Below are 57,671 nucleotides of genomic sequence, written 5' to 3' on the forward strand. Positions count from 1 at the left end.
GGTTCACCAGCCCACTGACCTTGCATAACACCAGTCTGACCCCGCCGGTGTTCACGGCGAGGTCAGCCCCTACATCTTCAGTAGTCTCCTAGTGCTCGGTGGCCTTCTCGGCGCCGACGCCGGTGAGGGCCCGGACCTCGATCTCGGCGTACTTGGCCGCGTTGTACTCCTTGCTGAGCTTGGTGCCGATCCACCCGGCCAGGAAGCCGAGCGGGATCGAGACCAGACCCGGGTTGCTCAGCGGGAACCAGTGGAAGTCCGCGGTGGGGAACAGCGCGGTCGGGCTGCCCGACACCACCGGCGAGAAGATCACCAGCACGACGGCGGAGACGAGACCGCCGTAGATGGCCGAGACCGCGCCCGCGGTGTTGAAGTCCTTCCAGAACAGGCTGTAGAGGATCGCGGGCAGGTTGCCCGAGGCCGCCACCGCGAAGGCCAGCGCGACCAGGAAGGCCACGTTCTGCCCCTGCGCGAGGATGCTGAGCCCGATGGCCACCGCGCCGATGACGAAGGCGGAGATCCGGGCGACCACGACCTCCTCCTTGTCCGTGACGTTGCCGCGCTTGATCACGTGGGCGTACAGGTCGTGGGCGAAGGACGAGCTGGAGGCCAGCGTCAGGCCGGCGACGACCGCGAGGATCGTGGCGAACGCGACCGCCGCGATGACGGCCAGCAGGATCGTGCCGCCCACCTCACCGAACATCTGCTCGCCGATCGCCTTGGCGAGCATCGGCGCCGCGGTGTTCCCGCCCTTGTCCTGCGCCGCGATCGTCTCGCCGCCGACCAGCGCCGCCGCGCCGAAGCCCAGCACGAGGGTGAGCAGGTAGAAGGTGCCGATGATGCCGATGCCCCAGATGACCGACTTGCGGGCGTCCTTGGCGGTGGGCACGGTGTAGAAGCGGATCAGGATGTGCGGCAGGCCCGCCGTGCCCAGCACCAGGGCCAGGCCCAGGCTGATCAGGTCGAGCTTGCCCGCCAGGCCCTGCGCCTCGGTGCCGTACTTCAGGCCGGCGTTGAGGAAGGCGTCGCCCTTGCCGCTCTTGGCGGCGGCGTCCCCCAGCAGGCTTGAGAGGTTGAAGCCGTACTTGCCGAGCACCAGCAGCGTGATCAGGGTCGCGCCGCCCATGAGCAGCACGGCCTTGACGATCTGCACCCAGGTGGTGCCCTTCATCCCGCCGACGACCACGTAGACGATCATCAGGATGCCGACGCCGATGATCGTCCATACCTTGCCGGCCTCCGAGGTGACACCGAGCAGCAGGCCGACCAGCAGGCCCGCGCCGAGCATCTGCGCCACCAGGTAGACGATCGACACGACGATGGTGGAGACGCCCGCCGCGGTGCGGACCGGCCGGGGGCTCATCCGGAAGGCCAGCACGTCCGCCATGGTGAACTTGCCGGAGTTTCGCATCAGCTCCGCGACCAGCAGCAGCGCCACCAGCCAGGCGACCAGGAAGCCGATCGAGTACAGGAAGCCGTCGTAGCCCGACAGCGCGATGATCCCGGCGATGCCCAGGAAGCTCGCCGCCGACATGTAGTCGCCGCCGATCGCCAGACCGTTCTGCGCGCCGCTGAAGGACCGCCCGCCGGCGTAGTAGTCGGCGGCCGTCTTGGTCTGGCGGCTGGCCCAGAAGGTGATGGCCAGCGTCGCGGCGACGAAGAGCAGGAACAGGATGGTGGAAAGCGCCTGGGAGCTCATTCAGACTTTCCCTCGATATCGTGGCGGATCTCGTCTGCGATGGGGTCGAGCTTCTTCTCCGCGTGCCGGGAGTAGGCCCAGGCGATGCCGAACGTGGAGACGAACTGGAGCACGCCGAAGATCAGGGCGACGTTGATGTTGCCCAGCACCTTGATGCCCATGAAGTCGCGTGCCCAGCCGGACAACACCACATAGAGCAGGTACCACACCAGGAAGGCCACGGTCATCGGGAACGTCCAGGCGCGGAAGCGGCGCTTCAGCTCCTGGAAGCGTTCGCTGGACTGCACCTGTTCGTAGACAGATGAGTCATGTTGTCTGGTCTTCACGAGGAGACCTCCCACGAATGTGATCTGGATCACGAACAACGTAGGAGGGGACGGTACCCGCCGAGGAGACCTTCAGGCGGACTCTTCGCCCAGCCGCCGCCGGGCCGCGTTCAGTTGGACACGACTTGCGATGAAAGGTCCTTCTGGCGCGCCGAACGGTTCGGCCACATGGCGCGCGGCGGCCTACCGGGTGACCGGCGGCCCCGGCCGGGGTCCGGCCCGTGTCAGGACGGCCGCGGCCGCCAGTCGCCCCGGTCGAGGTTGAGCGTCTCGGGGGTGTGCAGGCGGACCATCGTACGGGCGACGCCCCGCGGGATGCGGCCCGGGGTGAGGAGCGAGACGACCACCATGACCGTGAAGGAGACCGGCACCGTCCAGGCGGCGGGCTGGGCCAGCAGCGCGCCGGCCAGGCCGGTGTGCGGACCGCCGATGATCGTCGCCAGGACCGCGCCGCAGGCCAGTCCGCCGCCGGTGAGCAGCCCGGCCATCGCCCCGGCGGAGGTCAGCCGCCGCCACCAGATGCCCAGCACCAGCAGCGGGCAGAACGACGAGGCCGCCACCGCGAAGGCCAGGCCCACCACGTCGGCGACCGGCAGCGAGCGTGCGGAGACGGCCAGGCCCAGCGGCACGGTCACCGCCAGCACCGCCGCCGTCTGGAACGAGCGCACCCCGCCCTTGAGGATGTCCTGCCCGATCACTCCCGCCACCGAGACGGTGAGCCCCGAGGAGGTGGACAGGAACGCGGCGAACGCCCCGGCCGTCACCAGCGCGGTCAGCAGGTCCCCGGCGACCCCTCCGACCAGCGTGCCGGGTAGGGTGAGCACCACCGTGTCGCTGCGCTCCAGTCCCGGCGTGTAGATCCGGCCCAGCGCGCCGTACACGGCGGGCAGCAGGTAGAACGCGCCGAGCAGGGAGAGCACCACCAGCGTGGTACGGCGGGCGGCCCGGCCGTCGGGGTTGGTGTAGAAGCGGACCAGCACGTGCGGCAGGCCCATCGTGCCCAGGAACGTCGCCAGGATCAGCGAGTAGGTCGAGTAGAGGCCGTACTCCCGGTCGCCGGCCAGGGGCAGCGCCCAGGTGGCCGCGTCGTGCGCGCTCAGCCCGGGGGATCCGTCCGCCCTCCAGGCGATCAGCAGGAACACCACGGGCACGGCGAGCGCGGTGAGTTTGAGCCAGTACTGGAAGGCCTGCACGAACGTGATCGACCGCATGCCGCCGGAGATCACATTGACCGCGACCACGGCGGCCACCAGCAGTCCCCCGGCCCAGACCGGCGCGCCGGTGACGGTCCGCAGCACCAGGCCTGCGCTCTGGAACTGCGGCATCAGGTACAGCCAGCCGATCAGCACGACCAGCACGCTGGCCACCCGCCGCACGGCCATGGACTCCAGCCGCGCCTCGGCGAAGTCCGGCAGCGTGTAGGCGCCTGAGCGGCGCAGCGGCGCGGAGACCAGGACGAGCAGCACCAGGTAGCCGCCGGTCCAGCCGACCGGCAGCCACAGCATGTCGGCGCCGTAGGCGAGGATCAGGCCCGCGATGCCGAGGAAGCTCGCCGCCGACAGGTACTCCCCGCCGATGGCGGAGGCGTTCCACAGCGGGGAGACGCTCCGGGAGGCGACGTAGAAGTCGGAGGTGGTCCGCGACAGCCGGATGCCGAACGCCCCGATCAGCACCGCGGCCAGCACCACCAGCACGACCGCCGTCACGCCGTAGGCCGTGCTCATCCGGCCCGTCCCGCCCGCGGCCCGCGCGGTCCCCGGGACGCGCTCACCGCTCGCGCTCCACCAGCTCGGCGAAGTCGCGTTCGTTGCGTTCGGCCTGCCGCACGTAGAGCCAGGCGCCCAGCACGAAGGCCGGGTAGATCAGCCCGGACAGCACCGCCCACGGGAGCGGGATCCCCGCCAGGCGGACCGCGCGCAGCTCCGGAACGAGCAGGAACAGCAGCGGGAGCCCGCCGACCACGCAGGCGAGCACCGTGCAAACGAACAGGGCGAGCCGGAACTGGGTGCGGACCAGCGAGCGCATGTAGACCTCGCCCAGCCGGGTCTGCTCGTCGATCTCCCGGCTGACCGGGTAGCGGGGATGGCGGGCGGCCGTGGTGCGCGGGCTGGTCACCACCTCCCGGCGCGGCCGCTCCCCGTCTCTGCGGGCCCGCTCGCCCTCCCGGCGGGAGCGCTCCCCGTCCCGGCGTGCCCGGTCGCGTTCCCTGGTCATTCCGCGCGCCCCCTGCGCGCCCGGCGGACCAGCAGGTCGCGCAGCTCCCGGGTGTGGCGTCGGCTGACCGGGATCTCGGTCTCGCCGATGCGGACCACGCAGCGGCCCGAGTCGATGTGCAGCTCGTCGATGTGCTTGACCGCGACCAGGTGGCTGCGGTGCACCCGGACGAACCCGGCCGAGGCCCAGCGCTCCTCCAGCGTCGCCAGCGAGATGCGGACCAGGTGGCTGCCGGTCGTGGTGTGCAGCCGGGCGTAGTCGCCCTGCGCCTCGACGTAGCGGACCTCGGTGCTGGCCACGAACCGGGTCACGCCGCCGAGCTCGACCGGGATCGTCCCGGGTTCGGCGCGGCCCCCGCCGTCGCCGTCCGGAAGCTCGGCCGAGACGCACACCCTCCGGATGGCCTCGGCCAGCCGCTCGGGGCGGACCGGCTTGAGCAGGTAGTCCTCGGCCTTGAGCTCGAAGGCGTCCACCGCGTGCTCCTCGTAGGCGGTCACGAAGACCACCTTCGGCGGGTTGGCGAACTGCGACAGCAGTCTACCGAGCACCACCCCGTCCAGGCCGCGCATCCGGATGTCCAGGAAGACCGCGTCGATCGGCCGCCCGTCGGCGATCGCCCGGTCCAGGGCGCGCAGCGCGGCCGCCCCGTCCCTGGCCAGGGAGACCTCGCCGATGCGGGGGTCCGCCCGCAGCAGGTAGGCCAGGTCCTCCAGGGCGGGAAGCTCGTCGTCCACCGCCAGGACGCGCAGGCCGGTCACGCTCACTCCTCCGGGTCGTTCACCATGGAATCCCTAGAGGGTGATGAATCAGACATCAGGTGTCAACAGTATCCGGGCTGTTCAACGTGTCCAGCAGCGTCCGGTGGCGGTGCAGGATCAGCATGAGCGGGACCACGAGCACCAGCATCGCGACTCCGCCGGCCACCGCGAGGGTCCGCAGGCCGAACGTCCCGGCCACCAGGCCGCCCGCCAGCGCGCCGACCGGCATCAGGGCCCACAGCACCGTGCGGATCGCCCCGAGCACCCGGCCGAACAGGTGCGGCGGGATCAGCGCCTGGCGGACCGACATGGTCACCACGTTGGACACCACGGTCCCGATGGCGCCGACCGTGCAGGCGACGGCGAGCATCGGCACGGACGGGAAGGTCCCGATGAGCACGAAGGTGACCGCGGGGACCCCGGTCCCGGCCGCCATGACCAGCGGCCTGGGCAGCCTGCGGGCCAGGGGCGCCGCGACCAGCCCGCCGGTCACGCCGCCGACCGCCGCGGCGAGCAGGAACCAGCCGAACGTGGCGGGCGGCAGGTCGAGCAGGTCCACCACGAACAGCACCAGCATCGCCATGACGGCGTTGAACGCCCCGGCCGCCAGCGCGACGATCAGGGTGATCCCGCGCAGCAGCCTGTGGTTCCAGAGCCAGCGGACGCCCTCGGCCATCTCCGCGCGCAGGTTCGCGGGCCCGTCGCCGTTCCGGTCGGCGCGGTAGTTCCCCGGGAGGAGGAGCAGGAGCGCCCCGGCGAGCAGGAAGCCCAGCGAGTTCGCCAGGAACGGGAGGGCGGCCAGGGCCACGAACAGCGCGCTGCCCAGCGGGGCGCCCAGGAAGCTGTCGGCGACGACGATCGCCGTGTGGATCCGGCCGTTGGCCTTCTCCAGCTGGTCGCGCCGGACCACCAGGGGCGTCATGGCGTGGACCGCGTTGTCGTAGAGCGTCTCGACGGCGCCGAGGGCGAAGGCCGCCACGTAGAGCATCCACAGGGCCGCCTGCCCGGTCATCACCGCCGCCGCCAGCAGGCCGACCACCGCGGCCCTGACCAGCTGGGCGGCGATCATCGCCCGGCGCCGGTCCAGCCGGTCCACCAGCGCCCCGCTGACGATCGCGAACAGCACCCACGGCAGGAAGGTGAGCGACGACAGCGCCCCGACGAGCACCGGGTCGCGGGTGAGGCTCACCGCCAGCAGCGGCAGGGCGACCTTGCCCACGCCGTCCGCCAGGTTGGACGTGGAACTGGAGGAGAACAGCACCCAGAAGCGCCGTCCCAGCCCTTTCTCCGCAGGAGGGGCCGGTTCCGGGTCGGCGGCCGGTTCCGGAGCGTCGGTGCGGCTGGTGCTCATGAACTCTCCGAATCAGGGGGGGCGGGTTCGGACCGTACAGGCAGATAGGCGATCTTGACATAACTTGTGCGATATCTCCACTACTACGTGACATCTCAAATTCGCGGAAGAGACCGCCCAGGCCGGAGAGGCCGGACCGCGTGCGCGCGGGCGGCGGGAACGCCGGAGCTCAGCGGGCGGAGACGCCGGGCCGGTACTTGGGCAGGCGGACGCTCACCTTCGTCCCGGCACCCTTGCCGGTCTCCGCCACCAGCCCGTACTCGTCGCCGTAGACCTGGCGCAGCCGCTCGTCCACGTTGGCCAGGCCCACGCCTCCGGCCCCGGAGCGCTCGTCGGCGTCACCGGCCAGGATGCGGCGGAGCCGGTCGGGCTCCATGCCCACCCCGTCGTCCTCGACGCTGATCCGGCACTCCGCCCCGGCGTCCTCGGCGACGATCGAGATCCGGCCGACCCCGGGCTTGCTCTCCAGGCCGTGCCGTACCGCGTTCTCGACCAGGGGCTGCAGGCACAGGAACGGCACCGCCACCGGGAGCACCTCCGGCGCGATCCGCAGGGTGACCTGGAGCTGGTCACCGAAGCGGGCGCGTTCCAGGGTCAGGTAGCGGTCGATGGAGCGCAGTTCCTCGGCGAGCGTGGTGAACTCCCCGTGCCGCCGGAAGGAGTAGCGGGTGAAGTCGGCGAAGTCCAGCAGCAGCTCGCGGGAGCGGTCGGGATCCGAGCGGACGAAGCTCGCGATCGTGGTCAGCGAGTTGTAGATGAAGTGCGGGGAGATCTGCGCCCGCAGCGCCCGCACCTCCGCCTCCATCAGCCGCGTCCGCGAGCGGTCCAGCTCGGCCAGTTCCAGCTGGGAGTCGACCCAGTTCGCCACCTCGTGGGTGGCCCGGACCAGCCCTGCCGAGGCGTGCCCGCCGTAGGCGGCCAGCGAGCCGACCACGCGGCCGTCGGTGGTGAGCGGCACCACGACCGCGAACCGGATCGGGCACTCGGGCAGCTCGCACGAGACGACCTCAGGACCGAGGACCTGGGTGCGGCCGTCGGCCAGGGTCCTGGCCGCGTTGCCGAACGCCTCGTGGGAGTGGTGGTCGCCCTCTCCGTCGTAGACCAGCAGCCGCTGCTCGTCGGTGATGGCCAGCGCCGGGGAGCCGAGCAGCTCGCGCAGGTGCCGGGAGGCCTTCTGGCTGCCCGCCTCGGTCAGCCCGGCCCGCAGCGGCGGCGCGGCGAGCGAGGCGGTGTGCAGGGTCTCGAAGGTGGCCCGCTCGGCCGGGCTGCTGCCCAGTTCCCGCCGGCCGCGCAGCACCCGCCAGAGCACCAGGGCGGGGATGCCGGCCAGGGCGGCGACCAGCAGCACGGCGACGACGGGTTCCACGTCCCGGACCATATCCGGCCCGGTCTTCTCCCGGCGACCCCGGCGCCCGGACACGCCCGCGCCCGGGGGCCGCGGTGCGGCGCCCGGGCGCGGGGACGGTTTCTCCGGTGAGGCCGGCCGGGACCGGCGGGGATCAGACCCCGGCGGGGACCTTCGGCGCCTCCTGGCCGAGGTGCGCGCGGAGCTGCTCGCCCTCGATGTCGACGTTGGGCAGGGCCCGTGAGAGCCATCGGGGCAGCCACCAGGCGCTGTCGCCCAGCAGCGACATGACCGCCGGCACGATCGTCATCCGGACCACGAAGGCGTCGATGGCGACGCCGATGGCCAGGGCGAAGCCCATCGACTTGATGATCGCGTCGTCCATGAGCACGAAGCCGCCGAAGACGGAGATCATGATGAGCGCGGCGGCGGTGACGACCCGGGCGCCGTGCCCCATGCCGTTGACGGTGGCCTGCTGCGCGGTGTCGCCGTGGACGAAGTCCTCCCGCATCCGGGAGACCAGGAAGACCTGGTAGTCCATGGCGAGCCCGAACAGGATGCCGATGAGCAGGATCGGCAGGAAGCTGACCAGCGGGCCGGGCGTGTCCAGGCCGACCAGGTCCGCCAGCCACCCCTCCTGGAAGACCGCGACGGTGATGCCGAAGGTGGCGCCCACGGTGAGCAGGAAGCCCAGGGCCGCCTTGACCGGGACGAGCACCGAGCGGAAGACCAGCATCAGCAGCAGCACCGAGAGGCCGACGACGAGGAGCAGGTAGACCGGGAGCGCGTCGGAGAGCTTCTCGGAGACGTCGATGCCGAGGGCGGTGGCGCCGGTCAGCGCGACCTGCGCGCCGCCGATCCCGGCGACCCGGTCGCGGACGTCGCGGACGAGCGTCTCGGTGGCCGCGTCGGTGGGACCGGTGGCCGGGACGATGGTCAGGATCGCGGTCGTGCCGTCGGCGTTGAGCTGCGGCGGGGCGACCGCGACGACCCCCTCGGTGCCCTGGATCAGCCCGGCGGCCTCCTTGGCGGCCGTCCCGGTCGCCGCGGCGGAGTCCGCCGAGACGACGGCGATCAGACGGCCGTTGAACCCGGGACCGAAGCCCTCGCCGATGAGGTCGTACGCCTCGCGCGCGGAGGAGCCGGCCGGCGCGGTGCCCGCGTCGGGCAGCGCCAGGCGCATGTCCGCCGCCGGTACGGCCAGCGCGGCCAGGCCGATCACTCCGGCGAGGACGACCGGGACCCGGTGGCGGGTGACGACGCGCGCCCAGCGGAACCCGAAGCCGCCGTGCTCGCCGGCGCCGGGCTCCGGCGCGGCGGCGCGGACCTTGCGGGGCAGGATGCGGCGGCCGGCGAAGCCGAGCAGCGCGGGCTGCAGGGTGATCGCCACCAGTACGGCGACGGCGACGGTGCCGGAGGCGGCCAGGCCCATCACGGTCAGGAACGGGATGCCGACCACCGCCAGGCCCGCGAGCGCGATGACCACGGTCGCCCCGGCGAAGACGACGGCCGATCCGGCGGTGCCGACGGCGCGCGCGGCGGCCTCCTCGGGCTCCAGGCCGTCGAGCAGGTTCTGCCGGTGCCGGGAGGTGATGAACAGCGAGTAGTCGATGCCGACGGCCAGGCCGAGCATGAGGGCGAGGACCGGGGCGGTGCTGGTCAGCTCGATGGCGCCGCTGAGGGCGAAGAGCCCGGCCATGCCGGCCCCGACGCCGATGAGCGCGGTGAGCATGGTCATCCCGGCGGCCACCAGCGACCCGAAGGTGACGACGAGGACGACCGCCGCGACGGCGACGCCGAGCGCCTCGGTCGAGCCGATCTCCGGTTCGGCCGACATCACCTCGCCGCCGTGCTCCACCCGCAGGCCGGCGGCCTCGGCGGCGGCGCCCGTCTTCCCGTAGGCGTCGCGCTGGGCGTCGGTCACCGCGTCGGCGCGGCCGGCGAACTGCACCTGGATCAGGGCGTACCGGGCGTCGGGAGAGACGGCGCGGACCTGGAACGGGTCGACGGCGGCCACCACTCCGGGCAGTCCCGCGGCCTCCTTCACGACCGCCTGGACGGCCGCCTGCTCCTGCGGGGAGGAGAGCTGCCGCCCCTGCGGGGCGGCGACCACGATGGTGCCGGTGGTCCCGGCCGCCTGGGGGAACTGCTTGCTCAGGGCGTCGAGCGCGCGCTGCGACTCGGTGCCGGGCATGGTGAAGTTGCTCGCCGTGGGGCCCATGAAGGCGGCTGCGGTCCCGCCGAGGGCGGCCAGCGCGGCGAGCCACAGGACGAGGACGAGCCGCCGGTGGCGGAACGAGGCTCGGCCGAGCCGGTACAGCAGGGTTGCCATGAAGCGTCCTTGTCGGGATTCATCAGTCTTGTTGGATGGCGACGTGTCGGATGGAGACATGCCTGAACAGCGGAGGAAGGGACGAGGGCGGGGCCGCTCCGGGGCGGGGTCAGTCCGCGGGCAGGCCCAGTGCGCGCGCCGCGCTCCGGACCAGATCCCCCCGGATCCCGCTCCCCTCGAGCCCGCCGGACGCCGCGCAGGCGGCCGGGACTCCGCCGAGGACCAGGAGGGCGGCAGTGCGGGCCTCCGGCTCCGGCGAACGGCCGGCGAGCGCGTCCAGGAGCCGGTCCGTCATCTCCTGCACGCCCGCGAACGCCATGCTCCGGAGCAGGTCCTGGATGTCGTGGTAGAGGATGACGACCTCCCGCCGGAAGCGGAGCACGAGGTCGACGAACCCCTCGACGGCCGCGAGCCGTACGGCCCGGTCGTCGAGGACGGCCAGGCGGGCGTCGAGCTCCCGGAAGGCCGCGACGGCCGGAGCGAGCAGTTCGCTCAGGATCGTGTCCTTGCCGTCGAAGTGGTACAGCAGGGCGGCCTTGGAACAGCCCACGGCCGTGGCGATGTCCTGCAGCGACGTCCCCCGGAAACCGCCCGCGGCGAAGAGCCCGGCCGCCGCCTCCAGGATCTCCCGGCGGGTGCCGGGGCGGGCGCTGCGTGACACGGAAACCACCTCCCCTTCAAGGATGCCTGTCCGATCGGTCAGGTTCTGACCGATCGGACAGTTTCCGGGAGTGGTTTACGTCACAAATTGTCCGTTTTGCAGCGGGCGGGGGCGCCGCGCCGCGCGGGCCGCTCCCCCGAGACCGCGTCCCGGCCGGATCACCAGCCGACCCGGGCGGCTCCCGAGACGAGGGCCCTGGCGATGACCATCCGCTGCACGTCGTTGGTGCCCTCGCCGATGGCCATGAGCGGCGCGTCACGGTAGAGGCGCTCGACGACGAACTCCTGGGAGTAGCCGTAGCCGCCGTGGACGCGCATGGCCTCCATCGTGGTGCGCAGCGCGACCTCCGAGGCGAAGTACTTGGCCATGGCGGCCTCGGCGTTCACCGCGCCCCCCTCCGAGCGGGTCGCCGCCCAGTAGGTGAGCAGCCGGGCGGCCTGGATGTCGGTGGCCATGTCGGCCAGCTTGAGCTGGACGGCCTGGAAGTCGGCGATGGGCCTGCCGAAGGCGTGGCGCTCGCGGGAGTAGCCCAGCGCGGCGTCGTAGGCGCACTGGGAGACGCCGACGGCGCGGGCGGCGATGTTGATCCGGCCGAGTTCCAGCGCGGACAGGGCCTGCTGCATCCCCCGGCCCTCGACGCCGCCGAGCAGCCGCGAGACCGGCACCCGCACGTCCTCCAGGACCACCTCGCAGGTCTCGGTGCCCTTGTACCCGAGCTTGGGCAGGTCCCGGCTCACGGTGTAGCCGGGCGTCCCGGCCTCGACCAGGAGCAGGGACATGCCCCGGTGGGCGGGCTCGGTGATCGAGGTCTTGACCAGGACGGGCATCGGGTCGGCGTGGCGGGCGTTGGTGATCCACGTCTTGGTGCCGTTGACCACGTAGTGGTCGCCGTCGCGGACCGCCCGGGTCCGGATGCCCTGCAGGTCCGTGCCCGCGCCCGGCTCGGTCAGCGCGATGCCGGTACGGCGGGCTCCGGTGGCCAGGTCCGGCAGATAGGCCTTGCGCTGCTCCTCCGTCCCGTGCTCGGCGATCATCCACGCGGCCAGCGAGTGGGAGCCGAGCACCCCGGCCACGCCCATCCAGCCGCGGGCGATCTCCTCGAAGACCAGGGCGAACGAGACCCGGTCCAGGGCCAGCCCGCCGTACTCCTCGGGGACCGTCATCCCGAAGAGCCCCATCTGCTTGAACCGCTCGACGATCTCGGTGGGGTAGCGGCCGGTCCGCTCCCACTCCGGGGCGACCGGCACGATCTCGGAGTCGACGAACTCCCGCAGGGTCCGGCGGAACATCCGCTGCTCGTCGTTCAGTTCGAAATCCACGAACGGGTCCTTTCAGCCACCGGGGGAGGCCGGCGCGATCCTCAGATCGTCAGAGGGCCGGTCTTGGCCTGCGGGAAGTACTGCTTGTCGTGCGGGGCGTCGCGCTTGTAGACCATCACGCTGCGCCGCCAGGACATGACCTCGTCGCCGTCCTGGTTGAGCCCGCGGGTCCGGCAGGTGACGATCCCGGCGTACGGCCTCGACGCCGACTCCCGCTTCTCCAGCACGATCGACTCGGCGTAGAGGGTGTCGCCCACGAACACCGGGTGGGTCAGCCTGATCTCGTCCCAGCCGAGGTTCATCAGCGCCGTCTGGCTGACGTCGATCACCGAGATGCCGAGCACGATCGCCACGGTCAGCCCGGAGTTGACGATGATCCTGCCGACCGGGGCGCGCTCGGCGAAGTGGGCGTTGAAGTGGTTCTGGTTGGTGTTCATCGTCAGCAGCGTGAACCAGGTGTTGTCGGCCTCGCTGATCGTGCGGCCGAGCGGGTGCTGGTAGATGTCGCCGACGGCGAAGTCCTCGTAGTAACGGCCGAGGCCGGGTTCGTGCACGGTCACGGTCTCTCCCTGGACGGCGAGACCTCGACGCTAGTGGGCAGATCGTTGCACGGTCAATGGCCTGTACGGATCACGGTCCCGCGCCGCGGGACCGGCCCGGCCGGAGGCGGGTGCAGACGCCCCCGGCGTCGTCCGGCGGGGCGGGACTCCCGGGGCGGGCGGGTCGCGGGGCCGCGCCTCGCGGACCGCCCGCCCGGTTCCCGTCGGGCGTGCCTACCTGGCCGCCCTCCTGCGCCGCAGCATGCGGACCACGAGCATCGCGACCGCGCCCGCCACGGCCATGGTCGCGACCGGCCTGCGGCCGGCCTCGGCCGACACCCTGCCCGTCGCGTGCCTGACCTTGGCCGGGGTCGCCTCCCGGACCGCCTCCAGCGCCCCGGGGCCGGCCTCCTTGACGCGGTCCACCAGGCCGGTGGCGGTGGAGGCGGTGGCGTTGCCCATGCGCTTCAGGTCGTCGCCGACCTGGGCCGCGGTCCCCTGGACGCGGCTCTTCAGGTCGTCGCCCATGTGGGCCGCGGTCTCGTGGACCCGGCCCTTCACGTCGGTCTTGTGGGCCAGCGCCTCCACGGTGTCCCCCAACTCGCGGCGGGTCTCCTCGATGTCCCGCCGTACGGCCTCCTCGCTCGCCGTCCCGGCGGGCGCGGCCGTACGGTCGTCCCCGACCGCGTGGAGCGTCCCTCTCCTCCGCTCGTCCGGGGTCTCGTCGGCTCCGAGCCGGTCGTCTCCGGTCTCGCCGGACGGCGTGCCCCCGGTTCCCGCGGCCGGCGACAGCCCCGGCTCCTTGGGCTGGATGTTCAGGGAGCCGCGCTCGTCCGGGGGCACGGGCGTACCGATCTCCTGTCTGCGGGCACCGGTCGTACCGGCCTCTGTGAGGTCCCGGCCGGGCCGGCCCGGGTCGGTCTCGCTCATCGGTGGGCCCTCTCCTTCACGGCGTCGATGTCGTTCTTGACGCTCCGGATGGTTCGCTCGGGGGCCGGCGAGCCGATCTCGTCGACCTGGCGCTTGCCCAGCAGCCCCAGGAGCCCGGCCGCCGCCAGCAGCACCGCTCCCACGATCGCCGCGGCCGCCCACGCGGGCAGCACCTCGGCGAGCAGTATGATCACGGCGGCCACCACGGCCCCGGCTCCGAGCAGGGCCACGGCCCCGGCTCCGCCGAACAGTCCTGCTCCCCGCCCCGCGTGTCTCCCCTTCTCCGCGAGCTCTATCTTGGCCAGGCGGAGCTCGTCCCTGACCAGACGGGATACCCCTTCCGAAACCTGCCGGACCAGTTCGGCGGTGGAAAGGGATTCCTTTGTCGCGCTCGTCATGACATGCCTCCTCCCTATAGAAGTAGGCGTCTACCCGTTCTGGCCGCGGCAAACCTCCGCGTGACCGGGACCGGGTCTCCCCTCCGGCCCCGGCCACGGCTCTGGAGCGCGGGCGCGGCCCCGGAGGCGCCCCCGCCTGCGGCCTCAGGAACCCCGGTGCGCGCGACCGGTCCGCGGAGAGGACGGCCCGCCGCTCACCGGTCATCTGGAACGTCATGAATCGTCCGGAGGGATTCCACGCTAGGTCTCCGGCCCCGGGCCCGGCATCGCTCAGGAGGCTGATCCGGCCGTGACCGGCGCGGTACGCGGGGCCCCGCCGTACGACTTCTGCGGTATGCCCGCTCAACCGGCCGCCCGATGAGGAGGGTGCGTCCGGCTGGCTAGCATGCCCGGATGCGCGCAAGGATGACGGCGTGGGCGGAGCGCGCGGGCGGGCTCGACCCCCGGCTCGCGGACGCGGCGTTCGCCGTCGCGCTCACCGCGGTCACCCTGGTGTGGGCGGCGGCCGACCACGGCGGCGCGTGGCGGCGGCCCGACGCGGTCGCGATCGCGCTGACCTGCGCGGCCAACCTGCCGCTCACCGTGCGCAGGACGGCCCCGCTGACGGTGCTCCTCGTCTGCGCGACCGCCTCGGTCTGCCACCACGCCCTGGGCTACCAGCCCAACGTGAACAACTTCTCCCCCATGTTCGCCCTCTACAGCGTCGCCGCCCAGCGCCCGCTGCCGCTCATGCTGGCCGGGGCGGCCGCGGCGACGGCGGTGTGGTGGTGGGCCGCGATCACCGCGGAGGACGGCCTGGCGCTGCTGAACGCCGTGCAGGGGGTGGCGATCGTCGGGGTCACCTGCGTGTTCGGCATCGGCAGACGCCGGCTCGCCGAGCGCAACCGGTCTCTGGCCGAGCTCACCGAACGGCTCCGGCGCGAGCAGGAGGACCGGGCCAGGCGGGCGGTCACCGAGGAGCGGGTGCGCCTGGCCGGGGAGCTGCACGACATCGTCGCCCACCACATGTCGGTGATCTCCGTGCAGGCCGGGCTGGCCCGCTACGTGTTCTCCAGCGACCCCGGTACGGCCCGGGCCGCCCTGGCCACGGTCGCCGACACCAGCCACGAGGCGCTGGAGGAGATGCGGCGGCTGCTGGCGGTGCTCCGGCTGGACGGGGAGCACGGCGACGGCGGTCGCGGGGGCGTCTACGACCCCACCCCCGGCCTCGGCCAGCTCGGCCAGCTCGTCGAACGCGTGCGCGCCGCGGGGGTGCCGGTCGAGGTGGAGGTGACCGGGAGCGCCCGGCCGCTCAATCCCGGGATCGAGCTGTGCGCGTACCGGGTGGCGCAGGAGGGGCTGACCAACGTGATCAAGCACGCGCTCCCGGCCCGCGCCAGGGTCCGGGTGCACTACGGCGGCGAGCAGCTGTGCGTCACGGTGACCGACGACGGCGCCTCCCCTCCGCGGCCGTCCGGCGGGGGCGGGCACGGGTTGATCGGAATGCGCGAGCGCGTCAGGCTCTACCGGGGCACGGTGGTCTCCGGTCCGCTGCCGGAGGGCGGGTTCCGGGTCTCGGCCACGCTGCCGCTGCCGTCGGTCGGCGGCGACTCCGGCAGGAGGTGAACCGGGTGGACGGCGGCTTCGGTGAGCGGGGAAACGAATGATCAAGGTGCTGGTCGTGGACGACCAGATCCTGGTGCGGGCCGGGTTCGCCGCGCTGATCCGGGCGACTCCGGACCTGGAGGTGGCCGGTGAGGCATCCGGCGGCGAGGAGGCGGTCCGGCTGGCCGCCGCCGTACGGCCCGACGTGATCCTGATGGACGTGCGGATGCCGGGCCTGAACGGCATCGCTGCGACCGGGCGCATCCTCGCCGCCGCCGGGCAGCCGCCGCCCAAGGTCCTGATCCTGACCACCTTCGACCTGGACGAGTACGTCTACGACGCGCTGCGCGCCGGGGCCAGCGGCTTCCTGCTCAAGGACACCCCGCCGGAACGGCTGATCGCCGCGGTCCGCGCGATCGCCGCGGGCGACATGTTGTTCGCCCCGACCGTGACCCGCCGCCTCGTGGAGGCCTACACCAGCGGCCGCGACTCCGCCCTCGCCCCGGACGCCGGGCTCGGCGCGCTGACCGCCCGGGAGATCGAGGTCCTGCGCATGGTCGGCCGCGCGCTGTCCAACGGGGAGATCGCCGGGGAGCTGCAGGTGAGCGAGGCGACGGTCAAGACCCACCTCAACCGGGCGATGGCCAAGCTGGGGCTGTCCAGCCGCGCCCAGGCCGTCGCGCTGGCCTACGAGACCGGCCTGGTGAGCCCGCGCCCCCGCTCCTAGCCCCGGGCGGGGGCGGGTCAGCGGCCGGCGCGGAAGATGACCACCAGCACGCGCAGGCCCAGGACCGCGCTGACCACCAGCAGGTTGTAGCCGAGCAGTTGGAAGAGGCCGACGTCGTCGGTGACGGACGGCCCGCCGGAGGTGCCGAGCAGCAGCACGGCCATGATCCCCGTGGTGGCCGCCAGGACGGTGAGCAGCACCTGGTGGAGCAGGCCGGTGACGTGCCGCCGGTCGCGCTCGTCGGCGAACAGCCGCACGTTGACGCCGAACCGGCCGTGCTCGGCGGCGGAGGCGATCCGCTCCAGCCGCCGGGGCAGCCGGCGCAGCATGGGCAGCAGGCTGAGGGCCTCGGCCGCGGCCGTCTCCCGGATCCGCTCCGGGGCGGCCTGCTCGGCGATGTGCCGGGTGGAGAAGGCCCGTGCCTCGGCGACGACGTCGAAGCCGGGCGCCAGCCGGGCGAGGGTGCCCTCGACCGTCGCCAGCGCCCGGAAGACCGCCGCCACCTCGGGCGGGACGGACAGGCCGTGCGCGGCGACGATGCGGAACAGGTGGCCGAACATCTGCACGTCCGGGGTGACGCCGGCGACCAGGTGGCGGGCCATGAACCGGCCGAGCTCGCGTTCCAGCTCGCGCTCGTCGATCTCGTCCGGGCGCGCCACGACCTCCAGCAGGGCGTCGCCCACCCCGAGCGGGTCGCCCCGGTCCAGCGCGATCAGCAGGCGCTGCAGGGCGCCGCGGAGCGAGGCGTCGAGCCTCCCCACCGAGCCGAAGTCCAGCAGCGCCAGCCGTCCGTCGGCGAGCAGCATGATGTTGCCCGGGTGCGGGTCGGCGTGGAAGACGCCGTGCAGCATGATCTGGCGGAGCAGCGTCTCGAACAGGGTCCTGGCGAGCCCCTCGCGGTCCGCCCCCTCCGGTACGGCTCCGCCGAACGGCACCCCGTCCAGCCGCTCCATCACCAGCACCCGCCGCCCGGACAGCTCCGGGTGCGGCGCGGGGACGCGGACCGGCTCGCCGGCGTCCCGGGCGTGGGCGGCGGCCACCGCCGCCATGTTGGCGCTCTCGACCCGGAAGTCGAGCTCCTCGCGCAGCGCCGCGGCGAATCCCTGCGCCAGCTCGGTCACGCCGAACGCGCGGCCCCAGCGGGTCCGCCGCTCCAGGGTCCGGGCCAGGCGGGCCACGATGTCGAGGTCCTGCTCCACCACGGCGGCGATCCCCGGCCGCTGGACCTTGACCACGACCTCCTCCCCGGTCGTGAGCCTGGCCCGGTAGACCTGCGCGATCGAGGCCGCCGCCAGCGGCTCGCGCCCGAACTCGGCGAAGGTCCCCGCCACCGGCCCGCCCAGCTCGGCGGCGAGCACCGGCTCGATCTCCGCCCACGGGGCCGTGGTCACCCGGTCCTGGAGCAGCCGCAGTTCCTCGACGAACTCCGGGGCCAGCAGGTCGCTCCGGGTGGACAGGATCTGACCGAGCTTGACGAAGGTGACGCCGCCGTCGTCGAGTGCCTGCCGCAACGACCTGGCCAGGCGGGCCCTGCTGGAGGGGGCGCCCAGGTCGGGGTCGCGGCCGCGCAGGTAGGGGCCGAGGCCGTGCCGTACCAGGACGCGGGTGATCGCCAGGTAGCGCCGGGTCCTGGCCGTACGGCGGCGCAGCCCCCGGACGGCCTCCAGCGGTCCGGGGAACGAGCCCGGCGGCACCAGCGCCTCGGCGACCACCAGGAACACCATCCCGGCCAGCAGCGCGCAGAACACCCCGAGGAAGAGGAACCAGAGGGGGGTGATGCCGGGGTCGTCCGGCTCCACGCCGCTCGCGAGCGCCTGCATGATCGGCCCGCCCACGGACATCGCGAGCACTCCGGCCAGCACCGTGCGGACCACCCCGAACCGCAGGTCCAGCAGGCGCCGCACGACCACCGCGAACCCGGCCAGCAGCACGGCCACCGTGACCGCGAAGGCCGCCGTCACCATGAAGTCCATGCGATCCCCGCTTCCCGGTAGACGACGGCCGACAGACTAGATCATCCGCGGGAGGGCCGCGAGGTGGCGGAGGCGCGGGAATGCCGGGGACAATGGGAACCTTGTTCCGTTGAGGACCCCGCGGGTCGAGGATCCAGAGAGAGGCGGCGCGCTCGGATGGCACAGATCGTCGGTGGCGGACGCCCGGTCAACGACGCCGAACGACGGGTCATCGCGCACCTGCGGGACAACGCGCCCGCCGACTGGCTGCTGCTGCACAACATCGAGGTTCCGCGGGACGACGACGTCTTCGAGGTCGACCTGATCGTGCTGACCGGCCACGCGCTCTGCGTCCTCGACGTCAAGGGCACCCGGGGCCGGATCGAGGTCTCCGGGACGCGCTGGTTCCCGGCGCGGCGCAGCGCGTTCGGCTCCCCGGTGAGCAAGCTGAGGGCCAACGGGCGGGCGCTCAAGGGCCTGCTCGCGCGCGAGCGCCGCGAGCTGGACCGGATCTACGTCGACAGCGTCGTGGTGCTGACCGGGAACGGCGCGCGGCTGGTCGACCCGGCCGGGCGCGACTCCCGGCACGTCACCGACCTGGCCGGCCTGATCGGCACGCTGGGCGACCCCTCGCGGGTCCGGCGCGGCTACACCACCGACACCGGGCCGTACCGCACCGCGATCATCGAGGCGCTCAACGGCAGCGTGCGGCGGTCCACCGCCCCTCCCCGGTTCGGCAACTGGGAGGTGGAGGAGGAGCTCGGCGGCGACAACCGCGTCACCGAGTACCGGGCGGTCAACGCGACGGTGCCGGACAGCGAGACGGTCCTGCTGCGGGTCTACCGTGCCGACCCGCTGGCCGAGGAGAAGCCGAGGGCCGCCGAGCGGCGGCTGATCACCAACGCCTACCAGTCCCTGACCAGGATCCCGCCGCACCCGTGCGTCGTGCGCTCCCGCGACTTCTTCGCCGTCGACGACGAGAGCCGGTTCGTGCTGGTCCTGGACGACGTGCACGGCCAGGCGCTGCACCTGCACCTGAGCCCGTCCGGGCGGGAGGCGCTCGCCCCGGAGGCGCGGCTGGACGTCGTGGAGGACATGCTGCGCGGCCTCGCCCACGTCCACGCCAACAACGTCATCCACCGGGCGCTCAGCCCCGCCTGCGTGCTGGTGGCCGAGGGCGCTCACGCGATGCTGACCGGGTTCGACTACGCCAAGCCGGGGCCCCGCCAGCACACGGTGGCCAGCGAGCTGCCCAACGTGCTGGACACCCACTACGTGGCGCCCGAGTGCCAGGCCAGGCCCGAGCTGATGACGGCGGCCTCCGACGTCTACGCGGCCGGGGTGGTCGCCTTCCAGCTGCTGACCGGCGCCCTGCCGCCCGCGAGCCCCGACGCCGGGCCCGCGTCCGGCGCGCAGGGCCGGGGACTCCCGGCGGGCGGTGTCGCGGCCGAGGTGCTGGACCTGCTGCGCCGCATGCGCGACCACACCCCCGCCAAGCGGCCCTCGGCGGCCGAGGCCCTCGACCTCCTGATCCGGGCGCGGCAGGCCCGGCAGGACGCCGTCCGGGCTCCGGCCGGGCCTGCTCCCGGACCGGCCTCCCGGGAGCCGGCCCGGCCGGAGCCCGGACGGCCGGGCCTGCTCCGGGAGGCCTTCCGCCGCATCTCGGGCAAGCGGGCCTGACCTCCCGGCGGTCTCCGGGACCCGGCCCCGCCTCTCCGGGGTGCGGCCGGCCGGGAGCGGAAACGCCGATCCGGGGTCCGGAATTCGACAAAACGTTTTAAATCATTCGAGCGAAGAAGACGTACGCATCCAGCTTTCCAGTGCCCAGAAACCCCCGAATCAGGGACATTCAGGGAGAGGTATGGCGCGCGAGACAGGTGACACGTTTTAATCATCGGTGTTCCCTACGCTTCCTCCCGGAAGGGCGTCCATGCACCGCGCCTCCTTCACCCTCGACCCCGCCTTCTCCGTCGGCACCGTCGACCCCCGGCTGTTCGGCTCGTTCGTCGAGCACCTGGGCCGCTGCGTCTACACCGGCGTCCACGAACCCGGCCACCCCGCCGCCGACGAGCACGGCTTCCGCCGCGACGTGCTGGACCTGGTGCGCGAACTGGGCGTCACGGTCGTGCGCTACCCGGGCGGCAACTTCGTCTCCGGCCACCGCTGGGAGGACGGCGTCGGCCCCGTCCGGAAGGCCCGCCTGGAGCCCGCCTGGCGGTCGGTCGAGAGCAACGAGTTCGGCCTGGGAGAGTTCGCCGCCTGGGCGCGGGCCGCCGGGATCGAGCCGATGATGGCGGTCAACCTCGGCACCCGCGGCGTGCAGGAGGCCTGCGACCTGCTGGAGTACGCCAACCACCCCGGCGGCACCCACCTGTCGGACCTGCGGGCCGAGCACGGCGCGGCGGAGCCGTACGGCATCCGGCTGTGGTGCCTGGGCAACGAGATGGACGGCTCCTGGCAGATCGGGCACCGGCCCGCCGCCGACTACGGCAAGCTCGCCGCGGCCACCGCCCGCGCCATGCGGATGATCGACCCGGGTCTCGAACTGGTGGCCTGCGGCAGCTCCCACCACGGCATGCCGACCTTCGGCGCGTGGGAGGAGGAGGTCCTGTCGGCCGCCTACGACGACGTCGACCACGTGTCGCTGCACGCCTACTACCGGGAGGAGGACGACGACCCGGCCGGCTTCCTCGCCTCGGGCTCGGCGATGGAGGCCTTCATCGAGGACGTGGTGGCCACCTGCGACCACGTGCGGGCGAAACTGAAGCGGCGCAAGCGGATCACCCTGTCGTTCGACGAGTGGAACGTCTGGTACATGCGGCCGATGGAGGAGGAGGCCCGGCCCTGGGAGCGCGCGCCCCGGCTGCTGGAGAACACCTACTCGCTCACCGACGCGGTCGCCGTGGGCGGCATGCTGATCGCCCTGCTCCGCCACGCGGACCGGGTCAAGATCGCCTGCCAGGCCCAGCTGGTCAACGTGATCGCGCCCATCATGACCGAGCCCGGCGGCCCCGCCTGGCGGCAGACGATCTTCCACCCGTTCGCCCAGGCCTCCCGGTACGGCCGGGGCGAGGTGCTGCGGGTCGAGCCCGTCTCCCCCGTCGTCGAGACCGCCGCCCACGGCGAGACGCCGCTGCTGCACGCGACGGCGGTGCGGGACGGGGAGGGCACGGTCACGGTCTTCGCCGTCAACCGCGCGCTGGACGGGCCGATGGAGCTGACCGCGGACGTGCGGGCCCTGAGCGACGGGCTCCGGGTGCTCTCCCACGAGGTGCTCGCCGACGACGACCGGCACGCGAAGAACACCCGCGAGAACCCCGACCGGGTACGGCCCCGCCCCGCGGCGGACGGGACCGCGGTGGACGGCGGCCGGCTCCGCGCCGTGCTGCCGCCGCTGTCCTGGAACGTCATCCGCCTCGGCGGAGCGTGAGACCGGGCACCGGGAACGATCCCCCGCGTCCGGCCGGATCTCCTGCAGGCCGGGCACCTCCGGGTGCGGAACGGGGGAAGGAGGGGAAAGGTCAGGGGGAGTCGGGCAGGTGCCCGGGGATGAGCGCCAGGTTCTGGATCGCCGCCAGGCCGTACTGGGCGGCGTCGTTGGTGGAGACGAACGGCGCCTCGGTGACCGGCATGAGCACGGCCGGGCCGCGCACCTCGGTCAGCCGCCAGTCGCTCTCCCGCTGCAGCGGGTTGACGTTGAGCCGGTCGCCCTCGTCGTGGAAGAACTTCCGCCAGGCGAGCCGGGCGAGCCCGGCGTCGCCGGTGCGGGCCGCGGCGTAGGCGGCCAGCCTGCTGTGCGCCTGGATCATCGAGATGCCGGAGAGCGCCCGGCCCACCTCGGCGGCCTGCCGGTCGGCGGGGGCGAGGTAGAGCCGGCAGTAGTCCAGCCACGCCCGCTCGAACTCCGGCATGTCCACCAGGTCGATCAGCTCGGCGCAGATCTCCGGGAGCCCGAACAGCGCCGACAGGTGGGAGACCTCGACGGCCTCCCGGGTGGTGTCCAACCGCCCGGTGGCCAGGTCCAGGCGGGCCTCGCCGGTGAGGAAGCCGTACGGCAGCGCCGCGATGTCCGCCATGGTGCCCAGCAGCCGGTCCCGGGCCCGCTCGTCGCCGTGCCGTTCCCAGCGGGTGAGCCAGGCGGCGGCAAGCGCCCCCCAGTCCACGCCGAGGCCCACCGCCAGGGCGGCGGGGTCGGGGGTGTAGGCGTCCCGGCGGACCTTGCGCAGCGGGTCGAGGGCGAGGAACGTCTCCTCGGGCGCGGACAGCTCGTCGAGCAGGTCGCCGGTGCGCTCGTCGGCGGTCAGGTAGTAGAAGAAGCGCCGGTAGGCGGCGTTGGAGACGCGCAGCTGCTTGCAGCTGCACCCCCAGTGCTGCACGTTGTGCCGCGAGCCCAGGCCCTTCCACCGGCCCAGGTGGTGGACGTCGACCTCGCCGGTGTGCCGGGTCATGGCCTCGGCCAGGCGGAACACCTCGGCCCGCCCGGTGCGCAGGTACTGGTACCACAGCCACAGGTCCGGCGAGAGCTCGGAGTTGTCCCACGCGTAGCCGCCCACGTCGTAGCGCCAGGTGTGCCGGTCGGGATCGTAGGCGTGCATGACGTCGCCGTAGTCCCAGAACCCGTACCACCGGCGCTCCTCGCGCTGACGGGCGTAGAAGCCGGTCAGGAAGTCCAGCCGGTCCTCGATGGCCGCGGCGGCCGGGGTGGACCGGTCGGGCGGCGACCAGGCGCCGAACACGCCCGCCGCCCGCAGCCGCCCGGGGGCTGCGGTCAGCAGGCCGGGTGCCTGGAGCAGGTCGGCGTACTCGGCCAGTTCGGCGGCCGGCGGGGTGGCCGGGCAGGCCCGCAGGGTCAGCTCGTGGGTGCGGGCGACGCCGTGCGGGTCGCCGAAGCCCGGCTCGTGGTCCTCGTAGGTGATCTCCAGGCCTTCGAGCTGCCCGGAATGGGTGTCCTGGCCGAGCCCGTCGTGCCAGAAGCGCAGGTCCATGGCAGGCGCGCCGGGCGACCAGAGCCAGACCGTGGCCGTGGCCACGCCGGTGGCGGCGCCGCGGACGTCGAGCCGCGCGGGGTGCAGCTTCCAGAAGTCGCGCAGGCCGAAACCGAGGCCGCCGCCGGTCCCGCCGACGTAGCCGTACCCCCGCGACCGGGTGCCCGCCGGGATGGTGACCCAGGCGTGGCCGGGCGCGGTGCGCTTGCGCAGGGTGAAGCCGTCGGCGCTGCCCTGGTCGAGGGTGTAGTCGTTCCAGGCGGGGATCAGGTGCAGGCGCCCGGCCACCTCCGGGTCGCCGATCCCGCCGGTGGGGCGGCCCTCGACCTGCGCCCGCCGTACGGCCCCGCCCGGATCGCGGCGCAGGCCGGTCAGGCCGCGGACGGCCTCGGTGAGGAAGCCCTCCGCCCCGGCCAGCCGGACGTGCCGGTCGTGGAGCCCGTCGCGCATGACCACGTCCGCCCGCAGGCCCAGCCCGGCGAGGAAGTCGCGGGAGGCGTCGCCGTCCCAGACGAAGCTGTGCACGACGCGCACGTCCGCCGCCCCGGCGTAGAAGTACAGGCGCACGGTGAACGGCAGCCAGGACGCGTCTTCCGGGGGACCTTCCGCGGGGTCCTCCGCCGCGCTCTCCCCGGTGGTCCCGTCGGGGACGTGCCGCCCCTCCAACCGGACGACCGCGCGGACCGGGCCGTCCTGCTCGACGACGGCCCGCCGGACCTTCCCGGTGTACGGCGTGCGGACGCGCGAGCCGTCCTCGTCGGGGGTATCCTGGCGCAGGCTGACCAGGCGCACCCCGCGCGCGATCTCGGTGCCGCCGTGGGCGACGGAGGTGATCAGGTCCGTCCCGGACAGGACCCAGGCGACCGGTCCGGTGGCCACCCGCAGCACGTCGCCGTCGCGGGTGACCGTCACCGGTTCCTCCGGCGCGGCGGGCTCGGCGCCCGGGACCAGCTCGTAGGACGCGGCGGGTGCGGCCTGCGGGCCGATGGCGTGGGCCGACCACTTGACCGAGCCGTCGGGCCAGGTGGCGGTGGTCCAGCTCTGCACCGGGACGCCGCCGGCGAGCGCGAACGGCGTGCCGGGCGGTACGGCCCCGCGCGCCCAGGGCACGCCCCAGGTCACGCCCTGCCGGCACGGCCGCTCCAGCCAGCGCAGCTCCGTCACGCCCCCGGCCGTCACTCCTTCACCGATCCGATCAGCACGCCCTTGGCGAAGTACTTCTGCAGGAAGGGGTAGAAGAACAGGATCGGCAGCGTCGCGATGACGATGACCGCGAACTTCAGGCCCTCGGCCGGGAAGAAGACCGAGTCGAGCTGGGCCAGCGCATTCTCGGCGTCGGCGCTGGTGAGCTGCCGGACCAGCACCTGGAGCGTCCACTTGCTGGAGTCGTCGATGTACAGCAGCGGCGACATGTAGTCGTTCCAGATGCCCACCGCGTAGAACAGCGAGAACGTCGCGATGATCGGCTTGGAGAGCGGGAGCACGATCTTGAAGAAGACGCCCGTCTCGGAGCAGCCGTCGATGCGCGCCGCCTCCTCCAGTGCCTGCGGCAGCTCCTGGAAGAAGCTCTTCACGATGATCAGGTAGAACGGGTTGATCGCCAGCGGGAGGATCAGCGCCCAGTAGCTGTCGAGCATTCCCAGGTCGCGGACGACCAGGTAGGTGGGAATCATGCCGCCGCTGAAGACCAGCGTGAAGATGACCAGGTTCAGCACGAGCGCGCGGCCCGGCAGGTACCGCTTGGCCAGCGGGTAGGCCATGGTGAACGTCAGCATGACCTGGACCAGCGTGCCCACCGCCGTCACGCAGATCGTGGTGACCAGGGCGCGGACGAACGTGCCGGTGCCGAAGATGTACGCGTAGGTGTCGGTGACGAACTTCTCCGGCCAGAGGAAGAACGGCCGGGTGGCGATCTCCGACTCGGTGGCGAACGACGCCGCCAGGACGTAGAGCAGCGGCAGCACCGTGATCAGGGCCAGGCCGATGAGCAGCGCGATGTTGAGCGCGTCGAAGACGCGGCTGCCGAAGGACTTGTAGTGGTTGACCGACATGCCGGGCGCTCCCTAGAACAGTCCGCGCTGGCCCAGGCGCTTGGCCAGCCAGTTGGAGCCGAAGATCAGGACGACGCCGGCCAGGCCCTTGAACAGGCCGACGGCGGTGGAGTAGCTGAAGGCGCCCTGGGTGATGCCGACGTAGTAGACGTAGGTGTCGAACACGTCGGCGACCGAGCGGTTCAGCGAGTTGGTCATCAGCCAGATCTGCTCGAAGCTGGCGTCGAGCAGGTTGCCCGAGGTGAGGATGGCCATGACCACGATCGTGGGGCGGATGGCGGGCAGTGTGATGTGCCAGAACTGCCGGGCGCGTCCGGCGCCGTCCATGCGGGCCGCCTCGTACAGGTTGGGGTCCACGCCGGCCAGCGCCGCCAGGTAGATGATCGTGCCCCAGCCGGTCGCCTTCCAGAGCGTCTGCATGACGATGATCGGCCGGAACCACTCCGCCTGCGCGACGTAGTCGGTCGGGGGACCGCCGAGCACGCCCTGGATGAAGTTCGCGACCACCCCGAAGTCCACCGCGAACAGCAGGTAGGTCAGGGAGGCGACGATCGTCCAGGACAGGAAGTGCGGGATGTAGATCAGGGACTGGATCGAGCGCTTGAGCACGTTGATCCGGAGCTCGTTCAGCAGCAGCGCGACGATGATCGGCGCGGGGAAGACGAAGACGATCGTCAGCAGCGCGAGGATCAGCGTGTTGGAGAGCAGTCGGCCGAAGTCGGGCCCGGTGAACAGGTCCTCGAAGTGCTTGAAGCCGACCCACTCGCTGCCGGAGTAGCCGAGGAACGGCACGAAGTCCTGGAAGGCGATCGTCAGGCCGTACATCGGCAGGTATTTGAAGACCGCGAAGTAGACCAGGCCCGGCAGGAGCATCAGGTACAGCCAGCGGTAGCGCAGCAGCGCGGCGCGGACCGGCACCCTCGCGGGACCGCGCCCGGGCTTGGGGGCCGCCTGCGCGGGAGGCGGCGCCAGGTCGGTGGCCACAGCGGCCTCCTTTCACCGGAAGGGGCCCGGGTCCGCCGGGCCCCTTCAGGTCGGGTCGGGTCAGCTGCCGCCGAGCTTGGCGTGCAGGTCGTTGATCTCGGCGATCACCTGGTCGCCGCCGCTCTCGTGCCAGCGCCTGACCTCGGCGCGGAGTTGCTCCTCGGTGATCTCACCGGCCAGGTACTTCACCCGGGCGTCGGAGACGATGGGGTCGAGGGTCGCGCCCTTGCTGACGTAGGTGGGCGAGACGATCGGCAGGGTCGGGTTGTGCACCGCGGTCTGCAGGTCGAGCTCCACCAGCTCCTTGCGCAGCCGCAGGTTCTCCCGCTCGGCCTCGCTGGCCGGCATCGCCTCGTAGACGCCCATGCCGATGGTGGCCCAGGTGCCGAGCTGGATGAAGGCGAAGTCCACGTCGTTGTTGATGGTCTTCACGGCCGGGTCGTCGTCGCCGACCGGCACGTCGAAGCCGTTCTCCAGCGTGAAGTTGCGTCCCTCGATGCCGTTGGCCAGCAGGGTCTGGCCCTCCTTGGTGGCCAGCCTGTCCAGGGCCTTGAGCACCTCGTCCAGCTCGGCCTCGGTGCGCACGCTCTGCTTGGAGATGGCGAGGAAGCCGTTGTAGCCGTCGAAGGGGTAGGAGAACTTCTGGCCGTCGGGGCGCTTGAGGTTGCCGCCCATCGCGAGCTTGTCGCCGTAGTTCTCCGGGTCCTGCTCCTTGAGCAGGCCGTACATCTGCGTGGCCCGGACGTTGACGTCGATGATGATGCCGCCCTTGCCCTGGTAGAACGGGTCGTTCCACTTGCCCGAGTCGAGGGTGGCGAAGTCCGGGTTGACCAGGCCCTCGTCGACCATCTTCTTCAGCCACCGGTTGGCGGTGTAGAACTCCTCGGTGTCGAAGGCGGGCACGAGCTTGCCGCCCCGGTCGCCGTAGCAGTTCGGGGCGCCGAACCAGGTCTCGATCGCGTTGTACGGGCTGGCGCTGCAGAAGACCGGGGTGGGCCACTTGGGGAGGATCAGCCCGTAGGTGTCCTTCTTGCCGTTGCCGTCGGGGTCCTTCTCGGTGAAGGCCTTGGCGACCTCGTAGAGCTCGTCGACGGTCTCCGGGACCTTCAGGTCCAGCTTGTCCAGCCAGTCCTTGCGGTACAGCACGGCCGAGCGGAGCAGCGGGCGGACCCGGTAGATGCCGTAGACCTTGCCGTTGATCGAGGCGTTCCGCTCGGCCTGCTCGGACTTGGCCTTGAGGTTCGGGTACTTGTCCAGCTTGTCGGTGAGCTCCCAGAACGCCCCGGCCTGCGCGGCCTGGACGAACGCGGGGATCTTGCCCTGGACGACCATGACCTGCGGGATCGTGTCCGAGGCCAGCGTGACGTTGGTCTTGTCCTGGTACTCCGCGTTGGGCACCCAGGTGATCTTGAGCTTCTTGCCGACGACCTTCTCGACCGCCCGCTGCACCTCGCCCTCGGGGTCGGGAGCCGTGCCGAAGAGCGGGACCATCATGGTCAGCTCGTTGCTCGCGGCCTTCTGCCCGGAGTCGTCGCCGCCGCAGGCGGCGGCGACGAGCGCGGTCGTCAGTGCGATCGTTCCGGCGAGCAGCCGGCGGGGGGTGGTTCTCATCAGACGCCTTTCGGGTGCAGGTGTGCCTCGTTCTCGGCGAAGAAGCGCAGGCAGAGCCAGGTGTTGAGCTGGATCCAGGCGCCGGCGGCGAGCGCGAGCGCCAGGAAGGGGAGGATCCCGGCCGCGGACACCACCGCCGCCAGGACGAACAGCAGCAGGACCGTGGACGCGGGACGGGCGAGGACCAGCCGCGACGCCCGGGGCAGGCAGGCGAGCGGCTTCAGGTCGTAGTGGACGTACATCGGCAGCAGGTAGGCCGTGACGGCGGCCAGTGCGATCAGCCCCGCCAGGGTCGCCAGCCTGAGCGGTTCGGCCCCCTGCCCGAGGGCCGCGAAGTACCGGTGGTTGCCGTACAGCACGCCCGCCGCCGCCACGAGCGGGAGCACCAGCAGCGAGCCGCGGGCGAACTCCCGGCGGTAGACCGCCGCGAACTCCCTCCAGAGCGGGAGCGACTCGCCCCGGGCGTGCCGCCGGGCGAGGGTGTACGCCGCGACGGTCGCGGGCCCGATCCCCAGGACCGCTCCCCCGGCGAGTGTGAACACGATCCAGGCGAGGTTGAGCCTGGCCGCCCAGACGAGCTCGTCGCAGGCCGCGTGCAGCCTGATCGGCCAGGCGGTCACGGCGCACCGCCGGGCGTGACCCGCAGGTTCGCGTACTCCCCGATCATCGGGGCCATCTGCCGGAAGCCGATCTTCCCGCCGGGCAGCGGGTCCTCGTCCCGCCAGCGGAACGAGACCAGGTCAGCGATCCGGAAGGCGACCTCGCCCCGGTGCACGGTCAGGCGCACCGGGTACGGCCCCTGCGCGTCCAGCGTCGCCGGGAGCGGGTCCGCGCCCTGGGCGACGAGGCGGAAGCCGTGGCTCTTGCGCAGGTTGCAGGTGTGCAGCCGGCGCTCCGAAGGCCACATGCGGCGGAAGTAGGACACATGGTAGGCGTCCAGGTCGCCGTGGTGGTACTGCTCGTAGGGACCGGTCCGGGGCGCGAGGTCGAACAGGTCCTCGCCCTGCCTGCCCCTGGCATGGAAGAACAGGATGCACAGGCCCGGCTCGCGGACGGGCCAGAAGTCCCACTCGACGGTGACGTCCGCGGGGAAGTCCTCGGGGCACCACAGGACGATGTTGGCGTCCTGGCCGTCCTCCGGGGGCCGCAGGCTCTCCAGCCTCATCCTGCCCATGGGGAACGAGATCGCCCCCTCGCCCTCCAGGCGGAAGCCGTCAAGGTCCGCGGGCGAGGCGAGGGGGTTGCTGTACGGCATTCCGTCGCCTTCCTGAGTGTGGCCGTTCTTGTGTGTAAGCGCTTTCCCAACGACCGTCGCCCGCCCCTTCCCACGGGAGGGGCGGCCGGGCCGCCGTGCTCCGGATCGTCGCGCCCGGCCGGTCAGCCGCCCGGCTGCCGGACGATCCGGACGTCGCCCGCCGGCACCGGCACGGGCTCGCCGCCCGGCGCCGTCACCACGGCGTCGTCCCCGGTGTGGTTGATCGCGAACAGGTAGGACCGGCCGTCCGCGTGCGCCCGCCGTACGACCTCGACCCCGGCCGGGGCCCGGGCCGGCGGCTCCACGCGCGCCTCGGCGCAGGCGGCGGCGAGCACCGCGGCCAGGGCGGCGTCGTCGAGCCGGGTGGTCAGGTAGTGGGCCGTTCCCCCGCCCCAGGCGTTGCGGGTCCACGCGGGCGCGCCGGCCGGCGGCCCGTCCGCGTAGGAGTCGAGGACCTCGGCGGTGGTGGCGCGGGCCGCCTCGCTCCAGATCCGGCCGGTGCCGCCGCCGGCCAGCCGGAGCGCGCGGCCCGGGGGCAGCGGGAAGAACTCCTCGGTGCTCACCCCGAGCAGCTCGCGCCAGGCACCCGGGTAGCCGCCGAGCCGTACCCGGTCGTGCTCGTCGACGATGCCGCTGTACGGCCCGGCCACCGCGACGCCGCCCCGCCGGACGAACCCCTCCAGGTTCGCCGCCCCCGCGTCGCTCACCAGGTAGAGCGCGGGGGCCAGCACCAGGCGGTAGCCGGACAGGTCGCCCTCGGGGTGGGCCAGGTCGCAGGTGATCCCGGCCCGCCAGAGCGCGGCGTGCCAGCGCTTGGCCTCCTCCGCCGGATCCAGGTCCCCGGAGGGCTGGGCGGGGTGGTCCTGGGCCCAGACGCTCGCGTGGTCGAGCAGGATCGCGGCCTCGGCGCGGACCGTGCTCCCGGCCACCTCGGCCAGGCCTGCCAGCTCCGCGCCGAGCGCGGCCGTCTCCCGCCAGACCTTGGTCCCGGTGCCGGCGTGCGGCAGCATCGCCGAGTGCCACTTCTCGGCCCCGGCGCGCGAGGCCCGCCACTGGAAGAACATGATCGCGTCGGCTCCCCTGGCCAGGTGTGCCAGGGAGTTGCGGCGCAGCTCGCCGGGGGCCTTGGCGAGGTTGCGGCCCTGCCAGTTGACCGCGCTGGTGGAGTGCTCCATCAGCAGCCACGGGCGGCCCCCGTTCAGGGAGCGGGCGTAGTCGGCGGCGAAGGCCAGGTCGATGTGCGGATCCTCGCGCCCGCCGATCAGGTAGTGGTCGGTGGCGACCACGTCCACCTCGGCGGCGAAGGCCCAGCAGTCCATGTCCCAGTGCGCCCCGGCCATCAGGTTCGTGGTGGCCGGGACGTCCGGGGTGATCTTCTTCAGCAGGTCCCGCTCCGCCGTGTAGAGCTCGACCAGGGCGTCGGAGCTGAACCGGCGGAAGTCGAGCTGCTGGCCGGGGTTGGTGAAGCTCGGCGTGGCCCGGGGCGGCAGGATCTGCTCCCAGTCGCTGTAGCGCTGGGACCAGAACGCCGTCCCCCAGGCGTCGTTGAGCGCCTCCAGGGTGCCGTGGCGCCCGCGCAGCCAGGCGCGGAACGCCTCCGCCGAGGCGTCGCAGTAGCAGCGGGCGTTGTGGCAGCCGTACTCGTTGTGCACGTGCCACACGGCCAGCGCCGGGTGACCGGCGTACCGCAGCGCGACCCGCTCGGTGATCTCCAGGGCCTTGGCGCGGTAGACCGGCGAGCTGGGGCAGAATCCCTGGCGGCTGCCGTGGTGCAGCCGCCGCCCGTCGGCGTCGACCGGCAGGGCCTCGGGGTAGGCGTGTGCGAACCACGGCGGCGGCGCGGCGGTCGGGGTGGCCAGGCAGGCCTCGATGCCCGCGCCGGCCAGCAGGTCCAGCACCCGGTCGAACCAGCCGAAGTCGTAGACGCCCTCGGCGGGCTCCAGCAGCGACCAGGAGAAGATCCCGGCGCTGACCCGGGTGACGCCGGCCTCGCGCATCAGCGCGACGTCCTCGGCCCAGGTCTCCTCGGGCCACTGCTCGGGGTTCCAGTCCCCGCCGTAGGCGATGCCGCCGCGCATACCGCCCACCGCCCTTCACGTCGAAGAACAGCACCCGCTGTTACCGTTAACACGGGTGTGTCACGCCCAGCACGGGTGTGTTACGTCTGCTTTACCGGGGATTAAAACGTTCCTCTACCTGGCGCACAAGCCCCTTTCCCTGTCCCCCGGTGGCGGCCGCCCCGGCGAACCCGCACAATGGGTCCGTGCCGCCCGCGGTTTCCGCAGGCAGGAACGTTGCTTCGCGGATCCTCCGGCACTCCCCCAGCCCGCCCGGGTTACCCGAACGTTACCGACCGGAAGATCGCCGGATCCCCTTCCGGCCCCCGATGGAGAAGAACGTTTCAATCCGGGCCTCTCTCCGAGGAGATCACTTTGTTCGTGGACATGCCACTCGACCGGCTCCGCGCGTACCTGCCGGCCCGCCGGGAGCCCGCGGACTTCGCCGGGTTCTGGGAGCGGACCCTGTCCGAGGCCCGCGAGCACGAGCTCGGCGCGGTCTTCACCGAGGTGGAGACCGGTCTGGCCGAGGTGCGCTGCTCCGACGTGACCTACGCCGGCTTCGGCGGCCACCCCGTCCGCGGCTGGCTGCTGACCCCGGCGCGGGCCGCCGGGCCGCTGCCGTGCGTGGTGCAGTACATCGGCTACAACGGCGGGCGCGGCTTCCCGCACGACTGGCTGCTGTGGCCGAGCGCGGGCTGGGCGGTGTTCGTGATGGACTCGCGCGGCCAGGGCTCCGGCAACCGGCACGGCGACACCCCCGACCCGGCCGCCGCCGGCGGCCCCTCCGCGCCGGGGCGGCTCACCCAGGGCGTCTCGTCCCCCGAGGACTACTACTACCGGCGGCTCTACACCGACGGCGTGCGCGCCGTGGAGGCCGCCCGCTCCCACCCGCTGGTGGACGCCTCGAAGGTCGTCGTCTCCGGCGGCAGCCAGGGCGGCGGCATCGCGATGGCGGTCGGCGCGCTCGTGCCCGACCTGCTCCACGCCTTCGTCGACGTGCCGTTCATGACCCACATCCGGCATGCCACCGAGATCACCGACGCCGAGCCGTACGCGGAGCTGGCCCGGTTCTTCACCGCCCAGCGGCACCGGGTGGAGGAGGTCTTCGCCACCCTGGACTACTTCGACGGGGTGAACTTCGCCGCGCGCGGCACGACGCCCGCGCTGTTCTCCGTCGCCCTGCGCGACGGGGTCACCCCGCCCTCGACGGTGTTCGCGGCCTACAACCACTACGCCGGGCCGAAGGACATCCGCATCTGGCCGTACAACGGCCACGAGGGCGGCGGCTCGGCGCAGGTGGTCGAGCAGCTCGCCGTGGCCGCCGGACTGCGCTGAGGTCCGGCGGGGGCGGGAGCGGACCCCGCCCCCGCCTCACAGGCCCCGGCCCCCGTCGAGCCGGTGGTAGAACGGGCTGTCCGGAGTGATCTCCCCCCGGCGGACGGGGCGCGCGGTGACGGCCGAGGCGTACAGCGCGGTGGCGAACTCCATCGCGCGCCGCCCGTCGGGACCGCTCGCGGGCGGGCGCTCCCCCCGTTCGAAGGCGTCGAGCAGCGGGCCGAGCTGCGCCCCGTGGCCGCTCGGCACGTCGTGGGGCGGGTTCCACAGCGGCGAGGTGGAGCTCCAGTTCTCGTTGCGGTGGCCGTACAGGTGGCGCAGCTCGACCGTGCCCCCGGTGAAGTCGAAGCGCAGGTAGCTCTCCTCGCGCGGGGACAGCACGCTGGTGACCACGCTCGCCATCGCGCCGCCCTCGAAGCGCACCGCGGCCACCGAGACGTCCTCCGTCTCGATCCGCCGGTCCAGCCGCCCGGCCATCGCGCGGACCTCCGTCCACTGCCCGAGCACCGAGAGCATCAGGTCGATCTGGTGGATGCCGTGCATCAGGGTGGTGCCGCCGCCCTCGGCCCCCCACCGCCCGCGGTACGGCACCGCGTAGTAGTCGTGGTCGCGGTACCAGGCGGTGACGCACTGCGCCACCAGCGGGCGGCCGAGCGCCCCGGCCGCCGTCAGCTCGCGCAGGTGGTCGGCGCCGGAACCGGAGCGCTGCTGGCAGACGACCGCGGCGTACGGCCCGGCGGCCCCCTCGGCCGCCTCGATCCGGTCGTGCTCGGCCATCGACCGGCACAGCGGCTTCTCGCACCACACCCACGCCCCGGCCTCCAGGCACGCGACCGCCTGGTCGGCGTGCAGGTGCGAGGGGGTGCAGACGAGCACCAGATCGGGCCGCTCGGCGCCGAGCATCGCGGCCAGGCCGGTGTAGGCGGACGGCACGCCGTGCTCGGCCGCGAAGGCCTCGGCCCTGGCCCCGTCCACATCCACGACGGCCACCGTCTCGACGCGGGAGCGGTGCTCCCGTACGGCGGGCATGTGCCCGTGCGCGGCGATGGCGCCCGCGCCCACGATTGCGGCTCGGATCACAGGATGACCTAACATCTAGAACGTTTTCACATCGCGAGCGGGAGAGGTCGCCGCTCTTTCCTGGGATGTTAACGTCATCTTCCTCACCGGATCCCGGCGTCGGCCGGTATATGATTGATACGTTTTAATAACTGCTCGCGGCCACGGCCCCCCACCGCGGCCGGAGCGCGTCAGTAGCGGGGCCGGGTGCGCTTGCCCGTCAGCCTGGACAGGAGGGTCCGCGCCTTCTGCTGGTTGCGCGGATCGCGCGCCATCGCCTTGGCCTTCTCGAGGTTCCTGCGCCCCTGGGGCGTGCTCAGGTAGGCGCGGAGGCGGGATATCAGTGATGCCATGTCTCCTCCATCGTCGTGTGGAAGGACGGCTACCCCGTGGAGCGCGGTCCAATCGGCGGCCGGGCGACGCGTCAGGAGTCGACGAAGCTCTCCGGGACCATCACGCGCAGGCCGTTGGGGACGGTCCTGATCGTGATGGGGGTGCGCAGCCGCACCTCGCCGTCGACGTCGGCGGCCATCGGCGGGTCGGTCTCCAGGTACATCTCGGTGCCCAGGACGAAGGGGCCGCCCGCGAGGCTGCGCCAGCGGCCCGTGCTCGCCCGGACCAGGGTCTCCAGCAGCAGCCGCAGACGCTTTCCCGAGCCGAGCTGGTAGGCGACCAGGAGCCCGTTGTCGATGCTGATGTCGCGGGCGACCTGCCAGCCGCCGTGGAAGCGGCCGTTGGCGATGTTGAGCTGGTGGGTGAGCAGCTCGTGGCGCTTGCCGTTGGCCGTGATGAACGCGCGGAACGGCCGGTGGCCGGGAAGGATCGTCAGGGCGGTGAGCGGGTAGGCGGCCCGGCCGAGGAGGCGCTTGAGCCAGGGCCTGACCGTCCCGGCCACCTCGACCGAGACGCCGAAACTGGTCAGGTTGGCGAACTCCCGGTCGCCGGCGATGCCCAGGTCGATGTCGGCGACCTTGCCGGTGCGGAAGATCCGGATCGCGCCGGCCAGGTCCAGCGGGAGGCCGAGGCTGCGGGCGAAGTTGTTGGTCGTGCCCAGCGGGAGCACGCCGAGGGCGACGTCGCGGTGGGCGACGTGCTTGACGGCGGCGCTGAGCGTGCCGTCGCCCCCGCCCACGACGAGCAGGTCGGGCTTGGCGTCCAGGGCCGCGTCCAGGGTGGCGCGCAGGCGCTTGGGGTCGTCCACGGGGAAGACGCCGAGCAGGTCGAAGCCCTCGGCACGGAGCGTGCTCAGCACCCGCGGGTAGCGGTGCCGCCCGCGACGGGACCGCGTGTTGACCACCACGCACACCCTGCCCCCGGTGCGGATGGCCTCGGTGTGCTCGGCCTTGCTGCGAAGCTCGCTCACTCTTCCCCTTTTCACGGAGAGGCTCCCATTTTCACGGAGACGCTCCCGGTAAATGGTAGAGCCCCGCCGTCGGCCGACGGCGGGGCCCTGGCCTCCCGGAGATCCGGGCGGGGCTACTTCTTGGGCGGGGTCACCTGGACGATGACGCCCAGGTTGGCCGGGAGCGGGGCGAGCAGCTTGATCTGCACGCCCAGCGCCTTGCCCTCGTCACCGGGGTTGCCGCTGCCGAGGATGTGGCCGCCGCCGATGTCGGTGCCGTACATCTCGGTGGCCGGGCTGCCGTCGGGGTTGACGACCCGCGTGCTGTACGCCTGGTCGCCCTTGGCGGGGACGACGGCCGAGGCGTCGCGGAGGCGGTAGAACAGGCTGCCGTCACGGAGCTCCAGGCCCGGGTACCAGGTCTTGGCGTCGGTGAAGGTCTTCACCGCCGGGAGCGCCGGGAACTTGGTGCAGTACGCGGTGAACGGCTCGCCCTCGATGCACTCGGTGAACGGGTGCGTCCTGCCGAAGGTGAAGGCCGCGTTGGAGGACTGCGGGCGGGACGGGAGGTTCTTCAGCGCCGACGGGTCCTTCTCGGCGGCCTCGCCGGTCCGGCGGAGCGGCTCGTAGTGCGAGTCGACGACGAGGATCTCGCCCTTGGGCCCGACCGACGGCAGCTCGAAGGTGTGCGCGTCGCCGTCGTTGGCCGGGTAGGCCGCGTCGCGGTACCAGACCAGCAGGCCGGGGGCGTTGTACTTGAGCTTCTCCACCTTCCAGGCGTTCTCGTGCGCCCAGGTGGTGTCGTAGGCGTACTGCAGGCCCTTGTCGAAGCCGTCGAAGTTGCGCCACTCGGCCAGGTAGTACTGGGCGCTCTGCAGGCTGCCGGTGTGCGTCGTCCAGCCCGCGCCGGTGGTGTCGGTGAAGGTGCCCTTGACGGCGGTCCAGCCGTTCTCGCCGCCCTCGACGTCGTCGCTCCACACCGTGGCGCCGCCGGCGGTGACGGAGAAGTCGTCGGAGAACCAGCCGGTGTCCTCGAACCCGGCGTCGGTGGCGTAGCGCAGCCGCAGCTGGATCGTCTGGCCGGCGAACGGGGCGAGGTCGACGTAGTCGTGGCGCCAGCCGTCGGTCGCGCCGGTGAGGCCGTACTTCTTGTTGCCGTAGTCGGCCATCCGCTTGTTCGGGTCGGCGTAGCCGTCGTCGGTGGAGACCAGCGCGCCGGACTCGTCGTAGACCTTCTGCTCGGCCCAGGTGGCGCCGCCGTCGGTGGAGACCTCGACGAAGCCGTAGTCCCAGTCGGCCTCGATGGCGTACTGGTTCCACATCCAGAACCGCTGGTCGGTGCCCGCCGGAACCTGGACGGTACGGCTCAGCTTGACGTCGGCCCAGCTCTGGTCGTTGCCGGACCACCACAGCTTGGCGCCGCTGTGCGGCGTGGCCATCACCACGTTCTTGTCGGGCAGGTTGATGCGGACGCCGTCGGCGGTGTGCTTGGGCGTGCGCGACGACTGGCCGACCGTCAGGGCCTTCGTGCGGTCGCCGGGGTTGACGATCGCCGGGTCGGCCCAGCCGAGCAGCCACTTGGCGTACAGGCCCATGTGGGTCGGCATCGACTGGATGACCGGGCCCGCGTGCGAACCGGAGGACATCAGGTCCCAGAAGTCCACGCTGGTGTCGCCGCCGCCGGTGGCGTCGTAGAAGTCCGGGATGCCCAGGTCGTGCCCGTACTCGTGGGCGAAGATGCCGACCCCGGAGTCCTCCGGCTGCACGATGTAGTTGGAGATCTTCTTGCCGGTGCCGGGGACGGTGTAGCCGCCGGCCACGGCGCTGGAGTGCGCCCAGATGGCGTAGGTGCCCTCGGCCCCGCCGCCGCCGGACTTGTCGGCGCCGGCGTGCACGAGCACGAGGTGGTCGACGACGCCGTCCGGCTCCAGGAGGTTGCCGTCGCCGTCGGCGTCGGAGGTGTCCTCGACGTCGTAGTCGGCCCACGGGAAGTCCGGCTGCTGCTGGGCGAGCGTGTTGACCGCGTCGATGGGGAGCTGGCCGGGGCCGAGCGGGTTGTCGGGGTGGCCGGACATGTCCTGCGGGCGGGTGCCGCAGCGGCCGGCGCCGTACCAGGCCTCCGAGTGCGGGACCTTGATCCAGCCGATCGCCTCACCGGTGACGGTGTAGGCGCCCTTGGACATCTCCTCGTACATCTTCTTCATGGTGTGGCCGGAGATGTCGATGCCCTTGCGCCCGTCCCGGGGGTCGGTGAGGTCCTTGCGGACGCGCTCGGTGATGCCCCGGTCGGAGTAGAGCATCTTGTTGTAGTGCTCCGGGCTGAAGTCCGGAACCCACATCGTGTTGTTGTCCTTGCCCGGGCCGGAGCTCGCCGGGTCGGGGATGTTGTTGTGCAGCGGGCCGTTGAGCTTGGTGCCCGGCGGCTCGGTCACGCAGTCGTTGATGTCGCCGCTGGTCGACTTCGGACGGCTGAAGCCGGAGAAGTCGTCGCCTGCGTTCTCGTTGAACTCGACCAGGAGCGTGAGCAGCTTCGCCTGCTGGGTCTGGCCGGCCTTCTTGAAGATGAAGTCGAACGGGTTCTTGCCCGTCCTGATCGCCCGGGTCTCCCGCGAGGCGAGCATCTTGGCGGCGACCGGGTTGCCCTCGGCGAACTTGCGGTCGTACTCCTGCGCCTGGGCGAAGCCCGAGCGCTTGGCGGATCCGGGCTTGAACCTCTCGTCGACGGTGGTGCTGTCGCCCTGGGCGTACGGCGGCGCGTAGTTGATGTAGTAGTCGCTCGCCGTGGGGACGTACCGGGCGACCGAGTCGTCGGCCTGGGCCGACGCGCCGCTCACGGACAGCCCCGCGGCGGCCAGCCCGAGCACGGGCACGATCGCGAGAAGGCGCCCACGGGCGCCTCTGCCTCTCCTGGACAACGGATACCCTCCCTGCCCGGGTTCGCCGGGCGCGGACGTTCCTGACACGCCCGTATATGCGTGCCGAGCGGGACGTTAGAGGAGAAGGTAAAGCAGAAGTAAAGCATCCGACTTATGTTGTCAAAGTGTGATCAATCGTTTATGTCTGAAAACTGTGACGGAGCGGCGTTTCCACAGGTTGGGGCGGCAGGCCGTACAGTCCCCCTGTGACCGCTATCGCCGACCTCGCCGCCGCGCTCGCGCCCGGGAAGGTTCTGACCGACCCCGACGTGACCGACTCCTACGCCCGGGACCGCACGTTCCTCGAACCCGGCAGGCCTCTGGCCGTCGTGCTCGCCGAGAGCCGTGACGACGTGGTCGCCGTCATGCGGTGGGCGAGCGCGCACCGGGTGCCGGTGGTGCCGCGGGGCGCCGGCACGGGGCTGGCCGGCGGGGCGACGGCCGTCGAGGGGTGCGTGGTGCTGGCGCTGCACAGGATGACCGCGGTCAGGGAGCTCTCGCCCGCCGACGAGATCGCGGTGGTGGAGCCGGGCGTCATCACCGCCGACCTGGACCGGGCGGCCCGCGCGTTCGGGCTGATGTACGCCCCCGACCCCTCCTCCTACGAGATCTCCACGATCGGCGGGAACCTCGCCACCAACGCGGGCGGGCTGCGCTGCGTGAAGTACGGCGTGACCCGCGACTCGGCGCTGGGGCTGGAGGTCGTGCTGGCCGACGGGCGCGTCCTGAACACCGGCAGGCGGACGGTCAAGGGCGTGACCGGCTACGACCTGACCGGGCTGTTCGTCGGCTCCGAGGGCACACTCGGGGTGATCACCGCGGCCACCGTACGGCTGCGCCGCGCCCCGCTGACCCACCCGGCGACGATCGCGGCGGAGTTCGGCTCGCTGCGCGAGGCGGCGGCGGCCGTGGCGGCGATCATCGCGGCGGGCTGCCAGCCCTCACTGCTGGAGATGCTCGACCGGGCCACCCTGCAGGCCATCGACGACTGGAAGAACATCGGGCTGGAGCCGTCCGTCCAGGCGATGCTGATCGCCCAGTCCGACGCGTCGGACGGGCAGGCCGTGGCCGAGCGGATGAGCGCGCTGTGCACGGAGAACGGGGCCGCCTTCGTCGCGGTCTCGACCACCCGGCAGGAGGCCGAGGAACTGATCGGCATGCGCCGGATGGCCTACCAGGCCAAGGAGCGGCTCGGCGCGTGCCTGGTCGAGGACGTGTGCGTGCCGCGCTCGGCGCTCCCGGACATGATCTCCGCCATCGAGGAGATCGGCGCCCGGCACGGGGTGCTGATCTGCACCGTGGCCCACGCCGGGGACGGCAACCTGCACCCGGTCTTCGTCTTCGAGCACGGCCTGCCCGAACCCCCGCCGGAGGTCTGGGCCGCGGCCGACGAGGTCTTCCGCGAGACGCTGCGCCGGGGCGGCACGCTCACCGGCGAGCACGGGGTCGGGCTGCTGAAGCGGCGCTGGCTGGCGCTGGAGACCGGTCCGGTCGCCGAGGAGGTCCACCGGGGGATCAAGCGGGTCTTCGACCCGCTCGGCATCCTCAATCCGGGCAAGGCCATCTGAGCCGGGAGGCCGGACCGTCCGGAACCCGTGATCGGCAGATCATCCGCACCGGAACCCACACTGGTAGCGTTCTGCCCCACATTACCGAATTTTGTAGGTTTTGCCGGGGGGTTACCGTGGTACAGCCGCTCACGGCGGAGGATCCTCAACGCTTAGGCCCGTTCGAACTGACCGGACGGCTGGGCGAGGGCGGCCAGGGAGTCGTCTACCTCGGGCGGGGGCCCCAGGGCGAGCAGGTCGCCGTCAAACTCCTCCACCACGGCCTGGCGGCGGACGCCGAGGCCCGCGCCCGCTTCCTGCGGGAGGTCTCGGTCGCCCAGCGCGTGGCCCGGTTCTGCACCGCCCCGGTCCTGCACGCCGACCTGGCGGGCAGCCGGCCGTACATCGTCAGCGAGTACGTGCCGGGACCGTCCCTGCGCCAGCTCGTCGACCGGGAGGGCCCGCGGCGGGGGGCCGCGCTCGACCGGCTGGCCGTCAGCACGGCCACCGCCCTGGCGGCGATCCACCGGGCGGGGATCCTGCACCGGGACTTCAAGCCCGCCAACGTGCTGATGGGCCCCGAGGGCCCGGTGGTGATCGACTTCGGCATCGCCAGGGCGCTGGACTCCCCCGGCATGACCGCGACCGGGACGGCGATGGGGACGCCGTCCTATCTCGCGCCCGAGCAGCTGAGCGGCGCCCCGGTGACGTCCGCGGCCGACGTGTTCGCGTGGGGCGTCACGATGGTCTTCGCCGCGACCGGCACGCCCGCGTTCGGCCAGGACTCCATCGCCGTGGTGATGAACCGGATCCTGACCGTGGAGCCGGAGCTGGCCGGGCTGGAGGGGCAGCTGCGCGGCCTGGTCGCGGCCTGCCTGTCCAAGGACCCGGAGGTGCGGCCGACCGCCGAGCAGCTCGTCGTGCACCTCATGAGCGGCACGGTCCCCGTCGCCCCGGTCCCCGCGGCTCAGGGCACGCCTCCGGCCGGGTCCGGAGCGGCGCACCCGTCCCCGCAGGCCCGGCCCGCGAACCCGTCCGCCCCCTCCGCGCGGGGACCGGGACGCGCTCCCCGGCGGCCGAAGGGCCTGCTGCTGGCCGGTGTGGCGGGCGTGGCCGTACTCGGCGTGGCCGCCGGGACGCTGTTCGTCGTCCGGAACGGCGAGAACGCCGCCTCGTCGGTCCGGCTCGCCGCGTCGGCGGACCCGGCCGCCGCCGGAGGCCGGGAGCAGAGCGGTCCGGGGCGGAGCGGTACGGGACCCGCCTCCGGCGACCCGGCGCCGGTCGGGGAGTCCCCGACGCCGGCGCCGGAGAGCAGCCGCCCGGAGCCGGCCGAGATCCTCGAACCGGACGAGTCCCTCGAACCGGAGTACGAGGACTCCCCGCAGGCCACCGGGACCGCGCGGGATCCGGAGCCCGGGCCCAGCCGCCGGCCGGGCAAGAGCACGGCCTCCGATCCGGGAGGCGGGACGGTGGAGCCGGACGACGAGGAGCCCGCGACCGTCGAGCCGCCTCCCTCGACCGCCCCGGCCACCGTCAAACCGACGCCGAAGCCCACCCCGAAACCCACCGTCAAGTCCACGCCCACCGTCAAGCCGACCCCGAAGCCCACCCCGAAGCCGACCGTCAAGCCGACCCCGAAGCCCACTCCGAAACCCACCGTCAAGCCGACCCCGAAGCCGAACCCGTACAAGGCGGCCGCCCTGTGCGGCGCGGGCTTCAAGCAGATCAACGCCCACGCCCTCGGCTCCGGCGCGACCGTCTACCTGTTCTACAACGGCACGAGCAAGAAGAACTGCGTCGTCACCATGTCCAGGTACGTGGTCCCCGGGAAGATCAAGATGAACGCGATCCTCCAGGTGCAGGGCGGCGGGGCGGCGGCCAACCCGGGCAGCTTCACCGCCTACGCGGGCCCGGTGCGGCTCTTCGCCGACAAGAAGTGCGTCATCTGGGGTGGAACGTACGGCGCCGTGTCGTGGAAGAGCGGCTGGAGCCACTGCGGCTGACGTCCCCGCACGGGACGACGCCCGCCCGGCCCTCCCCGGACGACCCGGCGCGGGTCCCCGCGCGCGGGGAGGAGTTCTGTGCCACGCTCTGGACCTGGGCGACCGGCCGGCGGGACCGCCGGCCGCGGCGGAAGGAGACGGTTCGTGAGCCGGTTGGACACCTCCTCGGGCGAGTACCTGGCCCGGCGCGAGGCGATGCTCGCCAAGCTGGCCGAGCTGGAGGCCGAGCAGGCGGGGGCGGTGGCGGGCGGCGGCGCGAAGTACGTCGAGCGCCACCGCGGGCGCGGCAAGCTGCTCGCCCGCGAGCGGATCGAGCTGCTGGTCGATCCCGACTCCGCGTTCCTGGAGCTCTCGCCGCTGGCGGGCTGGGGCAGCGACTTCCCGGTCGGGGCGAGCGTGGTCACCGGGATCGGGGTGGTCGAGGGCGTCGAGTGCGTGATCGTCGCCAACGACCCGACCGTGCGGGGCGGCGCGTCCAACCCGTGGACCCTGCGCAAGACGCTCCGGGCCGCCGACATCGCGCTGGAGAACCGGCTGCCCCTGGTCAACCTGGTCGAGTCCGGCGGGGCCGACCTGCCGACGCAGAAGGAGATCTTCATCCCGGGCGGCCGGATCTTCCGCGACCTGACCCGGCTGAGCGCCGCCGGGATCCCGACGGTCGCACTGGTGTTCGGCAACTCCACCGCCGGGGGCGCGTACGTGCCCGGGATGAGCGACCACGTGGTCATGGTGCGCGAGCGCGCCAAGGTCTTCCTGGGCGGTCCGCCGCTGGTGAAGATGGCCACCGGCGAGGAGGCCGACGACGAGTCGCTGGGCGGCGCCGAGATGCACGCCCGCGTCTCCGGCCTGGCCGACCACCTGGCCGCCGACGAGCACGACGCGCTGCGGATCGGGCGGCGGATCGTTCGCGGGCTCAACTGGGTCAAGCGCGGCCGCGCGCCGGGAGCCGTGCGGGAGCCGCTGTACGACCCCGGCGAGCTGCTGGGGATCGTGCCGGAGGACCTGCGGATCCCGTTCGATCCGCGCGAGGTGATCGTGCGGATCGCCGACGGCAGCGAGTTCGACGAGTTCAAGCCGCTGTACGGCGCCAGCCTGGTGACCGGGTGGGCCCGGCTGCACGGCTACCCGGTCGGCGTCCTGGCCAACGCGCGCGGCGTGCTGTTCAGCGAGGAGGCCCAGAAGGCGGCCCAGTTCATCCAGCTGGCGAACCAGGCGCGCACGCCGCTGGTCTTCCTGCAGAACACGACCGGCTACATGGTCGGCAGGGAGTACGAGCAGGGCGGCATCATCAAGCACGGCGCCATGATGATCAACGCGGTCTCCAACTCGACGGTCCCGCACCTCACGGTCGTCATGGGAGCCTCCTACGGCGCGGGCAACTACGGCATGTGCGGCCGGGCCTACGACCCCCGGTTCCTGTTCGCCTGGCCGAGCGCGAAATCCGCCGTCATGGGGCCGGCGCAGCTCGCCGGGGTGCTGTCCATCGTCGGCCGGGCCGCCGCGCAGGCCCGGGGGCAGGCCTACGACGAGGAGGCGGACGCGGCGATGCGCGCGATGGTCGAGGCGCAGATCGAGGCCGAGTCGCTGCCGTTCTTCCTGTCCGGACGGCTCTACGACGACGGGGTCATCGACCCCCGCGACACCCGCACCGTCCTGGGGCTGTGCCTGTCGGCCGTCAACAGCGCCCCCGTCCCGGAGCCCGCGGGCTTCGGCGTCTTCCGGATGTGACCGTGCCACCCGCTCCCCCCCGTCCGCCCACCGCGTCAGGGTCACCGATCATGATCACTCGCCTGCTCGTCGCCAACCGCGGCGAGATCGCCCGCCGCGTCTTCCGTACCTGCCGCGACCTCGGCATCGAGACCGTCGCCGTCTTCTCCGACGCCGACGACGGCGCGCCGCACGCCCGCGAGGCCGACCACGCCGTCCGGCTCCCCGGCACCCGGCCCGCCGACACCTACCTGTCGGCCGGCGGGATCGTCGAGGCCGCCCTGCGGACCGGCGCCGACGCCGTCCACCCCGGCTACGGCTTCCTGTCGGAGAACGCCGCGTTCGCCCGTGCCGTCCTGGAGGCCGGGCTGACCTGGGTGGGGCCGAGCCCCGAGTCCATCGCCGCCATGGGCTCCAAGATCGAGGCCAAGGCCCTGATGGCCGGGGCCGGCGTCCCCGTCCTGCCCAGTCTGGCCCTCCCCCTCCCCGAGGGCTCCCGCGCCGGTGCGGCGGACGGCCTCGCGGCGCAGACCCGCGACTGGCCGTACCCGCTGCTGGTCAAGGCGTCGGCGGGCGGCGGAGGCCGGGGCATGCGGGTCGTCCGCGAGCCCGGCGGCCTCGTCCGCGAGCTGGAGTCCGCGCGGCGGGAGGCGGAGTCGGCGTTCGGGGACGGGACGGTCTTCGTCGAGCCGCTGCTGGAGCGCGCCCGCCACATCGAGGTGCAGGTCCTGGCCGACGCGCACGGGACGGTCTGGGCGCTGGGCGAGCGCGAGTGCTCCATCCAGCGCCGCCACCAGAAGGTGGTCGAGGAGGCACCCTCCCCCGCCGTCTCCCCCGGGCTGCGCGCCCGGCTCTGCGAGGCGGCGGTCACCGCCGCCCGCGCCATCGGCTACGTCGGCGCAGGCACCGTGGAGTTCCTCGTCAAGGACGACACCGTCGCGTTCCTGGAGATGAACACCCGCCTGCAGGTCGAGCACCCGGTCACCGAGTGCGTCTACGGCCTCGACCTGGTCGGGCTCCAGCTCCGGATCGCCGAGGGCGCGGCCCTGCCGGAGACGCCCCCGGAGCCGTACGGCCACGCCGTCGAGGTCCGCCTGTACGCCGAGGACCCCGCCGAGGACTGGCGCCCGCAGAGCGGCGTCCTGCACCGGTTCGACGTCCCCGGGGCCGGGACCGCGTTCGCCCCGGTCCGCCACGGCCTGCGACTGGACTCCGGCGTCGAGGACGGCTCGGAGATCGGCGTGCACTACGACCCGATGCTCGCCAAGGTGATCGCCCACGGCGCGACCCGCGCCGAAGCCGCCCGCAGGCTCGCCGGGGCCCTCGCCCGGGCGAGGATCCACGGCCCCGTCACCAACCGGGACCTGCTGGTGGAGGTCCTGCGCCACGACGCGTTCCTCGCGGGCGAGACGCACACCGCCTTCCTGGAGCAGCACGGGCTCCCGGGCCGTCCCGCCGTGCCGCCCGCCGTACCGCTGGCCGCCCTCGCCGCCGCGCTCGCGCAGGCCGCGGCGAACCGGGCCGCGGCGACCGTGCAGGCCGCCCTGCCGAGCGGGTGGCGCAACGTGCCGTCCCAGCCGCAGCGGGTCTCCTTCCGGGTCGGCCCGGCGCCCGCTCCGGACGGGGCGGGGGCGGACCAGGGCGTGCACACGGTCTCCTACCGGCTGACCCGCGACGGACTGCGCGCCGACGGCCTGCCCGGCACCGTCCTGGTCGGCGCCGCGCCCGACGCGGTCGTCCTGGAGACCGGCGGCGTGCGGCACCGGTTCGAGGTCGCCCGCCACGGCGGCGTGACGTACGTGGACTCCCCCCTCGGCTCGGTACGGCTCACTCCTCTGCCCCGCCTGCCGGAACCGGTGGAGCGCCTGGCCCCGGGCTCCCTGCTGGCCCCCATGCCCGGTACCGTGCTGCGCGTCGAGGTGAAGTCCGGTGAACCGGTCGCCGCGGGCCAGGTGGTCGTGGTACTCGAAGCCATGAAGATGGAACATCGCATCACCGCGCCCGCCGGGGGCACGGTGGCGGAACTGAACACGGCGCCGGGCCGCCAGGTCGAGGCGGGAGCCGTACTGGCCGTGATCGAGGAGCGGGAATGAGCACCGTGCGCGAGCCGGGGAGCGGAGGAACCAGGTGAACAGGGACGGGGGCTGGCCGGTGGAGCGGCTGGTGCACAAGGAGGTGTCCGGCGGGATCGCCACGATCACACTGGACTCCCCGCGCAACCGCAACGCGCTCTCGGTGCGTCTCCTGGGCGACCTGGAGGACCGGCTCGACTGGGCGCTGGCCGAGGAGGGCGTGCGGGTGATCGTGCTCACCGGGACCGGGCCGGTGTTCTGCGCCGGGGCCGACCTGAAGGAGCAGCGGGCCGAACCCGGCGGCGACGCCCACGGCGCGCCGGTGACCGCCTCGTTCCCGGAGATCATGAACATGATCTGGAACAGCCCCAAGCCGGTCATCTGCCGGCTGAACGGCACCGCCCGGGCCGGCGGGCTCGGCCTGGTCGCGGCGTGCGACTTCGCGATCGCGCCGGACACGGCGTCGTTCGCGTTCACCGAGGTCCGGCTGGGCGTGGTGCCCGCGATGATCTCGGTGACCGTGCTGCGCCGGCTCGACCCGCGGGCCGCGGCCGAGTACCTGCTGACCGGGGAGACCTTCGGCGCCGCCCGCGCCCAGGAGATCGGCCTGCTCACCCGGGCCGTGCCCGCGGAGGAGCTGGACGCGACGGTCGCCCACTACGCGGACATGCTGCTGCGCGGCGGCCCCGAGGCACTGGCGATCACCAAGCAGCTCGTCCGGCAGGTGCCCGGCCTGCCGGTGGAGGAGGGCATGCGCCGGATGGCCGAGCTGTCGGCCCAGCGGTTCACCTCCGCCGAGGGCCAGGAGGGCATCGCCGCGTTCATGGAGAAGCGCCCCGCCTCCTGGATCCCGCGTCCCGGGGAGACCTCCGGCCCCGAGTGACCCCCGCGCGGCGGGAGGGCTCCGGGCAGGGCCCCGGCCCGCTCGCGGCCGGGCGCGCCGCACCGGCCGCGTGCAACCGCGCCGCCGGTGACGTGCGAAGGTAGCGGTATGGGGATCGTTCTGGTGACGGGGGCCACCGGCTACATCGGCGGCCGGCTGGTTCCGGAGCTGCTCGCGGCCGGGCACGAGGTCAGGTGCGCGGCCCGGCATCCGGAGCGGCTGCGGGACCTGCCCTGGGCCGGGCGGGTGCGGATCCTGGCCGGGGACGTCAACGATTCCGGCGCCATGCGGCGCGCCCTGGACGGCGTCGACGTGGCCTACTACCTGGTCCACTCGATGGCCGCGGGACCCGCCTTCGCCGGGCGCGACCGGAGGGCCGCCGAGTCCTTCGCCGGGGCCGCCGCGGAGGCGGGCGCGCGCAGGATCGTCTACCTGGGCGGGCTGACGCACGCCTCCGGAGAGCTGTCGGCGCACATGCGCTCCCGCGCGGAGGTGGGCGAGATCTTCCTGAGGGCCCCGACGCCCGCCGTGGTGCTGCGGGCCGCGGTGGTCATCGGCTCCGGGTCGGCCTCGTTCGAGATGCTGCGGTACCTGACCGAGCGCCTGCCGGTGATGACGACGCCCCGCTGGGTGCGCACCCCCACCCAGCCCATCGCCGTCCGCGACATGCTGCGGTACCTGACCGCGTGGACCGAGGTCCCCGGAGACGTCAACCGCGCCTTCGACGTCGGCGGGCCGGACGTGCTCACCTATGAGGACATGATGCACGGGTACGCCGCGGTCGCGCGGCTGCCCCCGCGGCTCATCGTCCCGGTGCCGCTCCTCTCGCCGAGCCTGTCCAGCCACTGGGTGGGACTGGTCACGCCCGTGCCGGCGAGCATCGCCCGGCCGCTGGTGGAGTCGCTGCGCCACGAGGCCGTGTGCGCCGAGCACGACATCGCCGGGTTCGTCCCCGACCCGCCGGCCGGACTGATCGGCTTCGAGGAGTCCGTCCGGCTGGCGCTGCACCGGATCAAGGAGGCCGACGTCACCACCCGCTGGTCCTCCGCCTCCACCCCCGGCGCGCCGAGCGACCCCCTGCCCACCGACCCCGACTGGGCGGGCGGCAGCCTCTACGCCGACGAGCGCGAACAGGACGTGGCCGCGCCCCCGCAGGAGGTCTGGCGGGTGATCGAGGCCATCGGCGGCGCCAACGGCTGGTACTCCCTGCCCGTCGCCTGGCGTGCGCGCGGCCTGCTCGACCGGCTGCTGGGCGGCGTGGGCCTGCGCAGGGGGCGCCGCGACCCGCACCGCCTGCGGGTGGGGGAATCGCTCGACTTCTGGCGGGTGGAGGAGATCGAGCCCGGCCGGCTGCTGCGGCTGCGCGCCGAGATGCGGCTGCCGGGACTGGCCTGGCTGGAGCTTTCGGTCGCCCCGGCCTCCGCCCGGGAGCCCTCCCCGGACGGCCCCGCCCGGGCCGTGTACCGGCAGCGTGCGCTGTTCCATCCGCACGGGCTGCTGGGTCACGCCTACTGGTGGGGCATCGCCCCCTTCCACAGCCTCGTCTTCGGCCGGATGCCGCGCAACATCGCCCGCGCGGCGGAGTCCGCGCGCCGGCGGCACTGACCTGGGCGGCCACGGAGCGGCGGCGGCCTTGATCGCGGGCGGGGCAGGCGGTTGGATGGCTGACTGGAACAATCGTCCAGGGCCGTACGGCCGAAGGAGGCCCGATGCTCCGCATCGCCAACTGCTCCGGCTTCTACGGCGACCGGCTCTCGGCCGCCCGGGAGATGGTCGAGGGCGGGCCGATCGACGTGCTCACCGGCGACTGGCTGGCCGAGCTGACGATGCTGATCCTGGCCGGAAACCGGCTGAAGGGCAGGCCCGGCTACGCGCCGACGTTCCTGAAGCAGCTGGAGCAGGTCCTGGGGACCTGCGTGGACCGGGGCATCAGGATCGTGTCCAACGCGGGCGGGCTGGACCCCGCCGGATGCGCCGAGGCCGTGGCCGAGCTGTCCGGCCGGCTCGGCCTGGCGGTGCGGGTCGCCTCCGTGACCGGCGACGACCTGACCGGGGAGCCCGAACTCCTCGACGGCGCGGTGAACCTGGACACCGGCGAGAGACTGCCCGCCGCCCCGCTGACCGCCAACGCCTACCTCGGCGGGCGGCCGATCGCGGCCGCCCTGTCCGCGGGGGCGGACGTGGTGGTGACCGGGCGGGTCACCGACGCGGCGCTGGTCACCGGACCGGGCATCTGGCGGTACGGCTGGCGCCCCGGCGACCACGACGCGCTGGCCGGTTCGGTGGTCGCCGGGCACGTGATCGAGTGCGGCTGCCAGGCGACCGGCGGCAACTACGCGTTCTTCGGCGAGGTGCCCGGCCTGGAGAACTGCGGCTTCCCGCTGGTGGAGCTGGCGGCCGACGGGTCCAGCGTGGTCACCAAGCATCCCGGGACCGGCGGGCTGGTCTCGGTCGGCACGGTCACCGCCCAGCTCCTGTACGAGATCGGCTCGCCGCGCTACCTCGGGCCCGACGCCGTGGCCCGCTTCGACAGCATCCGGCTGGAGCAGCAGGGCCCGGACCGGGTGCGGATCTCCGGCGTGCGCGGCGAGGCCCCGCCGGACACGCTCAAGGTCGCGATCAACTACCTCGGCGGCTACCGCAACACCATGACCCTGGTCCTGACCGGCCTGGACATCGAGGCCAAGGCCCGGCTGGCCCAGGACGCCATCTGGTCCCGCGTCCCGAAGGACTCCTTCGAGCAGGTCCACGCCGAACTCACCCCGCTCGCGGGCGCCGCCCTGCTCAGGATCACCGTGATGGACCCCGACCGGGCGAAGGCGGGACGCGCGTTCTCCTCCGCCGTGGTGGAGAGCGGCCTGGCGAGCTACCCGGGGTTCTACGGCCTCACCCCGCCCGGGGACGCCTCGCCGTACGGGATCTACTGGCCGGCGCTGGTCCCCGCCGCCGCGGTCCGCCCCCGGGTCGTGCTCGACGGCCGGGAGGTGCCCTTCTCCGTCCCCGCCGCGGCCTCCGGCCCGTCCCCGGACGCCGTGCCCGTGACCGCCGTGCCCCCGGCCCCCCTCGCGGACGCGGTGTCCCCCGCGCCGGGCGGGGAGGAGGGCGAGCGGGGCGGGACCGCACCGGTGGACGGCGGCGGGCCGGTCGACCGGCTCCCGCTGGGGACGATCATGGGTGCCCGCTCCGGCGACAAGGGCGGCAACGCCAACCTCGGCGTCTGGGTCCGTACGGCCGAGCAGTTCGCGTGGCTGACGGGCCACCTGACGGCCGGGCGGCTGCGCGAGCTCCTGCCCGCGACGGCCGGGCTGCGGATCGAGCGCTTCGAGCTGCCGAACCTGCTCGCCCTCAACTTCGTCGTCCACGGCCTGCTGGGCCGGGGCGTCGCCGCCAGCCCGCGCCTCGACGCCCAGGCCAAGGCACTGGGCGAGGAACTGCGCGCCGCGCACACGGACATCCCCCGGGCCCTCCTGTGACCTCCACTGTGACCTCCGGTGCGGCCGTCCGGCGGCCCGGGCCTCTCCTCTCGCGGTCCCGCTCCTGACAGAATTTTGTTCGGCCGGCCTCCGGTTTCGGCGTACATACCACCCCTCCGCGTGAGAGAGTGCAAGAAACCTGGCTATTCAGACACACCTAGATCCTTTCTCCCTCTAAGATTGCGCGCAATTGCAATGTGAGGCTGGCTCGGGGAAGGAACAGTCATGCGTTTGCGGTTTCTCGGCTCCACCTCGGAGGCGGGCGCCTGCCCCTCTCTCTACGAGACCGACCGCGGCACCATCGTCGTCCAGGGACTCCACGTCACCGACGCCGCCGCCCTGGCCGACCTCCGCCACGTCCTGGACGGGGAGACCGCCGTCGAGGTCCCCCGCGAGCTCCTCGTCGACATCGCCCGCCGGGTGCTCGGGTAAATATTGATCACGATTGGGGCCGCCCCTATGGCCTGATCGGCGCCTGCGGGTCTAACCTCGTGCGGCACCGTACGGGAGGTCGGCATGAGCCAGTTCCAGCAGGCCAGGATCGAGCTGGGCGCGCAGCTCCGGCATCTGCGGGAGGCCGCCCACCTGTCGGGCAAGGACCTCGCCGAACGGCTGCGCTGGCAGGCCTCCAAGGTCTCCCGGATCGAGAACGCCCGCCAGACCGCCACCGAGGACGACGTCACCGCGTGGGCCCGCGCCGTGGACGCCGCGCCCGAGGTCGTCGAGGAACTGGCCGAGCAGGCCGGCGCCATGCTGGAGCGCCAGGACTCCTGGCGGCAGCGGCACCGGAGCGGCCTGGCCGCCATCCAGGAGGACTTCCGCGACGTGGAGGCGCGGACGACCGCGTTCCGGGTGTTCGAGCCGGGCGTGGTCATCGGCCTGCTGCAGACCACCGAGTACGCGCGGAGCATCTTCACCAGGATCAAGCGCCTCTACAACGCGCCCGACGAGGTCGACGCGGCCATCAGGGTCCGCATGCAGCGGCAGGAGATCCTCTACGACCAGCGCAAGCGGTTCCGCTTCATCCTGCCCGAGTCGGTGCTGCGCTACCGGCTGGCCCCGCTGGAGGTGATGCGCGGCCAGCTCGACCGGCTGCTCGCGGTGACCGCGCTCCCGAACGTGGAGTTCGGCGTGGTGCCCTTCGAGGCGCCGCTGCCGTCCGCGCTGCTCAACGGCTTCTGGATCTACGACCGGGACCACGTCGCGGTGCCCACCAGGACCAGGGACCTGATCCTGCGCGATCCGGAGGACATCGCCTTCTACGAGCGGGCCTTCGACGAGTTCTGCGAGATCGCGGCCTTCCGCCAGGACGCCAGGGCGGTGATCGTGCGGGTCCTGGAGGACTTCGCAGAACAATCCTCGGATCAACTACCGCAATTGCTTGATTAACATCCCAAGATCGTGCAATCCTCATGTGAGACGGAGGTGACGCACGATGCTGGACACGCTGTCTTGCCTGGAGAAGTTCGCCGCGGCGGTACGCTCGCACGCCGATCTCTCACTGCACAACGTCTCGTTCGGCGATCCCGCCTACGTGTGCGTCCGCAACCGTTTCAGCGACACCCTCGCCGAGACCGTGACCTGCTCGCCCGACGGGGGTTTCATCACCTCCTGGGGCTACCGGCTCGGCGACGCCGGCAACATCGAGGACGCCGCCGCCCGGCTGGCCTACCTCCTCGCGGCCCTGCCCGCCTGAGCCCGCCCCGGGACGGCGGGGGACCCGCCGCCCGGCCGGGCCGGGTGTCAGAGACCGTCCTCGGCGGGGAACGCGGAACGCTCCAGGCCGACCTCCCGGGCGGCCGCGACGCGGGCGTGCTCCAGGAGCCGGGCCCGCGACAGGTTCCCCGCCTCCAGGGTGTAGCGGATGGCCAGGCCGTCGAGCATGCCGTCCAGCCGCTCGGCCGCGCCCTGCGGGTCGTCGCAGTCGAACTCGCCCGCGATCACACCCTGTGTGATCACGTCCCGGAGGATGTCGATCCAGGCGCCCTCGAACTCCAGCAGGAGGGTCCGGACGTGCTCCTCGCGCACCCCGACCGTCCAGGCGTCGAGCCAGAGGATCCAGCCCTGGTCGTCCCGCGAGGCCGGGATGACCAGGCGCAGCACCCGGTCCAGCCGCTCCACCGCGCTCTCCGGGCCCGCGACGATCTCCTTCAGCCGCTGGATCTCCGACTCGCTCGTGCTGCGGAGCATCTCGGTGATGAGATCGTCCTTGGTGGCGAAGTGATAGTGGATCAGCCCGCCGCTCACGTTGGTCGCCTTGGCGATGTCGGAGACGCGGGTGCTGGCCAGCCCTCGCTCCACCACGACCTTCCTGGCCGCCTCCAGCAGCTCGGCCCGGCGCTGGTCGGCCTGGTCGGCGCGGCTGCCTCGCGCCCCTCCTCCGCTGTGCACGGCGCAAGACTACAGCAGCGCGCCTCCCCGCCCCCGCGCGTGTGATCACCGGTGCGGCCGGTGACGCGGGGGCGGGAGGGCACGTGCTCCGGGGCACGTGCTCCGGAACGGGGGGCGGAGGCCGCGGAGCGCGGCCGGGGCGGCGGGTGTCAGCCGCAGCGGTAGAGCGACGACCGGGCCCCGTCCCGGGCACTGTCCTGGGCCCCGTCCTGGGCACTGTCCTGGCCGCCGTACTCCGCCGGGTCGACCGCCGCGCAGTTGGCCTGGACCCACGCGTCGACCTCGGAGCCGCCGGAGCCGCCGCCGGGACCGCCGCGCCCGCCGCCGGGCATCACGTATCTGAGCTCACCGGCCGAGACGAGTCCCTGGAGCCGTTCCACGGTCATGGCGGGGTCGCTGCCGGTGAAACCGCCCATCGCGATGACGGGCAGGCCGGTCGAGAGGATGACCGACGAGGCGCTCTGCGCGCCGCCCACCGCCAGCAGCCAGGCCGCGCCGCCCCGGTTCGCCTTCAGGTACGCGATGAGCTGCTCGCTCATCGCCCCGCCGGGCCCGCCCCGCATGCCCTCCGGGCGCGTCCCCGCTCCCGCGGCGTCCTGCGGCGCCTGCCCGGGCGTGCCCTGCGCCGGCCGACCGGGCGTGCCCTCGGAGGGCTCCGGCCTGGTCCCGCCGGACAAGCCCCCGCGCGTGCCGTCCGGCGTTCCTCCGGCCCCGCGCATGCCGCCGAAGCCTCCGCTCCCGGCGGGCCCCGCGGTCGGGTTGGTGCCGTTGACGGGCGAGCCCAGCGGGGTCAGGGCGTAGGCCGCGGGTCCGGCCAGCCCGGCCGCCAGCCCGGTGGCCAGGGCGGCGGCGGCGATCCGGAGCCTGACCCGCGGCCCGATCCGCGCCGCGACCAGCCCGACGGCCGCCGCCGCGCTCGCCGCGGCCACCGCCCACGCCAGCCAGGGCACGAACTCGGGGGTACGGCGCAGCACGGTGAACGCCCACGCCCCGGTGACCGCGATCCCCGCCGGCAGCGCCCACGCCCAGGCCCGCGCCCGGCGGTGGGCCCGCCACATCAGCACCCCGCCCAGGCCGGTGAGCGCGGCGACCGCCGGAGCCATGGCAGTGGTGTAGTACGGGTGGAAGGTCCCGCTGGAGAAGCTGAACACCGCGTAGTGGACGGCCAGCCAGCCTCCCCACAGCAGCAGCGCGGCGCGGGCGCCGGGGAGGTCGCGGCGGGCTCCGGAGTCCTCCCGGGCGGGTGGCGGGGCCCCCACCGGCGCCTCCGCGGACGGCGGGGCCGCCACCGGCCGGGCCCGGCCGGTGGCCAGGACGAGGCCGCAGACCAGGGCCAGGACCGCGAAGGGCAGCAGCCAGGAGATCTGCCCGGCCATGACGTCGTTGAACAGGCGCTCCGCGCCGGACTCGCCGCCGAACCCGCCGCCTCCCCCGCCCCGGCCGCTCCCGCCGAAGATCCGGCCGAGGCCGTTGTAGCCGACGACCAGGTCCCAGACGGAGTTGTCGGTGCTGCCTCCGATGTAGGGGCGGTCGGCGGCGGGCCACAGGTCGACGACCAGCATCCACCACCCGCTGGAGGCCACCAGGGCCGCGCCCGCCGCGAGCAGCCGGCCGAACCGCCGAGGCACCGTGCCCGGAGCCGCGGCCAGGTAGACCAGGGCGAGGGCGGGGACCACCAGGTAGGCCTGGAGCATCTTGGTGTTGAAGGCCAGCCCGACCATGACCGCCGAGGCCACCAGGGTGCGGGTCCGGCCGTCGCGCACGGCCTCCAGGCAGAGCCATCCGGCCAGCACCAGCAGCAGCACCAGGACGGTGTCGGGGTTGTTGTCCCGGTTGATGGCGACCGTGATCGGGGTCAGCGTCATCACCAGCGCGGCGACCAGCGCGGCCGCGTGGCCCGCCGTCCCCGGCAGCGAACGCCGTACCGCCGAGTGGACGGCGGCGACGGCCGCGACGCCCGCGGCGGCCTGGGGCAGGAGCATGCTCCACGTCCCGAACCCGAAGACCCGCGCCGAGAGCCCCATCACCCACAGCGCCAGTGGCGGCTTGTCCACGGTGATGAACGACCCGGCGTCCAGCGCACCGAAGAAGAAGGCCTTCCAGCTCCGGGTGCCCGACAGGATCGCGGCAGCGTAGTAGTCGTTGGCGTGGCCGTTGCTCCCCAGGGCCCAGGTGTAGAGCACGGCGGCCAGCGCCAGGACGGCCCAGAACCCGGGGCGCGCCCAGCGCGGAGCGCCCGCGTGCGCCCGGGCGGGCGGGGCCGCGTGCCGCGCGGCGGCGGGGACGGGGGCGGAGGAGGCCGGGGCGGGGGCGGTCATCGCGCGGCCTCCCCGACCCGGCGCGGGTTGAACACCCAGCCGCGCAGCAGCAGGAAGCGGACCACGGTGGCCAGGGCGTTGGCGGCGATGACCGCGGCGATCTCGGCGGCGGCGGACGCGCCGGGGGCCAGCGAGGTCAGCAGGGCCAGGCCGCCGGTGCTCAGCACCAGGCCGATGAGGAAGGCCAGGCCGCCTTCGAGCTGGTGGCGCAGGGCCCCCGCGCGGCCGGTGACGCCGAAGGTGAAGCGCCGGTTGGCCGCGGTGTTGGCGACCGCGGTGACGAGCAGGGCCAGCGCGTTGGCCGCCACGGCGGGCACCAGCAGCCGCAGGAGCGTGAACAGGCCCAGGTGGGCCAGGGTGCTGATCACACCGATGATCGCGAAGCTGGGCAGCTGGCGGGCCATGCCGGCCGGGAGCCGGGCCTCGCGGACCCGCGGCGGGACCGGGATCCCGGCCGGACCCGAGAGGGTCCTGCGCGCCACCCGGGCCATGCCCCTCAGGTCGTCCTTGATGGTCTTGACGATGTCCACCCGGCTGTCGGGGTCGTCGACCCAGTCCACCGGGACCTCGTGGATGCGCAGCCCGTGCCGCTCGGCGAGCAGCAGCAGTTCGGTGTCGAAGAACCATTCCTCGTCCTCGACCGCCGGCAGCAGCGCCTGGGCGATCTCGGTGCGGACCGCTTTGAAACCGCACTGGGCGTCGGAGAAACCCGCGCCCATCGCCCCGCGCAGCAGCAGGTTGTAGCCGCGGGAGATGAACTCGCGCTTCGGCCCGCGCACCACGTTCGAGCTCCTGGACAGGCGGGTGCCGATGGCCAGGTCGCTGTGGCCCGACAGCAGCGGGGCCACCAGCGGCAGGAAGGCGTCCAGGTCGGTGGAGAGGTCCACGTCCATGTAGCCGACCACGTCGGCGTCGCTGCCGGACCAGACCCGGCGCAGCGCCCGCCCCCGGCCCTTGGCGTCCAGGTGGACGGCGCGCACGTGCGGCAGCTCGCGGCTCAGGTCCGCGGCGATCGGCCAGGTCGCGTCGGTGCTCGCGTTGTCGGCGATCGTGATGCGGAAGCCGTACGGGAAGGTGGCGGTGAGGTAGGCGTGCAGGCGGCGGACGCTCTCGGCGAGCACCCGCTGCTCGTTGTACACGGGAACGACGATCTCGACCAGCCGGGTCCGCACCGGTGCCGTCAGCCGGCTCATACCGCCCCCCGGGGATCGTGGCTCTGCTCTGTCATGGCCCGAGATTCGGCGAGCGACCTTGGGCCGTCCTGAGGCGATCGTTAACGCCGCATGAGAAAAGGGAAGATCCCCAGCGTGATCAGTTGATCTTGCAAATGACTTGCAGGGCCCGTACACGGCGGATCCGGCCGCACGGGGACCGCACGGCCGGACCGGAACCCGGGCACCCGCCTCCCGGCGCAGGAGCGGCCCGGCCGGAGCCGCACCCGGCTCCCGGGGAAGGCGCCGTCACTCCCCCCCGGCGGGCCCTCCCGGGAGCGCGGAGCCGGGCAGGCGCAGCCGGGCGAGGGCGCCCCCGCCGGAGGCGTTCTCCAGCGCCGCCTCTCCGCCCGCCTCCCGTACGGCCTGCGCCACGATCGCCAGCCCCAGCCCGGAACCGGGCATGCTCCGGGCCGCGGGAGAGCGCCAGAAGCGGTCGAACACGTAGGGCAGCTCGTCCTCCGCGAGGCCGGGACCGTGGTCGCGCACGGTCAGCTCGCCGCCGCGGAGCCGTACGACCACCGGGCCGCCCGCCACACCGCCGGCCGGGGAACCGCCCCCGGCCGGCTCCCCGGCCGCCGCCGTGCCGGAGAACTTCACCGCGTTGTCCAGCAGGTTGACCACGGCCCGCTCCAGCGCGGCCTGGCTGCCGCGGACGTACCAGGGAGCGAGCTCGACCTCGACCGGGATCTCCGGCGCGCGGAGCCGGGCCCGGGCCGCCGCCGACTCGACCACCTCGTGGAAGGCCACCTCGGCGGGCGGCTCGCCCTCCTCCTCGGCGCGGGAGAGCTGGAGCAGGTCCCCGATCAGCGTGGACATCTCCTCGAACTGCGCCTTGAGACTGCTCAGCAGCCGGTGCTTGGCGGGCGGGGCCAGCGGGCGGCCGGTGTTCTCGCTGCGCAGCAGCAGGTCGACGTTGGTCCGCAGGCTGGTGAGCGGGGTGCGCAGCTCGTGCCCGGCGTCGGCGATCAGCCGCCGCTGCCGTTCGCGGGAGCCCGCCAGCGCGGCGGTCATGGCGTTGAACGAGGTGCCCAGCCGGGCGATCTCGTCGTCGCCCCGGACCGGGATCCGGGTGCCGAGGTCCTCGGTCCTGGCGATGTGCTCGGCCACCCCGGTCAGGCGCTCCACCGGCCGCAGCACCGTGCGGGCGATGAGCGTGCCCGCGGTCGCCGCTCCCACCACGCCCAGCGCGGCGACCCCGGCGAGGATCCAGGCGAGCGCGGAGAGCGTGGACTGGAACTCGGCCAGCGGCCGGGACTCCATGACCGCCAGGCCCGAACCGACGCTCCTGGTCAGCACCCGCACGTCGGCCCCGTCCGCGGTCGTGCCGTCCCGGCGCGCCTGCGCGCCCTCCGGCATCGCCGCCAATGCCCGGTCCTCGGGGGTGACCCGCACCTCGGTCGCGCCGACCACGCAGGTGCCGCCCTCGGCGTCGATCAGCTGCAGCGGCGGCAGGCGGAAGGGCGGCGGGCGGCGCGGCCCGTCCTCGGAGCAGTACTGCGCGACCCACTCCAAGCCCTGCACCCCCTTCGGGTCGCGCAGCGAGCGGTCGACCTGCTCCAGCATCGCGGTACGCACGATGAACCAGCAGGCCCCCGCGCACACCGCGATCGCCACCGCCACGGCCGCCGCGACCAGCAGGGTGAGCCGCGAGCGCAGCGAGCGGCGGGCGCCCAGCGGCGCGCCCTCCCCCTCCTGCCGCCGGCCGGCCGGGCGGGCTCCCGCGGCGCGCGACCGGCCGCCGGTCACGCCGAGCCCCGCAGCACGTAGCCGACGCCCCGGACGGTGTGGATCAGCCGGGGAAGCCCCCCGGTCTCGGTCTTGCGGCGCAGGTACATGACGTAGACGTCCAGGGAGTTGGAACTCGGCTCGAAGTCGAACCCCCACACCTCGCTGAGGATCTGCTCGCGGGTGAGCACCTGCCGGGGGTGGACCATGAGCAGCTCCAGCAGCAGGTACTCGGTCCGGGTGAGCTCCAGCGGGACGCCGGCCCGGGTGACCTCCCGGGCGGCGACGTCCATCCGCAGGTCGTCGAAGGCCAGCACGCCGGGATCCTCGGCCGCCGGGGCGGCCAGCGCGCCGCGCCGCAGCAGCGCCCGGACCCGGGCCAGCAGCTCGTCCAGCTCGAACGGCTTGACCAGGTAGTCGTCGGCGCCCGCGTCCAGCCCCGAGACCCGGTCTCCGACGGCGTCGCGGGCGGTGAGCATGAGCACCGGGACGTGGTTGCCGGCCGCGCGGAGCCTGCGGCAGGCGGTCAGCCCGTCCAGCCGGGGCATCATCACGTCCAGCAGCACCAGCTCGTACGGCTCCCGCTCCAGCGCCTCCAGGGCGGCC

General features: G+C 73.1%; 45 protein-coding genes (1 of these 45 running past the window's edge). 15 read left to right on the forward strand and 30 right to left on the reverse strand.

Annotated features, from left to right (window positions below; all coding sequences use genetic code 11):
• Positions 1 to 88: 88 nt before the first annotated feature.
• The 13 genes from FHS22_RS20425 to FHS22_RS20485 form a co-directional block, all read right to left on the reverse strand.
• Positions 89 to 1,699: a solute symporter family protein gene (locus FHS22_RS20425; RefSeq protein WP_184943857.1), complete on the reverse strand. Its 1,611-nt coding sequence runs from the start codon at positions 1,697 to 1,699 to the stop codon at positions 89 to 91.
• Positions 1,696 to 2,025 (reverse strand): DUF485 domain-containing protein, encoded by a 330-nt coding sequence (locus FHS22_RS20430; protein WP_184943858.1) that lies wholly within the window; start codon positions 2,023 to 2,025, stop codon positions 1,696 to 1,698. The genes FHS22_RS20425 and FHS22_RS20430 overlap by 4 nt, the downstream gene beginning before the upstream one ends.
• A gap of 224 nt (positions 2,026 to 2,249) precedes the next feature.
• Complete coding sequence (locus FHS22_RS20435; RefSeq protein WP_184943859.1) at positions 2,250 to 3,749, reverse strand: sodium/solute symporter; 1,500 nt, start codon at positions 3,747 to 3,749, stop codon at positions 2,250 to 2,252.
• A gap of 43 nt (positions 3,750 to 3,792) precedes the next feature.
• The gene (locus FHS22_RS20440; RefSeq protein ID WP_260408124.1) at positions 3,793 to 4,239 is read right to left on the reverse strand and encodes a hypothetical protein; all 447 of its coding nucleotides are present in this window, start codon (positions 4,237 to 4,239) and stop codon (positions 3,793 to 3,795) included.
• Positions 4,236 to 4,997 (reverse strand): LytR/AlgR family response regulator transcription factor, encoded by a 762-nt coding sequence (locus FHS22_RS20445; RefSeq protein WP_184943860.1) that lies wholly within the window; start codon positions 4,995 to 4,997, stop codon positions 4,236 to 4,238. The genes FHS22_RS20440 and FHS22_RS20445 overlap by 4 nt, the downstream gene beginning before the upstream one ends.
• Before the next feature lie 55 nt (positions 4,998 to 5,052).
• Positions 5,053 to 6,348, reverse strand: a complete 1,296-nt coding sequence (locus FHS22_RS20450; protein ID WP_184943861.1) for an MFS transporter — start codon at positions 6,346 to 6,348, stop codon at positions 5,053 to 5,055.
• 169 nt (positions 6,349 to 6,517) lie between these two features.
• Complete coding sequence (locus FHS22_RS20455; protein WP_184943862.1) at positions 6,518 to 7,714, reverse strand: histidine kinase; 1,197 nt, start codon at positions 7,712 to 7,714, stop codon at positions 6,518 to 6,520.
• Positions 7,715 to 7,847: 133 nt separating this feature from the next.
• Positions 7,848 to 10,025: an MMPL family transporter gene (locus FHS22_RS20460; protein ID WP_184943863.1), complete on the reverse strand. Its 2,178-nt coding sequence runs from the start codon at positions 10,023 to 10,025 to the stop codon at positions 7,848 to 7,850.
• Between the two features lie 109 nt (positions 10,026 to 10,134).
• Complete coding sequence (locus FHS22_RS20465; protein WP_184943865.1) at positions 10,135 to 10,686, reverse strand: TetR/AcrR family transcriptional regulator; 552 nt, start codon at positions 10,684 to 10,686, stop codon at positions 10,135 to 10,137.
• 158 nt (positions 10,687 to 10,844) lie between these two features.
• Positions 10,845 to 12,005: an acyl-CoA dehydrogenase family protein gene (locus tag FHS22_RS20470; protein WP_184943867.1), complete on the reverse strand. Its 1,161-nt coding sequence runs from the start codon at positions 12,003 to 12,005 to the stop codon at positions 10,845 to 10,847.
• Positions 12,006 to 12,046: 41 nt separating this feature from the next.
• Entirely contained in the window at positions 12,047 to 12,565 is a 519-nt protein-coding gene (locus FHS22_RS20475) for a MaoC family dehydratase (RefSeq protein WP_184943868.1), read from the reverse strand.
• A 213-nt stretch (positions 12,566 to 12,778) separates the two neighbouring features.
• Positions 12,779 to 13,474, reverse strand: a complete 696-nt coding sequence (locus FHS22_RS20480; RefSeq protein WP_184943870.1) for a DUF3618 domain-containing protein — start codon at positions 13,472 to 13,474, stop codon at positions 12,779 to 12,781.
• On the reverse strand, positions 13,471 to 13,872 hold the full coding sequence (locus tag FHS22_RS20485) for a phage holin family protein (RefSeq protein WP_184943872.1): 402 nt from the start codon (positions 13,870 to 13,872) through the stop codon (positions 13,471 to 13,473). The genes FHS22_RS20480 and FHS22_RS20485 overlap by 4 nt, the downstream gene beginning before the upstream one ends.
• 393 nt (positions 13,873 to 14,265) lie before the next feature.
• Between FHS22_RS20485 and FHS22_RS20490 the strand changes: the two genes are divergently transcribed.
• Both FHS22_RS20490 and FHS22_RS20495 read left to right on the forward strand, forming a co-directional pair.
• Positions 14,266 to 15,477: a sensor histidine kinase gene (locus tag FHS22_RS20490; protein WP_221473899.1), complete on the forward strand. Its 1,212-nt coding sequence runs from the start codon at positions 14,266 to 14,268 to the stop codon at positions 15,475 to 15,477.
• A 37-nt stretch (positions 15,478 to 15,514) separates the two neighbouring features.
• Positions 15,515 to 16,183 carry a response regulator gene (locus FHS22_RS20495; protein ID WP_184943874.1) on the forward strand — a complete coding sequence of 223 codons (669 nt, stop codon included), beginning with the start codon at positions 15,515 to 15,517 and terminating at the stop codon, positions 16,181 to 16,183.
• Between the two features lie 17 nt (positions 16,184 to 16,200).
• On the opposite strand, the gene FHS22_RS20500 is transcribed toward FHS22_RS20495, so the two are convergent.
• Positions 16,201 to 18,156, reverse strand: a complete 1,956-nt coding sequence (locus tag FHS22_RS20500; protein ID WP_184943875.1) for an ABC1 kinase family protein — start codon at positions 18,154 to 18,156, stop codon at positions 16,201 to 16,203.
• Positions 18,157 to 18,312: 156 nt separating this feature from the next.
• On the opposite strand from FHS22_RS20500, the gene mads6 reads away from it, so the two are divergent.
• Both mads6 and arfA read left to right on the forward strand, forming a co-directional pair.
• A complete protein-coding gene (mads6, locus tag FHS22_RS20505) occupies positions 18,313 to 19,815 on the forward strand; it encodes a methylation-associated defense system protein kinase MAD6 (RefSeq protein ID WP_184943877.1) in 1,503 nt (500 codons plus the stop codon).
• Positions 19,816 to 20,065: 250 nt separating this feature from the next.
• Complete coding sequence (arfA, locus tag FHS22_RS20510) at positions 20,066 to 21,565, forward strand: arabinosylfuranosidase ArfA (protein WP_184943879.1); 1,500 nt, start codon at positions 20,066 to 20,068, stop codon at positions 21,563 to 21,565.
• A gap of 91 nt (positions 21,566 to 21,656) precedes the next feature.
• Here arfA and FHS22_RS20515 read toward each other — a convergent pair whose 3' ends face one another.
• The 7 genes from FHS22_RS20515 to FHS22_RS20545 all read right to left on the reverse strand — a co-directional run bounded on the left by FHS22_RS20515 (position 21,657) and on the right by FHS22_RS20545 (position 31,099).
• Positions 21,657 to 24,284 carry an exo-rhamnogalacturonan lyase family protein gene (locus FHS22_RS20515; protein ID WP_184943880.1) on the reverse strand — a complete coding sequence of 876 codons (2,628 nt, stop codon included), beginning with the start codon at positions 24,282 to 24,284 and terminating at the stop codon, positions 21,657 to 21,659.
• An 11-nt stretch (positions 24,285 to 24,295) separates the two neighbouring features.
• Entirely contained in the window at positions 24,296 to 25,171 is an 876-nt protein-coding gene (locus FHS22_RS20520; RefSeq protein ID WP_184943882.1) for a carbohydrate ABC transporter permease, read from the reverse strand.
• A 12-nt stretch (positions 25,172 to 25,183) separates the two neighbouring features.
• Positions 25,184 to 26,155, reverse strand: coding sequence for an ABC transporter permease (locus FHS22_RS20525; protein ID WP_184943883.1), 972 nt, complete (start codon positions 26,153 to 26,155; stop codon positions 25,184 to 25,186).
• Between the two features lie 60 nt (positions 26,156 to 26,215).
• Positions 26,216 to 27,766, reverse strand: coding sequence for an extracellular solute-binding protein (locus tag FHS22_RS20530; protein WP_260408125.1), 1,551 nt, complete (start codon positions 27,764 to 27,766; stop codon positions 26,216 to 26,218).
• Entirely contained in the window at positions 27,766 to 28,386 is a 621-nt protein-coding gene (locus FHS22_RS20535; protein ID WP_184943885.1) for a YesL family protein, read from the reverse strand. Before FHS22_RS20535 ends, FHS22_RS20530 begins: the two co-directional genes overlap by 1 nt.
• Entirely contained in the window at positions 28,383 to 29,021 is a 639-nt protein-coding gene (locus FHS22_RS20540; RefSeq protein ID WP_184943887.1) for a DUF1961 family protein, read from the reverse strand. The genes FHS22_RS20535 and FHS22_RS20540 overlap by 4 nt, the downstream gene beginning before the upstream one ends.
• A 122-nt stretch (positions 29,022 to 29,143) precedes the next feature.
• A complete protein-coding gene (locus tag FHS22_RS20545; protein ID WP_184943889.1) occupies positions 29,144 to 31,099 on the reverse strand; it encodes a beta-galactosidase in 1,956 nt (651 codons plus the stop codon).
• A gap of 366 nt (positions 31,100 to 31,465) precedes the next feature.
• On the opposite strand from FHS22_RS20545, the gene FHS22_RS20550 reads away from it, so the two are divergent.
• A complete protein-coding gene (locus FHS22_RS20550; protein ID WP_221473916.1) occupies positions 31,466 to 32,416 on the forward strand; it encodes an acetylxylan esterase in 951 nt (316 codons plus the stop codon).
• A gap of 36 nt (positions 32,417 to 32,452) precedes the next feature.
• On the opposite strand, the gene FHS22_RS20555 is transcribed toward FHS22_RS20550, so the two are convergent.
• The 4 genes from FHS22_RS20555 to FHS22_RS20570 all read right to left on the reverse strand — a co-directional run bounded on the left by FHS22_RS20555 (position 32,453) and on the right by FHS22_RS20570 (position 37,687).
• A complete protein-coding gene (locus tag FHS22_RS20555) occupies positions 32,453 to 33,496 on the reverse strand; it encodes a Gfo/Idh/MocA family protein (protein ID WP_338047852.1) in 1,044 nt (347 codons plus the stop codon).
• Positions 33,497 to 33,666: 170 nt separating this feature from the next.
• The gene (locus FHS22_RS20560) at positions 33,667 to 33,828 is read right to left on the reverse strand and encodes a hypothetical protein (RefSeq protein WP_184943894.1); all 162 of its coding nucleotides are present in this window, start codon (positions 33,826 to 33,828) and stop codon (positions 33,667 to 33,669) included.
• 71 nt (positions 33,829 to 33,899) lie between these two features.
• On the reverse strand, positions 33,900 to 34,838 hold the full coding sequence (locus tag FHS22_RS39300; RefSeq protein ID WP_184943896.1) for a diacylglycerol/lipid kinase family protein: 939 nt from the start codon (positions 34,836 to 34,838) through the stop codon (positions 33,900 to 33,902).
• A 113-nt stretch (positions 34,839 to 34,951) separates the two neighbouring features.
• The gene (locus FHS22_RS20570) at positions 34,952 to 37,687 is read right to left on the reverse strand and encodes an immune inhibitor A domain-containing protein (RefSeq protein WP_338047853.1); all 2,736 of its coding nucleotides are present in this window, start codon (positions 37,685 to 37,687) and stop codon (positions 34,952 to 34,954) included.
• A gap of 251 nt (positions 37,688 to 37,938) precedes the next feature.
• Between FHS22_RS20570 and FHS22_RS20575 the strand changes: the two genes are divergently transcribed.
• From FHS22_RS20575 to FHS22_RS20620, 10 genes are all read left to right on the forward strand, one after another.
• Complete coding sequence (locus tag FHS22_RS20575; RefSeq protein ID WP_184943899.1) at positions 37,939 to 39,300, forward strand: FAD-binding oxidoreductase; 1,362 nt, start codon at positions 37,939 to 37,941, stop codon at positions 39,298 to 39,300.
• A gap of 116 nt (positions 39,301 to 39,416) precedes the next feature.
• Entirely contained in the window at positions 39,417 to 41,282 is a 1,866-nt protein-coding gene (locus tag FHS22_RS37385; RefSeq protein ID WP_338047854.1) for a serine/threonine protein kinase, read from the forward strand.
• A 195-nt stretch (positions 41,283 to 41,477) separates the two neighbouring features.
• Entirely contained in the window at positions 41,478 to 43,010 is a 1,533-nt protein-coding gene (locus FHS22_RS20585; protein ID WP_260408138.1) for an acyl-CoA carboxylase subunit beta, read from the forward strand.
• Positions 43,011 to 43,060: 50 nt separating this feature from the next.
• Positions 43,061 to 45,082 (forward strand): acetyl/propionyl/methylcrotonyl-CoA carboxylase subunit alpha, encoded by a 2,022-nt coding sequence (locus tag FHS22_RS20590; protein ID WP_184943903.1) that lies wholly within the window; start codon positions 43,061 to 43,063, stop codon positions 45,080 to 45,082.
• A 34-nt stretch (positions 45,083 to 45,116) separates the two neighbouring features.
• Positions 45,117 to 45,944, forward strand: a complete 828-nt coding sequence (locus FHS22_RS20595) for an enoyl-CoA hydratase-related protein (RefSeq protein ID WP_338047855.1) — start codon at positions 45,117 to 45,119, stop codon at positions 45,942 to 45,944.
• 108 nt (positions 45,945 to 46,052) lie between these two features.
• Positions 46,053 to 47,549: an SDR family oxidoreductase gene (locus FHS22_RS20600; RefSeq protein ID WP_184943905.1), complete on the forward strand. Its 1,497-nt coding sequence runs from the start codon at positions 46,053 to 46,055 to the stop codon at positions 47,547 to 47,549.
• A gap of 104 nt (positions 47,550 to 47,653) precedes the next feature.
• Positions 47,654 to 49,417 carry an acyclic terpene utilization AtuA family protein gene (locus FHS22_RS20605; RefSeq protein WP_184943907.1) on the forward strand — a complete coding sequence of 588 codons (1,764 nt, stop codon included), beginning with the start codon at positions 47,654 to 47,656 and terminating at the stop codon, positions 49,415 to 49,417.
• A 225-nt stretch (positions 49,418 to 49,642) separates the two neighbouring features.
• Positions 49,643 to 49,849: a hypothetical protein gene (locus FHS22_RS20610; protein WP_184943908.1), complete on the forward strand. Its 207-nt coding sequence runs from the start codon at positions 49,643 to 49,645 to the stop codon at positions 49,847 to 49,849.
• A gap of 84 nt (positions 49,850 to 49,933) precedes the next feature.
• Positions 49,934 to 50,806 carry a helix-turn-helix domain-containing protein gene (locus tag FHS22_RS20615; RefSeq protein WP_184943910.1) on the forward strand — a complete coding sequence of 291 codons (873 nt, stop codon included), beginning with the start codon at positions 49,934 to 49,936 and terminating at the stop codon, positions 50,804 to 50,806.
• Between the two features lie 46 nt (positions 50,807 to 50,852).
• Positions 50,853 to 51,113 (forward strand): hypothetical protein, encoded by a 261-nt coding sequence (locus FHS22_RS20620; protein WP_184943912.1) that lies wholly within the window; start codon positions 50,853 to 50,855, stop codon positions 51,111 to 51,113.
• Positions 51,114 to 51,160: 47 nt separating this feature from the next.
• Here FHS22_RS20620 and FHS22_RS20625 read toward each other — a convergent pair whose 3' ends face one another.
• The 5 genes from FHS22_RS20625 to FHS22_RS20645 all read right to left on the reverse strand — a co-directional run.
• On the reverse strand, positions 51,161 to 51,808 hold the full coding sequence (locus FHS22_RS20625; protein WP_184943913.1) for a TetR/AcrR family transcriptional regulator: 648 nt from the start codon (positions 51,806 to 51,808) through the stop codon (positions 51,161 to 51,163).
• Between the two features lie 149 nt (positions 51,809 to 51,957).
• Complete coding sequence (locus FHS22_RS20630) at positions 51,958 to 54,126, reverse strand: mannosyltransferase YkcB-related protein (protein ID WP_184943915.1); 2,169 nt, start codon at positions 54,124 to 54,126, stop codon at positions 51,958 to 51,960.
• The gene (locus FHS22_RS20635; RefSeq protein WP_184943917.1) at positions 54,123 to 55,319 is read right to left on the reverse strand and encodes a glycosyltransferase; all 1,197 of its coding nucleotides are present in this window, start codon (positions 55,317 to 55,319) and stop codon (positions 54,123 to 54,125) included. The genes FHS22_RS20630 and FHS22_RS20635 overlap by 4 nt, the downstream gene beginning before the upstream one ends.
• Positions 55,320 to 55,586: 267 nt before the next feature.
• Complete coding sequence (locus tag FHS22_RS20640; protein ID WP_338047856.1) at positions 55,587 to 57,086, reverse strand: HAMP domain-containing sensor histidine kinase; 1,500 nt, start codon at positions 57,084 to 57,086, stop codon at positions 55,587 to 55,589.
• On the reverse strand, positions 57,083 to 57,671 hold the 3' portion of the coding sequence (locus FHS22_RS20645; RefSeq protein ID WP_184943918.1) for a response regulator transcription factor. Its footprint extends 122 nt past the window's final position; only the last 589 of its 711 coding nucleotides appear in the window; its start codon lies off the right edge, out of view — the gene reads right to left on this strand; the stop codon is at positions 57,083 to 57,085. Before FHS22_RS20645 ends, FHS22_RS20640 begins: the two co-directional genes overlap by 4 nt.

The sequence above is a fragment of the Thiemannella venezuelensis genome (assembly GCF_014203605.1).
In the GTDB taxonomy this organism is placed as follows: Bacteria; Actinomycetota; Actinomycetes; order Streptosporangiales; family Streptosporangiaceae; genus Planomonospora_A; species Planomonospora_A venezuelensis.

What these genes read in the sequence shown, in the direction of transcription:
- FHS22_RS20435 (WP_184943859.1), bottom strand. Translation starts at nt 3,749, where the DNA reads ATGAGCACGGCCTACGGCGTGACGGCGGTCGTGCTGGTGGTGCTGGCC.
- FHS22_RS20550 (WP_221473916.1), top strand. Translation starts at nt 31,466, where the DNA reads ATGCCACTCGACCGGCTCCGCGCGTACCTGCCGGCCCGCCGGGAGCCC.
- FHS22_RS20540 (WP_184943887.1), bottom strand. Translation starts at nt 29,021, where the DNA reads ATGCCGTACAGCAACCCCCTCGCCTCGCCCGCGGACCTTGACGGCTTC.
- FHS22_RS20495 (WP_184943874.1), top strand. Translation starts at nt 15,515, where the DNA reads ATGATCAAGGTGCTGGTCGTGGACGACCAGATCCTGGTGCGGGCCGGG.
- FHS22_RS20500 (WP_184943875.1), bottom strand. Translation starts at nt 18,156, where the DNA reads ATGGACTTCATGGTGACGGCGGCCTTCGCGGTCACGGTGGCCGTGCTG.
- FHS22_RS20620 (WP_184943912.1), top strand. Translation starts at nt 50,853, where the DNA reads ATGCTGGACACGCTGTCTTGCCTGGAGAAGTTCGCCGCGGCGGTACGC.
- FHS22_RS20425 (WP_184943857.1), bottom strand. Translation starts at nt 1,699, where the DNA reads ATGAGCTCCCAGGCGCTTTCCACCATCCTGTTCCTGCTCTTCGTCGCC.
- FHS22_RS20490 (WP_221473899.1), top strand. Translation starts at nt 14,266, where the DNA reads ATGCGCGCAAGGATGACGGCGTGGGCGGAGCGCGCGGGCGGGCTCGAC.
- FHS22_RS20460 (WP_184943863.1), bottom strand. Translation starts at nt 10,025, where the DNA reads ATGGCAACCCTGCTGTACCGGCTCGGCCGAGCCTCGTTCCGCCACCGG.
- FHS22_RS20560 (WP_184943894.1), bottom strand. Translation starts at nt 33,828, where the DNA reads ATGGCATCACTGATATCCCGCCTCCGCGCCTACCTGAGCACGCCCCAG.
- FHS22_RS20600 (WP_184943905.1), top strand. Translation starts at nt 46,053, where the DNA reads ATGGGGATCGTTCTGGTGACGGGGGCCACCGGCTACATCGGCGGCCGG.
- mads6 (WP_184943877.1), top strand. Translation starts at nt 18,313, where the DNA reads ATGGCACAGATCGTCGGTGGCGGACGCCCGGTCAACGACGCCGAACGA.
- FHS22_RS20585 (WP_260408138.1), top strand. Translation starts at nt 41,478, where the DNA reads ATGCTCGCCAAGCTGGCCGAGCTGGAGGCCGAGCAGGCGGGGGCGGTG.
- FHS22_RS20485 (WP_184943872.1), bottom strand. Translation starts at nt 13,872, where the DNA reads ATGACGAGCGCGACAAAGGAATCCCTTTCCACCGCCGAACTGGTCCGG.
- FHS22_RS20605 (WP_184943907.1), top strand. Translation starts at nt 47,654, where the DNA reads ATGCTCCGCATCGCCAACTGCTCCGGCTTCTACGGCGACCGGCTCTCG.
- FHS22_RS20590 (WP_184943903.1), top strand. Translation starts at nt 43,061, where the DNA reads ATGATCACTCGCCTGCTCGTCGCCAACCGCGGCGAGATCGCCCGCCGC.
- FHS22_RS20440 (WP_260408124.1), bottom strand. Translation starts at nt 4,239, where the DNA reads ATGACCAGGGAACGCGACCGGGCACGCCGGGACGGGGAGCGCTCCCGC.
- FHS22_RS20450 (WP_184943861.1), bottom strand. Translation starts at nt 6,348, where the DNA reads ATGAGCACCAGCCGCACCGACGCTCCGGAACCGGCCGCCGACCCGGAA.
- FHS22_RS20480 (WP_184943870.1), bottom strand. Translation starts at nt 13,474, where the DNA reads ATGAGCGAGACCGACCCGGGCCGGCCCGGCCGGGACCTCACAGAGGCC.
- FHS22_RS20610 (WP_184943908.1), top strand. Translation starts at nt 49,643, where the DNA reads ATGCGTTTGCGGTTTCTCGGCTCCACCTCGGAGGCGGGCGCCTGCCCC.
- FHS22_RS20630 (WP_184943915.1), bottom strand. Translation starts at nt 54,126, where the DNA reads ATGACCGCCCCCGCCCCGGCCTCCTCCGCCCCCGTCCCCGCCGCCGCG.
- FHS22_RS20520 (WP_184943882.1), bottom strand. Translation starts at nt 25,171, where the DNA reads ATGTCGGTCAACCACTACAAGTCCTTCGGCAGCCGCGTCTTCGACGCG.
- FHS22_RS20530 (WP_260408125.1), bottom strand. Translation starts at nt 27,766, where the DNA reads ATGAGAACCACCCCCCGCCGGCTGCTCGCCGGAACGATCGCACTGACG.
- FHS22_RS20545 (WP_184943889.1), bottom strand. Translation starts at nt 31,099, where the DNA reads ATGCGCGGCGGCATCGCCTACGGCGGGGACTGGAACCCCGAGCAGTGG.
- FHS22_RS20635 (WP_184943917.1), bottom strand. Translation starts at nt 55,319, where the DNA reads ATGAGCCGGCTGACGGCACCGGTGCGGACCCGGCTGGTCGAGATCGTC.
- FHS22_RS20615 (WP_184943910.1), top strand. Translation starts at nt 49,934, where the DNA reads ATGAGCCAGTTCCAGCAGGCCAGGATCGAGCTGGGCGCGCAGCTCCGG.
- arfA (WP_184943879.1), top strand. Translation starts at nt 20,066, where the DNA reads ATGCACCGCGCCTCCTTCACCCTCGACCCCGCCTTCTCCGTCGGCACC.